62 protein-coding genes and 1 tRNA gene (1 of these 63 only partly in view) are annotated in these 56298 nt (G+C 63.8%); 51 read left to right on the top strand and 12 right to left on the bottom strand.

The annotated features are described in order from the left end of the window. Window positions 1–32, top strand: partial view of an ATP-binding protein gene (locus tag BJG92_RS10140; RefSeq protein ID WP_232083888.1) — the 3' portion only. Its footprint begins 1288 nt before the window's first position; 32 of the gene's 1320 nt are visible here — the last part of the coding sequence; its start codon lies off the left edge, out of view; its stop codon occupies window positions 30–32. Then, a complete protein-coding gene (locus tag BJG92_RS10135) occupies window positions 29–703 on the top strand; it encodes a response regulator transcription factor (RefSeq protein WP_232083887.1) in 675 nt (224 codons plus the stop codon). The genes BJG92_RS10140 and BJG92_RS10135 overlap by 4 nt, the downstream gene beginning before the upstream one ends. Before the next feature lie 35 nt (window positions 704–738). Here the strand turns inward: BJG92_RS10135 and BJG92_RS10130 are convergent, their stop codons facing one another. Next, complete coding sequence (locus BJG92_RS10130; protein ID WP_232083886.1) at window positions 739–1956, bottom strand: pyridoxal phosphate-dependent aminotransferase; 1218 nt, start codon at window positions 1954–1956, stop codon at window positions 739–741. A gap of 288 nt (window positions 1957–2244) precedes the next feature. Between BJG92_RS10130 and BJG92_RS10125 the strand changes: the two genes are divergently transcribed. The 10 genes from BJG92_RS10125 (at window position 2245) to BJG92_RS10080 (ending at window position 10936) form a co-directional block, all read left to right on the top strand. After that, window positions 2245–2317: transfer RNA gene (locus BJG92_RS10125), tRNA-Trp, on the top strand. 96 nt (window positions 2318–2413) lie between these two features. Further along, window positions 2414–2683, top strand: a complete 270-nt coding sequence (secE, locus tag BJG92_RS10120; protein ID WP_232083885.1) for a preprotein translocase subunit SecE — start codon at window positions 2414–2416, stop codon at window positions 2681–2683. 114 nt (window positions 2684–2797) lie between these two features. After that, window positions 2798–3640, top strand: a complete 843-nt coding sequence (nusG, locus tag BJG92_RS10115) for a transcription termination/antitermination protein NusG (RefSeq protein WP_232083884.1) — start codon at window positions 2798–2800, stop codon at window positions 3638–3640. Window positions 3641–3770: 130 nt separating this feature from the next. Further along, window positions 3771–4202, top strand: a complete 432-nt coding sequence (gene rplK, locus BJG92_RS10110; RefSeq protein ID WP_024365990.1) for a 50S ribosomal protein L11 — start codon at window positions 3771–3773, stop codon at window positions 4200–4202. 135 nt (window positions 4203–4337) lie between these two features. Continuing rightward, window positions 4338–5045: a 50S ribosomal protein L1 gene (gene rplA / locus BJG92_RS10105; protein ID WP_232083883.1), complete on the top strand. Its 708-nt coding sequence runs from the start codon at window positions 4338–4340 to the stop codon at window positions 5043–5045. Window positions 5046–5137: 92 nt separating this feature from the next. Then, the gene (locus tag BJG92_RS10100) at window positions 5138–6262 is read left to right on the top strand and encodes a GNAT family N-acetyltransferase (protein ID WP_232083882.1); all 1125 of its coding nucleotides are present in this window, start codon (window positions 5138–5140) and stop codon (window positions 6260–6262) included. Window positions 6263–6363: 101 nt separating this feature from the next. Further along, window positions 6364–7473, top strand: a complete 1110-nt coding sequence (locus tag BJG92_RS10095) for a GNAT family N-acetyltransferase (RefSeq protein WP_232083881.1) — start codon at window positions 6364–6366, stop codon at window positions 7471–7473. Window positions 7474–7824: 351 nt separating this feature from the next. Then, complete coding sequence (gene rplJ / locus BJG92_RS10090) at window positions 7825–8436, top strand: 50S ribosomal protein L10 (RefSeq protein ID WP_232083880.1); 612 nt, start codon at window positions 7825–7827, stop codon at window positions 8434–8436. Between the two features lie 77 nt (window positions 8437–8513). Next, the gene (gene rplL, locus BJG92_RS10085) at window positions 8514–8888 is read left to right on the top strand and encodes a 50S ribosomal protein L7/L12 (protein WP_024365995.1); all 375 of its coding nucleotides are present in this window, start codon (window positions 8514–8516) and stop codon (window positions 8886–8888) included. Between the two features lie 215 nt (window positions 8889–9103). After that, complete coding sequence (locus BJG92_RS10080) at window positions 9104–10936, top strand: bifunctional UDP-sugar hydrolase/5'-nucleotidase (protein WP_232083879.1); 1833 nt, start codon at window positions 9104–9106, stop codon at window positions 10934–10936. 106 nt (window positions 10937–11042) lie between these two features. Here BJG92_RS10080 and BJG92_RS10075 read toward each other — a convergent pair whose 3' ends face one another. Beyond that, window positions 11043–11528 (bottom strand): aminoacyl-tRNA deacylase, encoded by a 486-nt coding sequence (locus BJG92_RS10075; protein WP_232083973.1) that lies wholly within the window; start codon window positions 11526–11528, stop codon window positions 11043–11045. Between the two features lie 26 nt (window positions 11529–11554). Further along, window positions 11555–12754, bottom strand: coding sequence for an acetyl-CoA C-acetyltransferase (locus tag BJG92_RS10070; protein WP_232083878.1), 1200 nt, complete (start codon window positions 12752–12754; stop codon window positions 11555–11557). A gap of 436 nt (window positions 12755–13190) precedes the next feature. Between BJG92_RS10070 and rpoB the strand changes: the two genes are divergently transcribed. From rpoB to BJG92_RS18415, 7 genes are all read left to right on the top strand, one after another. Beyond that, window positions 13191–16706, top strand: coding sequence for a DNA-directed RNA polymerase subunit beta (gene rpoB, locus BJG92_RS10065; RefSeq protein ID WP_232083877.1), 3516 nt, complete (start codon window positions 13191–13193; stop codon window positions 16704–16706). A 105-nt stretch (window positions 16707–16811) separates the two neighbouring features. Further along, the gene (locus BJG92_RS10060; RefSeq protein ID WP_232083876.1) at window positions 16812–20711 is read left to right on the top strand and encodes a DNA-directed RNA polymerase subunit beta'; all 3900 of its coding nucleotides are present in this window, start codon (window positions 16812–16814) and stop codon (window positions 20709–20711) included. Between the two features lie 483 nt (window positions 20712–21194). Next, window positions 21195–21569, top strand: a complete 375-nt coding sequence (gene rpsL / locus BJG92_RS10055; RefSeq protein WP_011692814.1) for a 30S ribosomal protein S12 — start codon at window positions 21195–21197, stop codon at window positions 21567–21569. A 1-nt stretch (window position 21570) separates the two neighbouring features. Continuing rightward, window positions 21571–22041: a 30S ribosomal protein S7 gene (gene rpsG / locus BJG92_RS10050; RefSeq protein WP_011692813.1), complete on the top strand. Its 471-nt coding sequence runs from the start codon at window positions 21571–21573 to the stop codon at window positions 22039–22041. Between the two features lie 69 nt (window positions 22042–22110). Next, complete coding sequence (gene fusA, locus BJG92_RS10045; protein ID WP_232083875.1) at window positions 22111–24225, top strand: elongation factor G; 2115 nt, start codon at window positions 22111–22113, stop codon at window positions 24223–24225. A 260-nt stretch (window positions 24226–24485) separates the two neighbouring features. Next, entirely contained in the window at window positions 24486–25676 is a 1191-nt protein-coding gene (gene tuf / locus BJG92_RS10040; RefSeq protein WP_069949303.1) for an elongation factor Tu, read from the top strand. Between the two features lie 170 nt (window positions 25677–25846). Beyond that, the gene (locus BJG92_RS18415; protein ID WP_269461900.1) at window positions 25847–25972 is read left to right on the top strand and encodes a hypothetical protein; all 126 of its coding nucleotides are present in this window, start codon (window positions 25847–25849) and stop codon (window positions 25970–25972) included. A gap of 12 nt (window positions 25973–25984) precedes the next feature. On the opposite strand, the gene BJG92_RS10035 is transcribed toward BJG92_RS18415, so the two are convergent. Continuing rightward, window positions 25985–27412: a GH1 family beta-glucosidase gene (locus BJG92_RS10035; RefSeq protein WP_232083874.1), complete on the bottom strand. Its 1428-nt coding sequence runs from the start codon at window positions 27410–27412 to the stop codon at window positions 25985–25987. Window positions 27413–27836: 424 nt separating this feature from the next. On the opposite strand from BJG92_RS10035, the gene rpsJ reads away from it, so the two are divergent. The 23 genes from rpsJ (at window position 27837) to map (ending at window position 40769) form a co-directional block, all read left to right on the top strand. Next, entirely contained in the window at window positions 27837–28145 is a 309-nt protein-coding gene (gene rpsJ, locus BJG92_RS10030) for a 30S ribosomal protein S10 (protein ID WP_024366135.1), read from the top strand. Between the two features lie 17 nt (window positions 28146–28162). After that, window positions 28163–28813, top strand: coding sequence for a 50S ribosomal protein L3 (gene rplC, locus BJG92_RS10025; protein WP_069949300.1), 651 nt, complete (start codon window positions 28163–28165; stop codon window positions 28811–28813). 4 nt (window positions 28814–28817) lie between these two features. Then, on the top strand, window positions 28818–29441 hold the full coding sequence (gene rplD / locus BJG92_RS10020) for a 50S ribosomal protein L4 (RefSeq protein ID WP_232083873.1): 624 nt from the start codon (window positions 28818–28820) through the stop codon (window positions 29439–29441). Continuing rightward, window positions 29438–29743, top strand: coding sequence for a 50S ribosomal protein L23 (gene rplW, locus BJG92_RS10015; protein ID WP_024366132.1), 306 nt, complete (start codon window positions 29438–29440; stop codon window positions 29741–29743). The genes rplD and rplW overlap by 4 nt, the downstream gene beginning before the upstream one ends. 29 nt (window positions 29744–29772) lie before the next feature. Further along, on the top strand, window positions 29773–30612 hold the full coding sequence (gene rplB / locus BJG92_RS10010; protein WP_232083872.1) for a 50S ribosomal protein L2: 840 nt from the start codon (window positions 29773–29775) through the stop codon (window positions 30610–30612). A gap of 12 nt (window positions 30613–30624) precedes the next feature. Continuing rightward, window positions 30625–30906 carry a 30S ribosomal protein S19 gene (gene rpsS / locus BJG92_RS10005; protein ID WP_211876675.1) on the top strand — a complete coding sequence of 94 codons (282 nt, stop codon included), beginning with the start codon at window positions 30625–30627 and terminating at the stop codon, window positions 30904–30906. Window positions 30907–30944: 38 nt separating this feature from the next. Beyond that, entirely contained in the window at window positions 30945–31310 is a 366-nt protein-coding gene (gene rplV, locus BJG92_RS10000; RefSeq protein ID WP_003803798.1) for a 50S ribosomal protein L22, read from the top strand. Next, window positions 31311–32156, top strand: coding sequence for a 30S ribosomal protein S3 (rpsC, locus tag BJG92_RS09995; RefSeq protein WP_232083871.1), 846 nt, complete (start codon window positions 31311–31313; stop codon window positions 32154–32156). It begins immediately after the preceding gene. Then, window positions 32157–32573 carry a 50S ribosomal protein L16 gene (rplP, locus tag BJG92_RS09990; protein WP_024366129.1) on the top strand — a complete coding sequence of 139 codons (417 nt, stop codon included), beginning with the start codon at window positions 32157–32159 and terminating at the stop codon, window positions 32571–32573. Between the two features lie 2 nt (window positions 32574–32575). Continuing rightward, on the top strand, window positions 32576–32905 hold the full coding sequence (rpmC, locus tag BJG92_RS18410; RefSeq protein WP_269461899.1) for a 50S ribosomal protein L29: 330 nt from the start codon (window positions 32576–32578) through the stop codon (window positions 32903–32905). Continuing rightward, entirely contained in the window at window positions 32902–33210 is a 309-nt protein-coding gene (rpsQ, locus tag BJG92_RS09980; RefSeq protein WP_136321879.1) for a 30S ribosomal protein S17, read from the top strand. The genes rpmC and rpsQ overlap by 4 nt, the downstream gene beginning before the upstream one ends. 391 nt (window positions 33211–33601) lie before the next feature. Then, on the top strand, window positions 33602–33970 hold the full coding sequence (gene rplN, locus BJG92_RS09975; RefSeq protein ID WP_024366126.1) for a 50S ribosomal protein L14: 369 nt from the start codon (window positions 33602–33604) through the stop codon (window positions 33968–33970). Window positions 33971–33973: 3 nt separating this feature from the next. After that, window positions 33974–34333 carry a 50S ribosomal protein L24 gene (gene rplX / locus BJG92_RS09970; protein ID WP_024366125.1) on the top strand — a complete coding sequence of 120 codons (360 nt, stop codon included), beginning with the start codon at window positions 33974–33976 and terminating at the stop codon, window positions 34331–34333. Further along, complete coding sequence (gene rplE / locus BJG92_RS09965) at window positions 34333–34914, top strand: 50S ribosomal protein L5 (protein ID WP_024366124.1); 582 nt, start codon at window positions 34333–34335, stop codon at window positions 34912–34914. The genes rplX and rplE overlap by 1 nt, the downstream gene beginning before the upstream one ends. A gap of 94 nt (window positions 34915–35008) precedes the next feature. Then, the gene (rpsH, locus tag BJG92_RS09960; RefSeq protein WP_056425243.1) at window positions 35009–35407 is read left to right on the top strand and encodes a 30S ribosomal protein S8; all 399 of its coding nucleotides are present in this window, start codon (window positions 35009–35011) and stop codon (window positions 35405–35407) included. Window positions 35408–35425: 18 nt separating this feature from the next. After that, window positions 35426–35962 carry a 50S ribosomal protein L6 gene (gene rplF / locus BJG92_RS09955; protein WP_232083870.1) on the top strand — a complete coding sequence of 179 codons (537 nt, stop codon included), beginning with the start codon at window positions 35426–35428 and terminating at the stop codon, window positions 35960–35962. A gap of 2 nt (window positions 35963–35964) precedes the next feature. Next, window positions 35965–36348 (top strand): 50S ribosomal protein L18, encoded by a 384-nt coding sequence (gene rplR, locus BJG92_RS09950; protein WP_232083869.1) that lies wholly within the window; start codon window positions 35965–35967, stop codon window positions 36346–36348. A gap of 26 nt (window positions 36349–36374) precedes the next feature. Continuing rightward, complete coding sequence (gene rpsE, locus BJG92_RS09945; RefSeq protein ID WP_226774750.1) at window positions 36375–37058, top strand: 30S ribosomal protein S5; 684 nt, start codon at window positions 36375–36377, stop codon at window positions 37056–37058. A gap of 3 nt (window positions 37059–37061) precedes the next feature. Then, window positions 37062–37268: a 50S ribosomal protein L30 gene (rpmD, locus tag BJG92_RS09940; RefSeq protein WP_018773676.1), complete on the top strand. Its 207-nt coding sequence runs from the start codon at window positions 37062–37064 to the stop codon at window positions 37266–37268. Further along, entirely contained in the window at window positions 37269–37763 is a 495-nt protein-coding gene (gene rplO, locus BJG92_RS09935; protein ID WP_232083868.1) for a 50S ribosomal protein L15, read from the top strand. It abuts the gene before it with no gap. Window positions 37764–37948: 185 nt separating this feature from the next. Further along, a complete protein-coding gene (gene secY / locus BJG92_RS09930) occupies window positions 37949–39259 on the top strand; it encodes a preprotein translocase subunit SecY (protein WP_232083867.1) in 1311 nt (436 codons plus the stop codon). A 5-nt stretch (window positions 39260–39264) separates the two neighbouring features. Further along, window positions 39265–39834 (top strand): adenylate kinase, encoded by a 570-nt coding sequence (locus tag BJG92_RS09925; protein ID WP_232083866.1) that lies wholly within the window; start codon window positions 39265–39267, stop codon window positions 39832–39834. A 107-nt stretch (window positions 39835–39941) separates the two neighbouring features. Then, complete coding sequence (gene map / locus BJG92_RS09920) at window positions 39942–40769, top strand: type I methionyl aminopeptidase (protein ID WP_232083865.1); 828 nt, start codon at window positions 39942–39944, stop codon at window positions 40767–40769. Window positions 40770–40872: 103 nt separating this feature from the next. Here map and BJG92_RS09915 read toward each other — a convergent pair whose 3' ends face one another. From BJG92_RS09915 to BJG92_RS09905, 3 genes are all read right to left on the bottom strand, one after another. After that, window positions 40873–42219 (bottom strand): ABC transporter substrate-binding protein, encoded by a 1347-nt coding sequence (locus BJG92_RS09915; RefSeq protein WP_232083864.1) that lies wholly within the window; start codon window positions 42217–42219, stop codon window positions 40873–40875. A gap of 97 nt (window positions 42220–42316) precedes the next feature. Next, window positions 42317–43177 (bottom strand): carbohydrate ABC transporter permease, encoded by an 861-nt coding sequence (locus tag BJG92_RS09910; protein WP_232083972.1) that lies wholly within the window; start codon window positions 43175–43177, stop codon window positions 42317–42319. A gap of 119 nt (window positions 43178–43296) precedes the next feature. After that, a complete protein-coding gene (locus BJG92_RS09905) occupies window positions 43297–44256 on the bottom strand; it encodes a carbohydrate ABC transporter permease (RefSeq protein WP_232083863.1) in 960 nt (319 codons plus the stop codon). Between the two features lie 280 nt (window positions 44257–44536). On the opposite strand from BJG92_RS09905, the gene BJG92_RS09900 reads away from it, so the two are divergent. The 8 genes from BJG92_RS09900 to BJG92_RS09865 all read left to right on the top strand — a co-directional run bounded on the left by BJG92_RS09900 (window position 44537) and on the right by BJG92_RS09865 (window position 49784). Then, a complete protein-coding gene (locus BJG92_RS09900; RefSeq protein WP_232083862.1) occupies window positions 44537–45484 on the top strand; it encodes a P1 family peptidase in 948 nt (315 codons plus the stop codon). 168 nt (window positions 45485–45652) lie between these two features. Then, the gene (infA, locus tag BJG92_RS09895; RefSeq protein WP_009358723.1) at window positions 45653–45874 is read left to right on the top strand and encodes a translation initiation factor IF-1; all 222 of its coding nucleotides are present in this window, start codon (window positions 45653–45655) and stop codon (window positions 45872–45874) included. A 68-nt stretch (window positions 45875–45942) separates the two neighbouring features. Beyond that, window positions 45943–46056: a 50S ribosomal protein L36 gene (rpmJ, locus tag BJG92_RS09890; RefSeq protein ID WP_009358722.1), complete on the top strand. Its 114-nt coding sequence runs from the start codon at window positions 45943–45945 to the stop codon at window positions 46054–46056. A gap of 174 nt (window positions 46057–46230) precedes the next feature. After that, window positions 46231–46605: a 30S ribosomal protein S13 gene (rpsM, locus tag BJG92_RS09885; RefSeq protein ID WP_024366110.1), complete on the top strand. Its 375-nt coding sequence runs from the start codon at window positions 46231–46233 to the stop codon at window positions 46603–46605. Window positions 46606–46657: 52 nt separating this feature from the next. Then, the gene (gene rpsK, locus BJG92_RS09880; RefSeq protein WP_018773682.1) at window positions 46658–47059 is read left to right on the top strand and encodes a 30S ribosomal protein S11; all 402 of its coding nucleotides are present in this window, start codon (window positions 46658–46660) and stop codon (window positions 47057–47059) included. 133 nt (window positions 47060–47192) lie between these two features. After that, window positions 47193–48203 carry a DNA-directed RNA polymerase subunit alpha gene (locus tag BJG92_RS09875; protein WP_024366109.1) on the top strand — a complete coding sequence of 337 codons (1011 nt, stop codon included), beginning with the start codon at window positions 47193–47195 and terminating at the stop codon, window positions 48201–48203. 77 nt (window positions 48204–48280) lie between these two features. Beyond that, window positions 48281–48862 (top strand): 50S ribosomal protein L17, encoded by a 582-nt coding sequence (gene rplQ / locus BJG92_RS09870; RefSeq protein WP_232083861.1) that lies wholly within the window; start codon window positions 48281–48283, stop codon window positions 48860–48862. Between the two features lie 31 nt (window positions 48863–48893). Further along, window positions 48894–49784: a tRNA pseudouridine(38-40) synthase TruA gene (locus tag BJG92_RS09865; protein WP_232083860.1), complete on the top strand. Its 891-nt coding sequence runs from the start codon at window positions 48894–48896 to the stop codon at window positions 49782–49784. Window positions 49785–49804: 20 nt separating this feature from the next. On the opposite strand, the gene BJG92_RS09860 is transcribed toward BJG92_RS09865, so the two are convergent. Further along, window positions 49805–51478 (bottom strand): cell wall metabolism sensor histidine kinase WalK, encoded by a 1674-nt coding sequence (locus BJG92_RS09860; RefSeq protein ID WP_232083859.1) that lies wholly within the window; start codon window positions 51476–51478, stop codon window positions 49805–49807. 210 nt (window positions 51479–51688) lie between these two features. On the opposite strand from BJG92_RS09860, the gene BJG92_RS09855 reads away from it, so the two are divergent. Then, on the top strand, window positions 51689–52459 hold the full coding sequence (locus tag BJG92_RS09855) for a response regulator transcription factor (RefSeq protein ID WP_232083858.1): 771 nt from the start codon (window positions 51689–51691) through the stop codon (window positions 52457–52459). Between the two features lie 26 nt (window positions 52460–52485). Here BJG92_RS09855 and BJG92_RS09850 read toward each other — a convergent pair whose 3' ends face one another. From BJG92_RS09850 to BJG92_RS09835, 4 genes are all read right to left on the bottom strand, one after another. Further along, window positions 52486–52974: an Hpt domain-containing protein gene (locus BJG92_RS09850; RefSeq protein WP_232083857.1), complete on the bottom strand. Its 489-nt coding sequence runs from the start codon at window positions 52972–52974 to the stop codon at window positions 52486–52488. An 87-nt stretch (window positions 52975–53061) separates the two neighbouring features. Then, on the bottom strand, window positions 53062–53946 hold the full coding sequence (locus BJG92_RS09845) for a type II secretion system F family protein (protein WP_232083856.1): 885 nt from the start codon (window positions 53944–53946) through the stop codon (window positions 53062–53064). 32 nt (window positions 53947–53978) lie between these two features. Beyond that, on the bottom strand, window positions 53979–54911 hold the full coding sequence (locus tag BJG92_RS09840; RefSeq protein WP_232083855.1) for a type II secretion system F family protein: 933 nt from the start codon (window positions 54909–54911) through the stop codon (window positions 53979–53981). A 19-nt stretch (window positions 54912–54930) separates the two neighbouring features. Next, window positions 54931–56298 (bottom strand): CpaF family protein (locus BJG92_RS09835; protein ID WP_232083854.1); only part of this gene is annotated, 1368 nt, incomplete at its 5' end.

Genomic DNA, 56298 nt, shown 5'->3' with positions numbered 1-56298 from the left:
CAGCCGCCGACAACGGGGAGGTAAAGCTGTGAACCACGCAGACGGAGGAACCCCGGCCCCAGGCATCCGGGTGGTCATCGTGGATGACCACGCCATCTTCCGTTCCGGGCTCAGGGCCGACCTTGATCCCAGCATCGTCGTCGCGGGAGAGGCCGGAACGGTCGACGAGGCCATTGCCGTCATTGCGGCCGTCCGCCCCGACGTCGTGCTGCTGGACGTGCACCTGCCCGGCGGCCTCGGCGGCGGCGGGCGCGAAGTCCTGGCCGGATCGGTGCCGTTGCTGGGGAGCACCCGGTTCCTGGCCCTCAGCGTCTCGGACGCCGCGGAGGACGTCGTCGCGGTCATCCGGGCGGGCGCGCGCGGCTATGTCACAAAAACCATTTCCGGAGCCGAGATTTCCGACGCCGTACGCCGGGTGGCCGGCGGTGACGCCGTCTTTTCGCCCCGGCTGGCTGGCTTTGTCCTGGATGCCTTCGGCACCGCACCGGCCGACATCGCCGGCGACGAACTGGACCGGCTTTCCGCCCGCGAACTTGAGGTCATGCGGCTGATCGCCCGCGGCTACAGCTACAAAGAGGTGGCCAAGGAGCTGTTCATCTCCATCAAGACAGTGGAAACCCACGTCTCGGCGGTACTGCGTAAGCTCCAGCTCTCCAGCCGGCACGAACTCACCCGCTGGGCCGCGGAACGCAGGCTCCTCTGACGGTTTCCGGTAGCCGGTCCCGCTTCGGTTGCCCCTTATTTAGCCTTGCCCAGAAAGTCTTGCAGCCGGGCGACGCCGGTGGCCAGGTCCTCGTCGCCGAGGGCATAGGACAGGCGCAGGTAGCCGGAGGGCCCGAACGCCTCCCCCGGAACCACGGCCACTTCGACCTCGTCGAGGATCAAGGCCGCCAGTTCGGCCGAAGTGGCGGGCCGGACCGGTCCGCCACTCGACGGGAACTCCTTGCCCAGCAGCGCCCGGACGTCCGCGTAGACGTAGAAGGCGCCCTTCGGCGTCGGGCATTCAACCCCCTCAATGGCGTTCAGGCCCGCCACGATGGCCCTGCGACGGCGGTCGAAGGCGAGCTTCATCTCGTCCACGGCGGTCAGCGGTCCGGAGACCGCGGCGAGGGCGGCGACCTGCGGGATGTTCGAGACGTTGGACGTGGCATGTGACTGCAGGTTCGTGGCCGCCTTGATGACGTCGGCCGGGCCGATCATCCAACCCACCCGCCAGCCGGTCATGGCGTAGGTCTTGGCCACGCCGTTGAGGATGACTACTCTGTCGCCCAGTTCGGGGACTGCCGTGGCGATCGAGGTGAACGGCACGCCGTCGTAGGTCAGGTGCTCGTAGATCTCGTCGGTGACCACCCACAGGCCCTTGGCCGCCGCCCACTGGCCGATTTCCTTGACCTGCTCCGGCGAGTACACGGCGCCGGTGGGGTTTGACGGGGAGACAAAGAGCAGGATCTTGGTGCGCTCAGTGAGGGCGGCCTCGAGCTGCTCCACGGTGACAAGGTATCCCTGCTCCGGGCCGGCGAACACCTCCACGGGAACGCCGCCGGCCAGCCGGATGGCCTCCGGGTATGTGGTCCAGAACGGGGTCGGGACGATGACCTCGTCGCCCGGATCCAGGAGAGTGGCAAACGTGTTGTACACGGCCTGCTTGCCGCCGTTGGTGACCAGGACCTGGGATGCCTCGGCCTTGTAGCCGGAATCCCGGAACGTCTTGTCCGCGATGGCCTGCCTGAGTTCGGGCAGCCCGGCGGCGGGGGAGTAGCGGTGGTACTTGGGCTGGCTGGCTGCCTCGATGGCGGCCTGCACGATGTAGCCGGGGGTCGGAAAATCCGGTTCGCCGGCACCGAAGCCGATGACCGGCCGGCCGGCTGCCTTCAGCGCCTTCGCCTTGGCATCAACAGCCAGTGTGGCGGATTCGGCGATGGCGGAAATTCGCTGGGAAATGCGGGCGGCAGGCATGAGGGGTCCATTCTTCGCTTGCAGCCGGGCGGCTGTGTGTGGGCGGCTGTGTGTGGGATTCGACGAAATCTACTCTATGCTGTTCAGCGGATCGCCCGGGGTGCCGGCGGGGGAATATGACTGTGCGCAGTCAGCGGATTTACACGGCACGCCAGGGGTCCGGAAGGGGCCGGTTCGACGTAGGCGCAGTTGTTGCGTAGACTGGTTCTCCGGTGTTGAAAACACGATGATGGCCTGCGCCTCAGAGAAGTCTGGGGGATAGGCTGCCGGAATGGTTTTTCGCTCCATAGGGTAGTGGCGCAATTGGTAGCGCAGCGGTCTCCAAAACCGCAGGTTGCAGGTTCGAGTCCTGTCTGCCCTGCGCAAGCTGTTCCGGTTAATCCGGAGCAAGCGCAGCAACCATGGTTCAGTTCAGAGCCGGGATATCCGATCATTGCGAGGACGAGTGAGGGACCAGGTGACCGAGACAGCTGCCAACAGCTCCAAAGGCCGCCCCGCCAAGAATGCCGCCAAGGCTGGCTTCTTCGCCCGAATTGCGCTCTTCGTCCGCCAGGTCATCGGCGAACTGAAGAAGGTCGTCGCACCGACCCGCAAAGAGCTGATCAATTACACACTTGTGGTGCTGGTATTCGTGGTCATCATGATGATCATCGTCACCCTGCTGGACCTGGCCTTCGGGACCGCAGTGAGCTGGGTCTTCGGCGGCACAGGCCCCGCGGACCGCTAGGTCGACCGGTCCGCAGACCGCGTGGGTTTCCCCGGGACACCGGAGGTCCCGCGGGGTGTGCGGAATTGAGTCATTTAAATAGGCATGTTAGGCAATGAGGAAGCAGGAGACCAAGTGTCTGAGCAGGAGCTCGAGGTAACTGAGGCTGAGCTGGATAAGAGCCAGGACGCCGCGGTGGAAGCCGGGGAAGAGTCCGAGGCTGCGTCTGCTGCGCCCGAATCCGACGTCGTTGACGAGGTTGTAGAAGTCGGCGCCGAGTCCGAGGAAGGCGCCGAGTCTGAGTCCGACGAGGAGACGGAGTCTGAGTCCGACGAGGAGTCGGGCGACGCGCTGGCCGCTGCCGCCGCCGCCGCCGAGGTGGACCCGGCCGATGAGTTCAAGGCCAAGCTGCGCCGCCAGGAAGGTGACTGGTTCGTCATCCACTCCTACGCGGGTTACGAGAACCGCGTCAAGGCCAACCTTGAGACCCGCATCCAGACCCTGGACATGGAAGATTACATCTTCGAAATCCAGGTTCCGATGGAGGAAGTCGTTGAAATCAAGAACGCTCAGCGCAAGGTCATCAACCGCGTCCGCATCCCGGGTTACGTCCTGGTCCGCATGGACCTGACGGATGCCTCCTGGGGCGCCGTCCGCCACACCCCCGGTGTGACCGGTTTCGTGGGCAACGCCCACAACCCGGTTCCCCTGCGCCTCGATGAGGTCTTCTCCATGCTCGCCCCGGTCTTCGAAGAAGAGCAGGCCGAGAAGGGCAAGCCGGTCAAGCACGCTGCCGCCCAGGTCGACGTCGACTTCGAGGTCGGCGAATCGGTCATCGTCAAGGAAGGTCCCTTCGAGACCCTTCCGGCTACTATCTCCGAGATCAAGGTGGATTCGCAGACCCTCGTGGTGCTGGTCTCCATCTTCGAGCGCGAGACGCCGGTCACGTTGTCCTTCAACCAGGTCAGCAAGATCTAGCTTTCCCCACAGAATTCGCCCCGGGCTGCCCGCTTAGCAGCCCCGGAGCGGCCGGCCGCCTCGCCATGGCGGCCACCAACCTGAGGCACGCTCCTGTGCCCCAGGACGTCATTGAGAGAAGGACCCTACATTGGCTCCCAAGAAGAAGGTCACCGGCCTCATCAAGCTGCAGATCCAGGCAGGTGCCGCTAACCCGGCCCCGCCGATCGGTCCTGCGCTTGGCCAGCACGGTGTCAACATCATGGAATTCTGCAAGGCGTACAACGCTGCAACGGAAGCCCAGCGCGGCAACGTTATTCCTGTTGAAATCACGGTCTACGAGGACCGTTCATTCACGTTCATCACCAAGACCCCGCCGGCCGCGGAACTGATCAAGAAGGCTGCTGGCGTTGCCAAGGGTTCACCGACCCCGCACACCGTCAAGGTCGCCAAGCTGACCCAGGCCCAGGTCAACGAGATCGCCACCACCAAGATGGAAGACCTCAACGCCACGAGCCTTGAAGGCGCCGCGAAGATCATCGCCGGCACCGCCCGTTCCATGGGAATCACCGTCGAAGGCTAATAGCCTTTACCGCCGGGCAACCGGCACCACTCATTCATCGAAATGTCGGAAACCCGGTACACCAGCCGGAGTTCCGACTGTGGCAGGGCCCCGCGCGGTCCGCAGACCACAACTGCACAAGGAGAAATAAGCAGCATGGCAAAGCGCAGCAAAGCATATGAGGCAGCCGCCGCCAAGATCGACGCGGAGAAGTTCTACGCGCCGTTCGAGGCAGTGACGCTGGCCAAGGACACCAACCCGTCCAAGTTCGACGCCACCGTTGAGGTCGCCTTCCGCCTGGGCGTCGACCCCCGCAAGGCCGACCAGATGGTCCGCGGCACCGTTATCCTGCCCCACGGCACGGGCAAGACCGCCCGCGTCCTCGTCTTCGCAACGGGCGAAAAGGCTGAGGCAGCAATCGCTGCCGGGGCCGACTTCGTTGGTTCCGATGACCTGATCGAAAAGATCTCAGCCGGCTGGACCGACTTCGACGCAGCGGTGGCCACCCCTGACCTCATGGGCAAGGTCGGCCGCCTCGGTAAGGTCCTGGGTCCGCGTAACCTGATGCCGAACCCGAAGACCGGCACCGTGACCGCTGACGTGGCCAAGGCCGTCAACGACATCAAGGGCGGCAAGATCGACTTCCGCGTCGACAAGCACTCCAACCTGCACTTCATCATCGGCAAGGTTTCGTTCGACGCCCTCAAGCTGGCCGAGAACTACGCTGCCGCCCTGGAAGAGGTCCTTCGCCTCAAGCCGTCCGCTTCCAAGGGCCGGTACATCCAGAAGGCCACCGTCGCCACCACGTTTGGCCCGGGCATCTCGGTTGACCCCAACGTCACCAAGGTCCTGACCGAGGTCTAATCCTCACCAGGCTGGCAGCAAGCACCAGAAAGACCGTCCCGCAGCCGCGGGGCGGTCTTTTCTGCATTCCGCGGGCCGGTTAGGCTGTGCCGGTGACGACAGCGCCGTACCTCATAGAACCCCTCGTCCTTCCGGCGGACCTCGATTCCCACGACGCCGGCAACTTCCTCGCCGTCGGGGAGCTGTGCGACGCCCTGACGCTCGAGGCCTGGGGCAACCTGGACCGGTCAACCCCGCCCGAGGCCCGGCTGCAGTTCTGGCGGGACAACGAGTACCGGAGGATCCAGCTCTTTTTCGTGCGCCAGAACGGGCGGATGGTAGCGAGGTCGTGGATCCGCTGCGAGCTCCAGGAGAACCTCCGCAGTGCGATGGTCCACGTCGAGGTGCTCGAGGAGTTCAGCGGCCGGGGGATTGGCCGGGCCCTGCTGCGCCACGCGGAAGCGCTGGCAGCGGTGGCCGGCCGGACCATCCTGCAGAGCTACACGGAGCATCCTGCCGGCTTCGACCCCGAAGACCTGGACGCAACAATCAGGCCGGCCACCGGGACGGGAGCGGTTCCCGCCGACGCACGGGGCGTCCACTTTGCCCTGAAGGCCGGATACCGCCTGGAACAGGTCTCTCGCTTCAGCGCCCTGGATATTCGCGCCCATGCCGCATCGTGGGATCCGCTGGAGCGGGAAGCGCTGGCCACGGCGGGGGAGGCGTATGAGCTGCTGTCCTGGACGGGGAGTTGCCCGGATGACTATGCGGAGCAGTTCGCCGTGCTGATGTCCCGGATGAGTACAGACGCGCCGTTCGGAGAACTGAGCTACGAGGCAGAGCAGTGGGATGTGGCACGGGTCCGTCACGTCGAGGAAACCTGGCGGCGGGCCGGCCTGGTCTCCCTCGTGGCGGCCGCCCGGCACCGCAGCAGCGGGGATCTGGCGGCATATTCGGTACTGCAGGTCTCGCCGGTGAAGCCGTGGCTGGCCGACCAGGACGACACCCTGGTGGCTGCCAGCCACCGCGGCCACCGCCTCGGCATGCTGGTCAAACTCCTCAACCTGCGGCGGCTCGTCTCGGAGTACCCGGACGTGGAACGCGTGGTCACCTTCAACGCCGCCGAGAACGACCACATGCTCGCGATCAACATCGCCCTGGGCTTCCGGCCGGCAGGGTACGACGGCGAATGGCAGCGGGTCTCCCCGGAGCCACCCATGGAACCGCGGAATTCATAGAATCGTGGCTCAAACCGGCATATGCTGGCGGTTGAAGCCCGGCCTCAGCCGGGCTCCCGGAACCCGTAGCGGGTGGCAGAACGGCGGGGATCATGCCCTCTATGGCAGGCGATGTGCGGATTGAACAGTTGTGGATCCCTGATTCCGTTGACGGTCCGGACGCCGCTGACTTCCTTGCCGCCGTCGAGGTGGGGCGCAAAGTACGAATGCAGACCTGGGGGAGTGATGACCTCGCGTATGCCCCGCTGGAGAAACTGCTGGAACTGGCGGACCCCTACGAACGCCAGGTGATCCTTGTGGCGAAGGTCGACGGCGTGATCGTCGGGACCGTGGACATCGCCCTGCCCCTCGCGGACAACCACGACTTGGCCGAATTCACCCTCGACATCCTGCCGGAGTTCCAGCGCCAGGGTGTCGGACGGCAACTGCTCGAAGCCGCGGAGCATTTCGCCCGCGACGAGGGCCGGCACACCATCCTGATCGACACAAACCATCCCGGCGCCACGCTCAGCGACAGCGGGGCCGGACAGCTGGTGCCAGGAAGCGGCCTGGGGTTCGTCCCGCTCGGAAGCCGCGAGGTCGAATTTGCCCGGCTCACCGGCTACACCCTGCAGCACATCGAACAGTTCAGCGCCTGCACCCTGCCGCTGGACAGCAAGCTCGTCGCCGGGCTTGAGGCCGAGGCCGCGGAGGCCAACGCGGGCCGCTACCGCCTGCACCACTGGACGGACCGCTGCCCGGAGCAATGGCTTGAGGCCGTGGCGGCGCTGGAGAACAGTGCCGGCGAAGACGGGATCCCCGGCGCCGAGGATTCGGACATGGTGTTCGACGGCGGCATCCTCCGCCAGGCGGAAGAGGTCGCCATCGCGCAGGGGCGCCGCACAGTGGTCACCGCCGTCGAGCACCTGGCCAGCGGCACCCTCGTGGGACTGACCACCATCAGCGTCCTGGCGCTGCGCCCCGACGTCGTGTTCCAGGACGACACGGTGGTGCTGCAGGCGCACCGCGGCAACAAACTCGGCCTGCTGATCAAGGTGGCCAACATGGAACGGCTCACCGAACAATTCCCGGACGCGCGGGTGCTCTACACCTGGAACGCCCCGGAGAACCGGTACCTCCTCAAGGTCAACCAGCAGCTCGGCTTCTCGACGGCGGGTGTGACCGGCATCTGGCAGAAGGAACTTCCGGACTTTGGGCCGAGCGTCAGCTGACGCTGCCGTCACCCAGGCGCCCGGCGGGACTGCCCTGCAGGACGGTCCCGCCGGCCTCGATTTGGAGCGCACGCACGGTGTCCCGTACGCTTAGGGGACCAAAGACCGTCGGTTGTTGGAAATCCACTCTCCCTAGCAAGACTCACTTCTGCAGTCGCGCCGGGGAGAGGTCAGTGGATTTTCGGACGAAGGACCCTGAACATAGGGCGGCCGGCGCAGGTGAACGAAGCAAAGCTCCGCGGTTATTGGCCGCGTCGAGACAAGCCCCGTGCATCTGCGCGGGGCGTTTTTAGTTTTAGCTCATCTGAGCGGGGACCGGGAAATGCCGGCACTATCCCCGGAAGGAGGGTTATGGCAACGCCTAGCAAGGTTTCAGCAGTAGCTGAGATCACTAACGATTTCAAGGAATCGAACGCCGCTGTCCTGACCGAATACCGCGGGCTCACCGTTGCACAGCTCAAGCAGCTGCGTGTCTCTCTCGGCCAGGACACCAAGTTCTCGGTCGTCAAGAACACCCTGACCGCCATTGCAGCCAAGGAAGCTGGTGTCGAAGCATTCGACGGTCAGCTCGCCGGCCCCACTGCAATTGCGTTCATCAAGGGTGACGCAGTTGCCGCTGCCAAGAGCCTGACGGATTTTGCCAAGACCAACAAGCAGCTGGTTATCAAGACCGGTTACTTCGAGGGCAAGGCACTGAACGCCAGCGAAGTTGCTGCCCTGGCAGCACTCGAGTCCCGCGAGCTGCAGCTCGCCAAGGTTGCAGGCATCCTCAAGGCTCCTGCTGCCGCCGCTGTCCGCATCATCGACGCGCTGCGCCTCAAGCTTGAAGAAGAGAACGGTGCACCGGCAGAAGCCGAGGCACCCGCCGCTGACGAAGCCCCGGCCGACGCTGAAGCTCCCGCAGCAGATGCAGCAGTAGAGACCGAAGCTCCGGCTGACGCCGCAGCCCCCGAAGAGAACTAACTCTCTTTCACACCAGACTCCGGTGCGAAGGTGAGCCCCCGGGCCGCCGCGCACCACTATAGGAAGGACGCCACACCATGGCGAAGCTCACCAACGAAGAGCTCATTGAAGCTTTCAAGGAACTGACCATCATCGAGCTCTCTGAGTTCGTTAAGCTCTTCGAAGAGACCTTCGAAGTTACGGCTGCTGCTGTTGCAGTTGCTGGCCCCGCCGCCGGCGGCGCTGCAGAAGAAGAAGAGCAGACCGCATTCGACGTCATCCTGGAGCACCCGGGCGACAAGAAGATTGCAGTCATCAAGGAAGTTCGCGCCATCACTTCCCTGGGCCTCAAGGAAGCCAAGGACGTTGTTGACAGCGCCCCGAAGGCTATCCTCGAAGGCGTCACCAAGGAAGCTGCCGAGAAGGCTGTTGCACAGCTCGAAGAGGCTGGCGCACGCGTTACCCTCAAGTAACTCGCTGCTTCCGGCACTGGCCGGGAACCTTGCGTTCCCGTTCCGTTCCGGGAAACCCCGTCCACTCCGGTGGGCGGGGTTTCCTGCGTTCCGGGCGAAAACCAACGGCACATGAATTCCCCAAAAGATCGCGGAGTCTGTGATGTCCCCGGCGGGTGCGCCGCCTAGACTTTGGCTTTGTGCCAACAGGCCGCCAACGTTGAGGAGCTCACACAATGACCGACCCTAAATCTTCGCTTTCCCGCCGTGCCATGCTCACTGCAGCCCTCGTGGGCGGCAGTGCGGCCGCCGGGGCCCTGGCCGGAGCCCCGGCCGTCCACGCCGCCCCCGCCAGCGGCCGGAAACGGTTCACCCTGACGGTCCTTGGCACCACCGACCTGCACAACAATGTCTTCAACTGGGATTACTTCAAGAACGTCCCCTATGCGGACAAGGCGGGAAACAAGATCGGCATCGCCCAGGCGGCCACCCTGATCAAGGCGATGCGGGCCGAACGGGGAGCCGCGAACACGATCACCATCGATGCCGGCGATACCATCCAGGGGACGCCCCTGGCCTATTACTTCGCCAAGATCAACCCGATTTCCGCGTCGGTCAAGCACCCCATGGCGCTGGCCATGAACGCGGTGGGGTACGACGCCGTAGGCCTCGGCAACCACGAATTCAACTACGGCATCCCACTCCTGCGGACCTGGGAAAGTCAGCTCGACTTCCCGCTGCTGGGCGCCAACGTCCACGACTCCGTCACCGGACAGCGTGCCTTCACGCCGTATGTGCTCAAACGCGTGAAGACGGACAACGGCTGGCTGACCGTGGGCCTGGTCGGCTTCGTGACCCCGGGCTGCGCACTCTGGGACCGCGACAACGTCCAGGGAAAGCTGGACTTCAACGGCATCGTGGAGGAGGCCAAGACCGTCATTCCGGAAATGAAGGCGGCCGGAGCCGACGTCGTCATTGTGACGAGCCACTCGGGAGCAACCCCGGGATCCTCCTACGGCGATGCCCTGCCGTTCCCGGAAAACGCCTCCACGCAGCTGGCTGAAGAGGTCCCCGGCATCGATGCGATCCTGGTCGGCCACGCCCACCTGGAGATCCCGGAACGATTCGTCACCAACAAGGCCACCGGCAAGCAGGTCCTCCTGACCGAACCGCTCAAGTGGGGCATGCGCGTCTCGGTCATGGATTTGGAGCTGGCCAAGGACAAAGGCCAGTGGACGGTCACCGCCGCACACTCGCTGCTTTTGGACGCCAAAACGGTCGACGCCGATCCCGCCGTCGTGCGTGCTGTCCAGTCCGGCCACGAGGCGACCGTGAAGTACGTAAACCAGGTGATCGGAACGTCCACCGCGGCGCTGACGACTGCCACCGCCTGCTGGGAGGACTCGGCGGCGATCGACGCCATCAACTTCGTCCAGGCCAGCACGATTAAGGCCGAACTGTCCAACGGCCCGGCCGCCGGCCTGCCGGTGCTCTCCATCGCCGCGGCCTTCTCCCGTTCGGTGGACGTCAAGGCCGGTCCGCTGACCATCAGGGACGTTGCCGGACTGTACATCTTCGATAACACGCTGCTGTCCATCAAGGTCACCGGAGCCCAGGTCAAGGCCTACCTCGAGTGGTCCGCGCAGTACTTCAAGCCGGTCTTCAGCACCACAGCCCGCGCCGCCGACGTTACGAACGCCGCCACCGCGATGGCCCCGGGCGGGACACCGGACTATAACTATGACGTGGTCTACGGCCTTGACGCACCGTTGGACTACGAGATCGACCTCGCCAAGCCGGTGGGGGAGCGCATCACCGGGCTTACCTACGGTTCCGCGGCACTCCGGATGGACCAGGAATTCGCCCTCGCCATCAACAACTACCGGCAGAGCGGCGGGGGCAGTTTCCCGGCCGTGAAGACGGCTCCGGTCCTCTCGAACAGCCAGCAGGAGATCCGGCAGCGGATCATCGACTATGTCGTGGCGCACGGCACCCTGGACGTGGCCGTGTTCAGCCAGGACAACTGGCGGCTCACCGTCAACGGTGAGGCGCTCACCGTGACCCCCTAGGCCCGTCCAACTCCAACGCGGGGTCACTTCCGGCCCATCCCCGGGGTCGGGACCGGCCGTAAGTGACCCCGCGTTGCTCTCCGCCCGGTGAATTAACCCGCGCCGGCTAGTTTGGTTCGGAGATGTCTGCGACGACGGCGCCGAGCGCCGCCGTGAGGTCATCGGCGTCCACGAAGGCACTGTAGCCGTGCTCCCCGGCGCCCATGGAGACCCGCCGGCCCGCGATGCTCTGATCGGCATACACGGGCCACGCCACCGTGCTGCCCAGCGGCGTGATCGTGCCCCGCTCGTATCCCGTCGCTCCCAGGGCCACGTCCGCCGGCGGAAGCGAGAGCTTGTTCACGCCGACGAGCGCCCGGAGCTTTGGCCAGGAGATCTGCCGGTCGCCCGGGATCAGGGCAAAGAGGAAGCTGCCGTCCTTGTGCCTGACCACGAGGGATTTCACGATGTCAGCGGCCCGGATCCCCTGGATCCGGGCCGCCTCCTCGAGACTGTTCGCGGCGGGGCGTTCCACGAGCTGGACAATGAGTCCGCGCACGGCGGCGTCGGCGAGGAATCGTTCCCGGCCGGCGCCGGCCGGCGCCCCTGTCATACCGTCAGTCACGGCGCCCGTCCCGGTTAGTCGCGGTACAGCAGGAGCGCTTCGCCCTGCCCGCCGCCGCCGCACAGGGACACAGCGGCCTTTCCGGTGCCGCGCCGCTTCAGCTCGTGCGCCGCGTGCAGGGCCAGCCGGGCCCCGGAGGCTCCGATCGGGTGTCCCAGGGCGATCGCACCGCCGTGGATGTTGCACTTTTCCAGCGGGTAGTCGAGGTCCCTGAGGGACTGGACGGCGACGGAGCCGAACGCCTCGTTGATCTCGATGAAGTCGAGGTCCTGTGCGGACCAGCCGGCCTTGGCCAGGGCGCTTTTGATCGCGTTGGCGGGCTGGGAGTGCAGCGTATTGTCGGGCCCGGCGACCTGCCCGGGCTTGCCGATGACCGCCAAGTAGTCCAGGCCGTTGTCTTCAGCGAACTTCCGGGATGAGAGGACGAGGGCGGCGGCTCCGTCGGACAGGGGAGAGGAGTTGCCGGCGGTGATGGTGCCGTCCGTGGCGAACGCAGCGCGCAGACCCGCGAGCGACTCGACGGTCGTATCCGGCCGGATACCCTCGTCCTTGGCCACGACGACGGGCTCGCCCTTGCGCTGCTTGACGCTGATCGGGGAGATTTCGCCGTCGAACACGCCGTCCTTGGCGGCGCGGGCGGCGCGCTGGTGGGACTGGGCCGCCACGTCGTCCTGCGAGGCCCGGTCGATCCCCAGCGTCAGGTTCCTGGTCTCCGTGGACAGGCCCATGGACTGGCCGTCGAAGGCGTCGGTCAGGCCGTCGTGGGCGGCGACATCAAGCGCCTGCACGGTGCCGTAGGTCCAGCCCTGGCGGGAACCGGGCAGGATGTGCGGGGCGCGGGTCATCGACTCCTGGCCGCCGGCGACCACCACCGTGGCGTCGCCGCCGCGGATCATCCGGGCTGCGTCGATCACGGCCGTCAGGCCCGAGAGGCAGACCTTGTTGATGGTGACGCTGGGGACGTTCCAGCCGATGCCGGCGCCGATGGCGCTCTGGCGGGCGGGGTTCTGGCCCGCGCCGGCCTGCAGGACGTGGCCCATGACCACCGAGTCCACCTGCTCCGCCTTGACCCCGCTGGCGGCGAGGGCCGCCCGGATCGCGTGGGCGCCGAGCTCAACGGCGGTGAAGCTTGCCAGCTGCCCGTTGAGGCGGCCCTGGGGTGTGCGGACGGCGGCGAGGATAACAACATCATTGTTGTCTGCGGGGTTACTCATGGTGGTCTCTTCCGATCTCTAACGATGTAGGGCTAGGTTATCGTGAGCCCGGTCACCCCGCCATTTCCGCAGCCCCGGGCCGCAGCCCCGGGCCGCAGGCCGGGCCGCAGCCGCGGGCCGCCGGCCGGGCCGCAGGACCCTCGTCCGGCCGAAAACCCCGGTGCTTGCAATCGCGCCGGAAGTGGGGTAGACAAGTAGGTTGCTTTGACGTATTGTGGATATTTGCGTCTTCCCTGTTTACCTTCAGCCTTCATATAGCGGTGGGCTTAGCCTGGCAGCTGCGCCATCAATGTGCCGTCTACAACGTGCACCACCATGGCCAGCGCGGGTCCCGGGTCATATAGCGGAACCGGACTGGTAGCCCTGCGGAGTCACTCCGCAGGGTACATAACGGGGGAGATCTGACAACGCCTGAAGGTCTGTGGAAGGATCCCTCTTGGTCGCCTCGAGCACCTCTAATGTAAACAACGCTACCGCTATCAATGCCGACAGCACCGACGGTGCAACCCGCCGGCTCTCATTCGCAAAGATTCACGAACCTCTTGACGTTCCGAATCTGCTTGCCCTGCAAACCGACAGCTTTGACTGGCTGGTCGGGAACGAACGCTGGCAGGCACGCGTGGCCAAGGCCGTCGAAGAAGGCGACCTCAGCGTCGCCACGTCCTCGGGTCTGTCCGACATCTTTGAAGAGATCTCCCCGATCGAGGATTTCCAGGGCACCATGTCCCTGAGCTTCTCCGAGCCGGAGTTCGCTGATCCGAAATACACCATGGCTGAGTGCAAGGACCGGGACGCTACCTACTCGGCTCCGCTGTACGTCAAGGCCGAATTCATGAACAACAACACGGGCGAAATCAAGCAGCAGACCGTGTTCATGGGTGACTTCCCGCTGATGACCGAGAAGGGCACCTTCGTCGTCAACGGCACCGAGCGTGTCGTCGTGTCCCAGCTGGTCCGTTCCCCGGGTGCCTACTTTGAGCGCACGGCGGACAAGACCAGTGACAAGGACATCTTCACTGCGAAGATCATCCCGTCCCGTGGCGCCTGGTTCGAACTCGAAATCGACAAGCGCGACCAGGTGGGTGTTCGCCTTGACCGCAAGCGCAAGCAGTCCGTCACCGTGCTGCTGAAGGCCCTCGGCTGGACCGAAGGCCAGATCCTCGAAGAGTTCGGCCAGTACGACTCCATGCGTGCAACGCTGGAGAAGGACGCCACCGAGACCCGCGAAGACGCCTTGCTGGACATCTACCGGAAGCTGCGACCGGGCGAGCCGCCCACGGTCGAGGCTGCCCAATCCCTGCTGGACAACCTGTACTTCAACTCCAAGCGCTACGATCTGGCCAAGGTCGGCCGCTACAAGATCAACCGCAAGCTTGGCATCGACCGCTCCCTTGGCGACAAGGAAGCATCCGTCCTGCACGTTGAAGACATCGTTGCGATGATCAAGTTCCTCGTTGCCCTGCACGCCGGTGAGAAGACCCTCACAGGCAAGCGCGACGGCCAGGACCACGAGCTGCGCGTTGAGATCGATGACATCGACCACTTCGGCAACCGCCGCATCCGCGCCGTCGGCGAGCTCATCGAGAACCAGGTCCGCACCGGCCTGTCCCGCATGGAGCGCGTTGTCCGCGAGCGTATGACGACCCAGGACGTCGAGGCCATCACGCCGCAGACCCTGATCAACATCCGCCCCGTCGTGGCAGCCATCAAGGAGTTCTTCGGAACGTCCCAGCTGTCCCAGTTCATGGACCAGAACAACCCGCTGTCGGGTCTGACCCACAAGCGCCGTCTGTCCGCGCTTGGCCCGGGTGGTCTGTCCCGTGACCGTGCAGGCATGGAAGTCCGCGACGTCCACCCGTCCCACTACGGACGTATGTGCCCCATCGAAACCCCTGAAGGCCCGAACATTGGCCTGATCGGTTCGCTGGCTTCCTACGGACGCATCAACCCGTTCGGCTTCATCGAGACCCCGTACCGCCTCGTGTCCGAGGGTGTTGTCTCCGATGAGGTCGAGTACCTCACGGCCGACGACGAAGCAGAGGTCCTGATTGCCCAGGCCAACGCTCCGCTCGATCCGAACAAGAAGTTCGCGGAAGAAACCGTCCTTGTCCGCGCCCGTGGTGGTGGAGGCGAGCCCGTGCTCGTTCCCGCCGCAGAGGTCGAGTTCATGGACGTTTCCCCGCGCCAGATGGTGTCTGTGGCTACGGCCCTGATCCCGTTCCTTGAGCATGACGATGCTAACCGCGCACTCATGGGTGCCAACATGCAGCGCCAGGCTGTGCCGCTGGTCCGTTCCGAGGCGCCGTTCGTCGGCACCGGCATGGAGCGCGCAGCTGCTGTCGACGCGGGGGACGTCACCATCGCCAAGAAGGCGGGCGTGGTGACCGAGGTCTCCGCTGAGCTGGTCATCATGCTCAACGACGACGGTACGGAAACCAACTACCGGATCAACAAGTTCGCCCGTTCCAACCAGGGCAACTGCTACAACAACCGTGTCCTGGTGAACGAAGGCCAGCGCCTGGAAGTCGGCGGCATCATCGCCGACGGACCGGCAACGGACCAGGGTGAACTGGCCCTCGGAAAGAACCTGCTCGTGGCATTCATGTCATGGGAAGGCCACAACTTCGAGGATGCCATCATCCTGTCCCAGCGCATCGTGGCCGAGGACGTCCTGTCCTCCATCCACATCGAGGAGCACGAGATCGATGCCCGCGACACCAAGCTTGGTGCCGAGGAAATCACCCGTGACATCCCCAACGTGTCTGAGGAAGTCCTGGCAGGCCTGGACGAGCGCGGCATCATCCACATCGGTGCCGAGGTTGAAGCCGGCGACATCCTGGTCGGTAAGGTCACGCCCAAGGGCGAGACCGAGCTGACTCCGGAAGAGCGCCTGCTGCGCGCCATCTTCGGTGAGAAGTCCCGCGAAGTGCGCGACACCTCCCTGAAGGTTCCGCACGGCGAGTCCGGCACCGTCATCGGTGTCCGCGTTTTCGACCGCGACAACGACGACGAGCTGCCCCCGGGCGTCAACCAGCTGGTCCGCGTCTACGTGGCTGCCAAGCGCAAGATCACCGACGGCGACAAGCTCGCCGGCCGTCACGGCAACAAGGGCGTTATCTCCAAGATCCTGCCGATCGAGGACATGCCCTTCCTTGCTGACGGCACCCCCGTTGATATTGTCCTGAACCCGCTGGGTGTTCCGGGCCGCATGAACGTCGGCCAGGTGCTGGAAACGCACCTCGGCTGGGTTGCCAAGACCGGCTGGAAGATCGAAGGCGAGCCCGAGTGGGCCAAGCAGCTGCCGAACCTGCCGCGCGAGAGTGGCCAGACCACTGTTGCAACGCCGGTCTTCGACGGTGCGCGTGAAGAGGAAATCACTGGTCTCCTCGACTCCACCAACGTCACCCGCGACGGCGTCCGCCTGATCAACTCCTCGGGCAAGACCCGCCTGTTCGACGGCCGCTCCGGCGAGCCGTTCCCGGATCCGATCTCGGTCGGCTACATGTACATCCTGAAGCTCCACCACCTGGTGGACGACAAGATCCACGCGCGCTCCACCGGCCCGTACTCCATGATCACGCAGCAGCCGCTGGGTGGTAAGGCACAGTTCGGTGGCCAGCGCTTCGGCGAAATGGAAGTGTGGGCGCTCGAAGCTTACGGCGCCGCCTACACGCTCCAGGAGCTCCTCACGATCAAGTCGGATGATATCCACGGTCGCGTGAAGGTCTACGAAGCCATCGTCAAGGGCGAGAACATCCCCGAGCCGGGCGTTCCTGAGTCCTTCAAGGTCTTGATCAAGGAAATGCAGTCGCTGTGCCTGAACGTGGAAGTTCTTTCGACGGACGGAACCACAATTGAAATGCGTGACTCTGATGACGCAGTCTTCACGGCTGCGGAAGAACTGGGCATCGATCTGTCTCGTGCAGAGCCCAGTTCCGTAGAAGAGGTCTAGCAGGCGGAGTTCGACGGCGGGCCACCGCCCGCCGTCGGACTTCTCCTCCCTCTTCCCGTAACCCAAGACTTCAGAATTTAGAGAACAAGAGAGAACAGGGACCATATGTCCAGCGAATCCTCCTTCGGCCTCATGCAGATCGGCCTCGCCACCGCGGAAGACATCCGTGGCTGGTCTTACGGCGAGGTTAAGAAGCCGGAAACCATCAACTACCGCACGCTCAAGCCTGAGAAGGACGGCCTCTTCTGCGAGAAGATCTTCGGCCCGTCCCGCGACTGGGAGTGCTACTGCGGTAAGTACAAGCGCGTGCGCTTCAAGGGCATCATCTGCGAGCGGTGTGGCGTTGAGGTCACCCGTGCAAAGGTCCGCCGCGAGCGCATGGGCCACATCGAGCTGGCCGCCCCGGTCACGCACATCTGGTACTTCAAGGGTGTTCCGTCCCGTTTGGGCTACCTCCTTGACCTGGCGCCGAAGGACCTCGAAAAGGTCATCTACTTCGCTGCCTACATGATCACGAGCGTCGACGCCGACAGCCGCCACGAAGAACTGCCCAACCTCCAGGTTGAGCACGACATCGAGAAGAAGCAGCTGATCGACAACCGCGACTCCGACATCGCCACGATCGCCCGTGACCTTGAGAACGAGATTGCCCGTCTCGAAGGCGAAGGCGCCAAGGCTGCCGACAAGAAGAAGGCCCGCGACTCCGCTGACCGCCAGATGGCTAACGTCCGCAAGCGCGCGGACGCTGAAATCGAGCGCCTCGAGCAGGTCTGGGACCGCTTCAAGAACCTGAAGGTCGCAGACCTCGAGGGTGACGAAGGCCTGTACCGCGAATTGCGCGACCGCTACGGCATGTACTTCGAAGGCTCCATGGGTGCCGAGGCCATCAAGAAGCGTCTTGAGAACTTCGACATGCAGGCCGAGTCGGACATGTTGCGCGACATCATCGCCAACGGCAAGGGCCAGCGCAAGACCCGCGCCCTGAAGCGGCTCAAGGTGGTTAACGCGTTCCTGACCACCAACAACAGCCCGCTCGGCATGGTGCTGGACGCCGTCCCGGTGATCCCGCCGGAACTGCGCCCAATGGTCCAGCTGGACGGTGGCCGCTTCGCGACCTCCGACCTCAACGACCTCTACCGCCGCGTGATCAACCGCAACAACCGACTCAAGCGACTGCTTGACCTCGGTGCTCCGGAGATCATCGTCAACAACGAGAAGCGGATGCTTCAGGAAGCCGTTGACAGCCTCTTCGACAACGGCCGCCGCGGCCGTCCGGTCACCGGACCGGGCAACCGTCCGCTGAAGTCCCTGAGCGACATGCTCAAGGGCAAGCAGGGTCGTTTCCGGCAGAACCTCCTGGGTAAGCGCGTCGACTACTCCGGCCGTTCCGTCATCGTCGTGGGCCCGCAGCTGAAGCTGCACCAGTGTGGCCTGCCGAAGCAGATGGCACTGGAGCTCTTCAAGCCGTTCGTGATGAAGCGCCTGGTTGACCTCAACCACGCCCAGAACATCAAGTCGGCCAAGCGGATGGTTGAGCGTTACCGCCCGCAGGTCTGGGATGTCCTCGAAGAGATCATCACCGAGCACCCCGTGCTGCTGAACCGTGCACCCACCCTGCACCGTCTCGGCATCCAGGCGTTCGAACCGCAGCTTGTTGAAGGTAAGGCAATCCAGCTTCACCCGCTGGTTTGTGGCGCCTTCAACGCCGACTTCGACGGCGACCAGATGGCAGTTCACCTGCCGCTGAGCCCCGAAGCCCAGGCTGAGGCGCGCATCCTGATGCTGTCCTCGAACAACATCCTGAAGCCCTCCGACGGCCGCCCGGTGACCCTGCCTTCGCAGGATATGATCATCGGCCTCTACCACCTGACCACCAAGCGTGTCGGTTCAGCTGGCGAAGGCCGGATCTTCTCCTCGGTGTCGGAAGCCATCATGGCCTACGACCTGCACGAGCTGCACCTGAACTCCCAGGTCAAGATCCGTCTCGAGGGCTTTGTTCCTTACGCCGGCTGGGAAGCTCCGGAGGGCTACGAGCCCGGTCAGACCGTGCTCGTCCAGACCTCCCTGGGCCAGGTCCTCTTCAACGAGACCCTGCCCGAGGACTACCCGTGGGTTGAGAACGTTGCGGACAAGGGCGAACTGTCCACGATCGTCAACGATCTCGCCGAGCGCTACCCGAAGGTGATCACGGCGGCAACGCTGGACAACCTGAAGGATGCCGGTTTCTACTGGGCCACCCGGTCCGGCGTCACCGTCGCCATCTCCGACATCGAGGTGCCCAAGGACAAGCCGCGGATCCTCGCCGGTTACGAGACCATGGCCGCCAAGATCCAGGGCCAGTACGACAAGGGCCTGATCGACGACGACGAGCGTCGCCAGGAACTGATCGAGATCTGGAACAAGGCAACGAACGAGATCGCCCAGGCGATGCGTGACAGCCTGTCCCCGATGAACACGATCAACCGCATGGTGTCCTCCGGTGCCCGTGGTAACTGGATGCAGGTCCGTCAGATCGCGGGTATCCGTGGCCTGGTGGCCAACCCTAAGGGTGAGATCATCCCGCGTCCGATCAAGTCCTCCTACCGCGAGGGCCTGTCGGTGCTGGAATACTTCATCGCCACTCACGGCGCCCGTAAGGGTCTCGCCGACACCGCGCTGCGTACCGCCAACTCGGGTTACCTGACCCGCCGTCTGGTGGACGTCTCGCAGGACGTCATCGTCCGTGAAGAGGACTGCGGCACCGAGCGCGGCCTCATGACGGCGATCGCCGTGGCTGACGCCAACGGCGAGCTGGTCCTCGACGAGAACGTCGAGAACAGCGCGTACGCCCGCACCCTGGCCGTGGATGTCGTTGACTCCAAGGGCAAGGTCCTGGCAGCAGGCGGCACCGACTGCGGCGACGTCGTCATTGCCGAACTGTTCGCAGCCGGCATCACCGAGGTCAAGGTCCGCTCCGTACTCACCTGTGAGTCCAGCGTCGGCACCTGCGCCCTGTGCTACGGCCGTTCGCTGGCCACGGGCAAGACCGTCGACATCGGTGAGGCCGTGGGCATCATCGCCGCGCAGTCCATCGGTGAGCCGGGCACCCAGCTGACCATGCGTACGTTCCACACCGGTGGTGCTGTTTCCTCCAGCGGTGGCGACGACATCACCCAGGGTCTGCCCCGTATCCAGGAGCTCTTCGAAGCACGTACTCCGAAGGGTGTCGCACCGATTGCTGAAGCAGCCGGCCGCATCACCATCGAAGAGTCCGAGCGCCAGATGCGCCTGGTCATCACCCCGGATGACGGATCTGAAGAGATCGCTTACCCGGTGCTGCGCCGTTCACGTCTTCTCATCGAAGACGGCGATCACGTCAGCGTCGGCCAGAAGCTCATCAACGGTCCGGTCGACCCCAAGCAGGTTCTGCGTATCATGGGCCCCCGTGCCGCGCAGAAGTTCCTGGTTGACGAAGTCCAGGGCGTGTACCGCAGCCAGGGCATCGGTATCCACGACAAGCACGTCGAGGTTATCGTCCGCCAGATGCTGCGCCGCGTCACGGTCATTGAGTCCGGCGAATCGGATCTGTTGCCCGGCGAGCTCGCCGAACGCAGCCGCTTCGAAGAGGCCAACCGCAGGGTTGTATCCGAGGGCAAGACGCCGGCATCCGGCCGTCCCGAGCTCATGGGCATCACCAAGGCGTCCCTGGCCACCGAGTCCTGGCTGTCCGCAGCTTCCTTCCAGGAGACCACCCGCGTCCTGACGCAGGCGGCCATGGAAGGCAAGAGCGATCCGCTGCTGGGCCTCAAGGAAAACGTCATCATCGGTAAGCTGATCCCGGCCGGCACGGGTCTCCCGCGCTACACCGAGGTCACGGTAGAGCCGACTGAAGAAGCAAAGGCCAACCTGTTCACCGGCCCCAGCGCATTCAGCGACTTCTCCTACGATTCCCTGGGCGGCGACGGAGCTCCTGAGTTCCACGCCATCCCGCTGGATGACTACGATCTGGGCAGCGACTTCCGCTAACGGGCAGGGCGGGCCCTTTCGTGTCGCGTTCCGCGCCACGTAGGGACCCTGCCGCCCTGCCCTTACAAGCAACGCGGGGTCACTTACGGCCCAATCCGAACCTTGGATTGGGCGCGAGGTGACCCCGCGTTGCTGTTTAAGGTACGACGGCGGGCCGGCCCGGTGCCGCGCCGATTAAGGGCTGGGAGCCGGCCGTGTTAGACTTGTAACTAATTGTTATTGTGGCAGTGGATGAGTGCGCCGGTTGCAGCCGAAAGGTTCAACCAGGACGACGTTTCCGGTTTGCAGGGTTCTTGTGCAACGTATGCCACATTTTCGCATGCCTAGGGGCACTTCGGGATGGAAGTCCCGCGGTCCCCGCATGCGGTCCGACTATTAAGGCTTCGCCTCAGCTCCTCTTGAAGTTCACAGCTCGAGCGGCGGGGCGCAGCGACGAGAGAGCGGCCGCCAACGGCCGCTCCGGATAAAACGGAGAACACGAGAGTGCCTACGATTAACCAGCTGGTCCGCAAGGGCCGCACGCCTAAGGTCAAAAAGACCAAGGCTCCCGCGCTTAACGGCAGCCCCATGCGCCGCGGTGTTTGCACCCGCGTCTACACCACCACCCCGAAGAAGCCGAACTCGGCCCTTCGTAAGGTTGCACGTGTGCGCCTCAACGGTGGCGTTGAGGTCACCGCTTACATCCCCGGTGTAGGCCACAACCTCCAGGAGCACTCCATTGTGCTCGTCCGTGGCGGCCGTGTTAAGGACCTTCCGGGTGTCCGCTACAAGATCGTCCGTGGTGCCCTCGATACCCAGGGTGTCAAGAACCGTAAGCAGGCTCGTAGCCGCTACGGCGCAAAGATGGAGAAGAAGTAATATGCCTCGCAAGGGTCCGGCCCCCAAGCGGCCGCTAGTTCTAGATCCCGTTTACGGCTCACCGCTGGTCACGCAGCTGATCAACAAGGTGCTGGTTGACGGCAAGAAGTCCACCGCAGAGCGCATCGTTTACGGTGCCCTCGAAGGTGCCCGTGCCAAGTCCGGCGGCGACCCCGTTGCAGCCCTCAAGAAGGCCATGGAGAACGTCAAGCCTTCCCTCGAGGTCCGCTCCCGCCGTGTCGGTGGCGCAACCTACCAGGTTCCGGTTGAGGTTAAGCCGGGCCGTTCCACCGCCCTCGCCCTCCGCTGGCTGGTCGGCTACTCCAAGGCTCGCCGCGAGAAGACCATGACCGAGCGCCTCCAGAACGAAATCCTGGATGCCTCCAACGGTCTCGGTGCCGCTGTGAAGCGTCGCGAAGACACGCACAAGATGGCCGAGTCCAACAAGGCCTTCGCCCACTACCGCTGGTAATACTTCCCGAACGCCGCCGGCTCAACCGAGCCGGCGGCGGACGTGCAGTCCATCCGAAAGGGAGACACCGTGGCACAGGACGTGCTTACCGACCTTAGCAAGGTCCGCAACATCGGCATCATGGCCCACATTGATGCCGGCAAGACCACTACTACCGAGCGCATCCTGTTCTACACGGGTGTGAACCACAAGATCGGCGAAACGCACGACGGCGCGTCGACCACTGACTGGATGGAACAGGAAAAGGAACGCGGCATCACCATCACGTCTGCCGCCGTGACCTGCTTCTGGGAAAACAACCAGATCAACATCATCGACACCCCCGGCCACGTTGACTTCACGGTTGAGGTGGAGCGCTCCTTGCGCGTCCTCGACGGTGCAGTTGCCGTGTTCGATGGCAAGGAAGGCGTGGAGCCGCAGTCTGAGACTGTCTGGCGCCAGGCTGACAAGTACAACGTCCCGCGCATCTGCTTCGTCAACAAGATGGACAAGCTCGGCGCTGACTTCTACTTCACCGTCGACACCATCATCAGCCGCCTCGGTGCCAAGCCGCTCGTCATGCAGCTGCCGATCGGCGCCGAGAACGACTTCATCGGCGTCGTCGACCTGCTTTACATGCGTGCACTGGTGTGGCCCGGCGACTCCAAGGGTGACGTCACCATGGGCGCCAAGTACGAGATCCAGGAGATCCCGGCTGACCTCCAGGCCAAGGCCGAAGAGTACCGCGCAACGCTCGTTGAGACCGTTGCCGAGTCCTCCGAAGAGCTCATGGAGAAGTACCTCGAAGGCGAAGAAATCACCACCGACGAGCTCAAGGCCGGCATCCGCAAGATGACGATCAACTCCGAGCTTTACCCGGTCTTCTGCGGCTCCGCATTCAAGAACCGCGGCGTCCAGCCGATGCTTGACGCCGTTGTCGATTACCTGCCGAACCCGCTCGACGTCCCGCCGATGATCGGTCACGATCCCCGCGACGAAGAGAAGGAACTGACGCGCAAGCCTTCTTCCGAGGAGCCGTTCTCGGCCCTGGCGTTCAAGATTGCGACCCACCCCTTCTTCGGTCAGCTCACCTTCATCCGCGTGTACTCCGGTCACGTGGAAGCAGGCTCGCAGGTGGTCAACTCCACCAAGGGCAAGAAGGAGCGGATCGGCAAGCTGTTCCAGATGCACGCCAACAAGGAAATGCCCGTTGAAGGCGCTACCGCCGGCCACATCTACGCAGCGATCGGCCTCAAGGACACCACTACGGGAGACACGCTGTGCGACTCCGGCAACCAGATCGTCCTTGAATCCATGAGCTTCCCGGAGCCCGTGATCTCGGTGGCGATCGAGCCGAACACCAAGGGTGACCAGGAGAAGCTCTCCACGGCCATCCAGAAGCTCTCCGCTGAGGACCCGACCTTCCAGGTCTCCCTCAACGAAGACACGGGCCAGACCATCATCGCCGGCATGGGCGAGCTCCACCTGGACATCCTGGTGGACCGCATGCGCCGCGAATTCAAGGTCGAGGCCAACGTTGGCAAGCCGCAGGTTGCTTACCGCGAAACCATCAAGAAGGCTGTAGAGCGTCACGACTACACGCACAAGAAGCAGACCGGTGGTTCCGGCCAGTTCGCAAAGATCCAGATCGCGATCGAGCCGCTGGACACGTCCGAGGGCGAGATGTACGAGTTCTCGAACAAGGTCACCGGTGGCCGTATTCCGCGCGAATACATCCCCTCGGTTGACGCTGGTATCCAGAGTGCGCTGAACGACGGCGTCCTCGCCGGTTACCCGGTTGTCGGCATCAAGGCCACGCTGATCGACGGCGCGTACCACGATGTTGACTCCTCGGAAATGGCGTTCAAGATCGCCGGCCGTATGGCTTTCAAGGAAGCCGCACGCAAGGCGAACCCTGTCCTGCTCGAACCGCTGATGGATGTCGAGGTCCGCACCCCTGAGGAATACATGGGTGAAGTTATCGGTGACCTCAACTCCCGCCGTGGCCAGATGCAGTCCATGGAAGATGCCCAGGGCGTCAAGGTCATCCGCGCGCACGTCCCGCTGTCCGGCATGTTCGGCTACATCGGTGACCTGCGCTCGAAGACCCAGGGCCGCGCTGTGTACTCCATGACGTTCCACAGCTACGCCGAGGTCCCGAAGGCATATGCCGACGAGATCATCCAGAAGAACCGCGGCGAGTAGTCTCCGGACTGTTCAACGCAGCAAACTCGGGTGCGTTTCCGGTTCCGGAAATTCACCCGGTGCAGGTGGCCGGTTCCGGTCAGCCGCTTTTCCGGTCAAGCGTGGACCGGCCATCTGCACCGACAGGCTCGAGGGACTAGTATTAGTTCCTGAATCTGCAATTTCATCAATCCAAAGCCCCCCAAGTAGACTTACTGAAGTTTCGCCGCGACAAGCGCGGTCGAAGGGTAAGTCATTTGAAAACGTTCTAGGAGGAACCTGTGGCAAAGGCAAAGTTCGAGCGGACTAAGCCGCACGTCAACATCGGCACCATTGGTCACGTTGACCACGGTAAGACGACGCTGACGGCCGCGATTTCCAAGGTGCTGTACGACAAGTACCCGACACTCAACGAGCAGCGCGACTTCGCGTCTATTGACTCTGCTCCCGAAGAGCGTCAGCGCGGCATTACCATCAACATCTCCCACGTTGAGTACCAGACCGAGAAGCGCCACTACGCACACGTAGACGCCCCGGGTCACGCTGACTACATCAAGAACATGATCACCGGCGCTGCACAGATGGACGGTGCAATCCTCGTGGTTGCCGCCACTGACGGCCCGATGGCTCAGACCCGCGAGCACGTCCTGCTCGCCCGCCAGGTTGGCGTTCCCTACCTGCTGGTTGCGCTGAACAAGTCGGACATGGTCGATGACGAAGAGCTCCTCGACCTCGTCGAAATGGAAGTTCGCGAGCTGCTTTCGGCTCAGGGCTTCGATGGCGATGAGGCTCCGGTTGTTCGCGTTTCCGGTCTGAAGGCTCTCGAAGGCGACCCGGTTTGGGTCAAGTCCGTCGAGGACCTCATGGAAGCTGTCGACAACTCCGTGCCGGACCCGGTACGTGACCGCGACAAGCCGTTCCTGATGCCGATCGAAGATGTCTTCACGATCACCGGCCGTGGCACCGTTGTTACGGGCCGCGCCGAGCGTGGAACCCTCGCCATCAACTCCGAGGTCGAGATCGTCGGCATCCGCCCGGTCCAGAAGACCACGGTTACCGGTATCGAGATGTTCCACAAGCAGCTCGACGAGGCATGGGCCGGCGAGAACTGTGGCCTCCTGCTTCGCGGTCTGAAGCGTGATGACGTAGAGCGCGGCCAGGTTGTCGTCAAGCCGGGTTCCATCACCCCGCACACCGACTTCGAGGCTAACGTCTACATCCTCTCCAAGGACGAAGGCGGACGTCACAACCCGTTCTACTCCAACTACCGCCCGCAGTTCTACTTCCGCACCACGGACGTAACCGGCGTTATCACCCTGCCGGAAGGCACGGAAATGGTTATGCCTGGCGACAACACTGAGATGACCGTTGCGCTCATCCAGCCCATCGCCATGGAAGAGGGCCTCGGCTTCGCTATCCGCGAAGGCGGCCGCACCGTTGGTTCGGGACGCGTCACCAAGATCCTCAAGTAATACTTGATCATCCGCATTACCTGCTGACCGGACTGGCCGCCTGACGGCCAGCCGTGAAGTGAGGAACAGCCCCGTTGCCGTCGCAGCGGGGCTGTTCTTTGCCCTCTTTTAGCTAAGGAATGGATTTAGCCTCCTGCTGATATCGTTGCTCCCAACGAAGGGAGCTCACAATGGGCTGGTTTATCTTCCTGTTGGTGGTTATCGCCGTCGTGGTGGCGTTCTTCTGGGCGAAGAGGCATTTCCGCAACGAGATCGAGCGCGCCAAGCGCATCAACCGGGCGAATAAGAACCAGTAGGCGCGCGCCCGGCTAACTCTTCCGGGCCCGGCTGAGGGCCTGGTACCAGTAGTAGGAGTCCTTGGGCGTGCGCACCTGCGTGTCGAAGTCCACGTGCACCAGGCCGAAGCGCTGCGAGTAGCCGGCCGCCCACTCGAAGTTGTCCATCAGGGTCCAGACGTAGTAGCCCAGCAGTTCGACGTCCTCGGCGATGCCGCCGGGTGCCGTCGCATCGAGGGCCGTGCCCAGGTGGGCCGCCAGGTAGCTGATCCGTTCGGCGTCGGCGATGGGTCCCGAGACGTGCTCCGGCTCGGGGAAGCTGGCCCCGCTCTCGGTGATGTAGAGCGGCGGCAGGGCATTCCCGTACCTGTCCTTCAGCTCGCGGAGCAGGACACCCAGATGGTCCGGAGCCACCGGCCAGCCGAACCCCGTGGTGGCGTATTCCGGGAACCCGGCCAAATGGAACGGCATCTTGAGCATTGACTCGGAGGCGCCCCCGGGGCTGTCGCCGTTGCCGTGCCCGGTGGCCACCTTGACCGGGTAGTAGTAGTTCAGTCCGTAGAAATCCAGCGGCTGGTGGATATTTGCCAGGTCCGCGTCGGAGATCTTCCCCAGCGAGCGGAACCAGGGCCGGGCAAGTAGCGGCGGCTTGGGGTAGCTGCCCAGGAGGATCGGGTCCGCGTAGACCCGGTTCAGGACCAGGTCGAAAAGGTGTGCCAGGAACCTGTCTGTCACGGAGCCGGACGCGGGCCGGACAGGTGAGTGCAGGTTGGTGACGCCCACGGTGCCGGTGACGGCCTCGGCGCGCAGCGCCTGCACGGCCAGCCCGTGCCCCAGGAGTTGGTGATGGACCGAGGGCAGGGCATCGAAGAGCAGGTCGCGGCCCGGGGCGTGGAGCCCCAGGGCGTAGCCGTTGAGCGTGACGGAGACGGGTTCGTTCAGCGTCACCCACTGGGATACGCGGTCACCGAACCGTTTGCCGGCGGCGGCACTGTACTCGGCGAAGCGTTCGGCTGTGGCGCGGTTGAGCCAGCCCCCGCGGTGTTCCAGCGGCAACGGGGTGTCCCAGTGGTACAGGGTTGCCATGGGGGAGATGCCGGCCGCGAGCAGCTGGTCGATCAGCCGGTCGTAGAAGTCGAGGCCGTCGCTGTTGAACGGCCCGCTGCCATCGGGCTGGATCCGCGGCCACGAAATGGAGAAACGGTAGGAGTCGATGCCAAGGGACCGCATCAGTTCGACGTCTTCGGGGGCCCGGTTGTAGTGGTCGCAGGCGACGGCGGGGGAGTGCCCGTCCATGATGCTGCCCGGTTTCTCGGCAAACGCGTCCCACCCTGAAGGGCCGCGGCCGCCGGCCGAGAGGGCGCCTTCGATCTGGAAGGCGGCCGAGGCCACGCCCAGCTGGAACTCGGGGCTCAGGCGCTCGGCGAGGGCCTGAACTGCTACAGCATCCTGCACAGTCATGTCCTCATCATCCATTCCACGGTTGTCGAAGGCAATGAGTTGGTGACGTCCCGTCGCAGGACGCGCACACGCCTGTCCCGCGGGCCTTGATTCGCTTCTGCCCGTAAATTCCGGCATACTAGATGAGTTGTTCAAGCGCTCCTTCGCGTCCCGATCCGGATAATGCCGGGTGTCAGGGTCCAGGTGGGAGACCAAACATAACCCACTCCCCATGGAACTGCGGGCGAGTTTGCGTGAATAGCGCGACACGCCCGACCGCGGGGGTCGGTTACGTCGGCAGGTTGAGGAACCCGGATCTTTCCGGATTCAGCTTGTGCGGCGGGTGGTAGTTACGACTTCAATTGCCTCGGCAGCCACATGCAACACGAAAGTAAACAGAGCAGCCCTCACTGGAGCAGCACTAACTGAAAGAGAGTCAGGCGACATGGCGGGACAAAAAATCCGCATCCGGCTGAAGTCATATGACCACGAGGTCATTGACTCTTCAGCACGGAAGATCGTTGAGACGGTCACGCGCGCAGGCGCCACGGTAGTTGGCCCTGTGCCGCTGCCGACGGAGAAGAACATCTACTGCGTCATCCGCTCTCCGCACAAGTACAAGGACAGCCGTGAGCACTTCGAAATGCGGACTCACAAGCGTCTGATCGACATCATCGACCCCACGCCCAAGGCTGTTGATTCGCTCATGCGTCTCGACCTGCCGGCCGACGTGAACATCGAAATCAAGCTGTAGGGAGGTGCTGAGAGACTATGACCGCAACCCGTAACGTAAAGGGCCTGCTGGGCACGAAGCTCGGCATGACCCAGGTCTGGGACGAGAACAACAAGCTCATCCCCGTCACTGTGGTCCAGGCAGACTCAAACGTCATCACCCAGCTGCGCAATGCAGCCACTGATGGCTATGTCGCCGTTCAGATCGGCTACGGCCAGATCGATCCCCGCAAGGTCACCAAGCCGCTGGCTGGTCACTTTGAAAAGGCGGGCGTCACGCCTCGCCGCCACGTCGTCGAACTGCGTACCGCAGATGCTGACTCTTACGAGCTGGGCCAGGAGCTTTCAGTTGAGCTCTTCGAGGCCGGCCAGAAGATCGACGTCGTTGGCACCACCAAGGGTAAGGGCTTCGCCGGTGTTATGAAGCGTCACGGCTTCCACGGCGTTGGAGCTTCCCACGGTGCACACAAGAACCACCGTAAGCCCGGTTCAATCGGTGGCGCATCCACCCCGAGCCGCGTCTTCAAGGGCATGAAAATGGCCGGCCGCATGGGCGCCGTGCGTCACACCACGCTGAACCTCACGGTTCACGCGGTTGACGTCGAGAAGTCGCTGCTCCTGATCAAGGGCGCCGTCCCCGGCGCCCGCGGCCAGGTCGTACTCGTACGCACCGCCGTGAAGGGAGCCTAGTTCAATGACTAGCACTGTCAAGGTTGACCTGCCTGCAGAGATCTTCGACGTACAGACCAACGTGCCGCTGCTGCACCAGGTCGTCGTTGCCCAGCTCGCTGCTGCTCGCCAGGGTACCCACAAGACCAAGACCCGCGCCGAGGTTTCCGGCGCAGGTCGCAAGCCGTTCAAGCAGAAGGGCACCGGCCGCGCCCGTCAGGGTTCAATCCGTGCTCCTCACATGACCGGTGGTGGCGTTGTCCACGGCCCCACGCCGCGTGACTACAGCCAGCGCACCCCCAAGAAGATGATTGCTGCTGCACTGCGCGGCGCACTCTCTGACCGCGCACGCAACGGCCGCATCCACGTCATTGCTGAACTGGTTGCCGGCACCAAGCCGTCCTCCAGCGCCGCACTGGCAACTCTGCGAGGTGTCTCCGAGCGCAAGAACCTGCTCGTCGTCATCGAGCGCGCCAACGATGTTGCCGCACTTTCCGTGCGCAACCTCACGGATGTTCACGTTCTGTACGCAGACCAGCTGAACACCTACGACGTTCTCGTTTCCGATGACGTTGTCTTCACCAAGGCTGCCTACGAAGCATTCGTTGCTGACCGGGCAGTGGCAAAGAACGGGGAGGATGCCAAGTGAGTGCAGCCACCATCAAAGACCCGCGCGACGTCGTGCTTGCACCCGTCGTCTCGGAAAAGAGCTACGGCCTGATCGATGAGGGCAAGTACACCTTCCTGGTGGACCCCCGCTCGAACAAGACCGAGATCAAGCTGGCCGTGGAGAAAATCTTCTCCGTCAAGGTCGACTCGATCAACACCATCAACCGTGCCGGTAAGCGCAAGCGCACCAAATTCGGATGGGGTACCCGCAAGAACACCAAGCGTGCAATTGTGAGCCTCAAAGAAGGCACTATCGACATCTTCGGCGGTCCGCTCTCGTAGCGGAGACCACTTTAACGAGGAAATAAATTATGGGAATCCGTAAATATAAGCCGACTACCCCGGGCCGTCGCGGCTCGAGCGTAGCGGACTTCACTGAAATCACGCGGTCGACGCCGGAAAAGTCGTTGGTACGTCCCCTCCCGAAAAAGGGCGGCCGTAACAACACCGGCAAGATCACGACCCGCCACAAGGGTGGTGGCCACAAGCGCCAGTACCGTCTGATCGACTTCCGTCGCCACGACAAAGACGGCGTCAACGCCCGCGTTGCCGAGATCGAGTACGATCCGAACCGCACGGCTCGCATCGCACTCCTGCACTACATTGATGGCACCAAGCGTTACATCATTGCCCCGAACAAGCTGGCCCAGGGTGACACCGTAGAAGCAGGTGCCACGGCTGACATCAAGCCTGGCAACAACCTGCCGCTGCGCAACATCCCGGTCGGTACCGTTATCCACGCAGTCGAACTGCGTCCGGGTGGCGGCGCCAAGATGGGCCGCTCCGCCGGCGCATCGATCCAGCTCGTTGCTAAGGAAGGCCGTTTCGCCCAGCTGCGTCTGCCTTCCGGCGAAATCCGCAACGTTGACGTGCGCTGCCGCGCAACCGTCGGCGAGGTCGGCAACGCCGAGCAGTCGAACATCAACTGGGGTAAGGCCGGCCGCATGCGCTGGAAGGGCGTTCGCCCGACCGTCCGTGGTGTCGCCATGAACCCGGTTGACCACCCCCACGGTGGTGGCGAGGGTAAGACGTCCGGTGGACGTCACCCCGTCAACCCGAACGGTAAGCGCGAAGGCCGCACCCGCCGTCCCAACAAAGAGAGCGACAAGCTTATTGTTCGTCGCCGTCGTACTGGCAAGAACAAGCGATAGGAGCCTGGACACATGCCACGCAGCCTGAAAAAAGGTCCTTTCGTTGACCAGCACCTCTTTGTGAAGGTTGCAAGGGAAAACGAAAAGGGCACCAAGAACGTTATCAAGACCTGGTCCCGCCGTTCGATGATCATCCCCGACATGCTCGGGCACACGATCGCCGTACACGACGGACGCAAGCACATCCCGGTGTTTGTCACCGAGTCGATGGTCGGGCACAAGCTCGGCGAATTCGCTCAAACGCGGACATTCCGCGGCCATGTCAAGGACGACCGTAAGGGCAAGCGCCGCTAGGCGCCTGCACTTACGTCATAGACGAGAGAAGGAAAGCAATGGAAGCCAAGGCAATTGCGCGTCATATCCGCGTAACGCCTATGAAGGCCCGGCGCGTCGTCAACCTTGTTCGTGGTAAGCAAGCGAATGAGGCTCTGGCAATTCTGAAGTTTGCCCCCCAGGCAGCTTCGGAGCCGGTATTCAAGGTAGTTCAGTCGGCAATCTCCAACGCACGGGTCCTCGCGGACCGCGACGGCGTGGCGTTTGACGAAGGTGACCTCATCATCAGCGAAGCGTTTGTTGATGAAGGCCCGACCATGAAGCGGTTCCAGCCGCGTGCCCAGGGTCGTGCATTTCAGATCAAGAAGCGCACGAGCCACATCACCGTGGTAGTCGCTACCCCGGAGAAAGAGGAGGCTCGCTAAGTGGGACAGAAAGTTAACCCGCACGGGTTCCGACTCGGCATCACCACCGATCACGTATCGCACTGGTTTGCTGACAGCACCAAGCCCGGCCAGCGGTACAAGGACTTCGTCCGCGAAGACATCCGTATCCGCCAGCTCATGTCCACGGGCATGGAGCGCGCCGGTATCGCCAAGGTCGAAATCGAGCGCACCCGCGACCGTGTCCGTGTGGATATCCACACTGCACGTCCGGGCATCGTCATCGGCCGCCGCGGCGCAGAAGCAGACCGCATCCGCGGCGAGCTCGAAAAGCTCACGGGCAAGCAGGTCCAGCTGAACATCCTCGAGGTCAAGAACCCCGAGATGGAAGCTCAGCTTGTTGCCCAGGGCGTTGCTGAGCAGCTGACTTCCCGCGTGGCGTTCCGCCGTGCGATGAAGAAGGCCATGCAGTCCGCACAGCGTGCCGGTGCCAAGGGCATCCGGATCGCTTGCTCGGGTCGACTGGGCGGCGCAGAAATGTCCCGCTCGGAGTTCTACCGCGAAGGCCGTGTGCCCCTGCACACCCTCCGCGCGAACATCGACTACGGCTTCTACGAGGCCAAGACCACCTTCGGCCGCATTGGCGTGAAGGTCTGGATCTACAAGGGTGACGTCACCGCCAAGGAACTGGCTCAGCAGGCAGCTGCTGCTCCGTCCCGCGGCCGTGGTGCCAGCGACCGCCCGGGCCGCCCGGGTGGCGCTGACCGTGGTGACCGCCGTCGTCGTACCGACCGCCCGGCCGAGGCTGCACCCGCTGCTGCCGAAGCTCCGGCTGTCGAAGCCGCTACCGCAGGTGCGGCGCAGCCAGCAGAAGGAGGACAAGCTTAAATGCTTATCCCACGTCGAGTCAAGCACCGTAAGCAGCACCACCCGGGTCGTTCCGGCGCTGCAACGGGCGGCACGAAGGTCTCCTTCGGTGAGTGGGGTATCCAGGCTCTGAGCCCGGCATACGTCACCAACCGTCAGATCGAATCTGCCCGTATCGCGATGACACGCCACATCAAGCGTGGCGGCAAGGTCTGGATCAACATCTACCCGGACCGTCCGCTGACGAAGAAGCCGGCCGAAACCCGTATGGGTTCCGGTAAGGGTTCTCCGGAATGGTGGGTCTCAAACGTCAAGCCGGGCCGGGTTCTCTTCGAGATCTCCGGGGTCGATGAAGAAACGGCCCGCGAGGCACTGCGCCTGGCGATCCACAAGCTCCCGTTGAAGGCACGCATTCTGCGTCGCGAAGGTGGTGAATAGAAATGTCAGTAGGATCCAAGGAACTTGCATCCGCACAGCTGGACGGTTTCGACAACGAGCGACTCGTTGAGGAACTCCGTAAGGCCAAGGAAGAGCTGTTCAACCTGCGTTTCCAGTCCGCCACCGGTCAGCTGGAGAACCACGGTCGTCTGCGCGCGGTAAAGAAGGACATCGCCCGCATCTACACCGTTCTCCGTGAGCGCGAGCTGGGCATTCGTGCCGAGGTTGCCGCACCGGTTGTGGAAGCCAAGGAAGAAAAGAAGTCCAAGAAGGCTGCAACCAAGAAGGCCGACAAGGCTGAAACGGTTGAGACTGAGGAGGACACCAAGTGAGTGAAAAGGACGAGAACGTGACGGAAACTGTTTCCGGCGCAGCTACGGCTGACGAGCGCGGTGACCGTAAGACGAAGCGCGGCTACGTGGTCTCGGACAAGATGGAAAAGACCATCGTTGTCCAGGTCGAGGACCGTGTGAAGCACGCCCTCTACGGCAAGGTCCTTCGCCGCAACACGAAGATCAAGGCTCACGACGAAGAGAACAGCGCCGGCATCGGCGACCTCGTACTCCTCGCCGAGACCCGCCCGCTCTCCGCTACCAAGCGGTGGCGTCTGGTGGAGATCCTCGAGAAGGCCAAGTAACACCTGCAGCCCGCTGCACGTTGATGCTTGAGAAACCCCCGTTCCCGTCTGGGAGCGGGGGTTTCCCTGTTTCCGGGAACCACCCCAAGGCCCGGCACGCTGCCCCGCCGCGATGCGGGGATACGCCCGAAACGTGCTAGGATTTTGAGTTTGTATGGCGCCCTCTGTGCGCCGTCATTTACCTCGTAAACAATCGTGCCACGGCATAGTGCCCCCTTGCGCCCCGACTTGTCGGGACCAGCCTGGGAAGCAAATGTTTTTGGCACGGGAGTTTAGGCCTGGTCTGGCAAAATCCAGGCAGGTCAAGAGACACCCCGATCAACCGTTCCGCAAGGCTCATTCCGTAGGAAGATTTTCGGTCTGAGAACCAGCGCGACGCAAGGAGTAAATAGTGATTCAGCAGGAGTCGCGACTCAAGGTCGCCGACAACACGGGTGCTAAGGAAATCCTTACCATTCGCGTTCTCGGTGGATCTGGCCGTCGCTACGCAGGCATTGGCGACGTTATCGTCGCTACCGTCAAGGACGCAATTCCGGGCGGCAACGTAAAGAAGGGCGACGTCGTCAAGGCTGTCATCGTCCGTACCAAGAAGGAACGCCGCCGTGCGGATGGTTCCTATATCAAGTTTGACGAGAACGCAGCTGTGATCCTGAAGGCTGACGGTGACCCCCGCGGTACCCGTATCTTCGGACCGGTTGGTCGTGAACTTCGCGATAAGAAGTTCATGAAGATCGTTTCTCTGGCTCCGGAGGTGCTTTAGTCCATGGCTAAGATCAAAAAGGGTGACCTGGTTCAGGTCATCACTGGCGCCAAGGCTGAGCGCGGCGGCGACAAGGGCAAGCAGGGCAAGGTTCTGCGCGTCTTCCCCGAGACCAACCGCGTGTTGGTCGAAGGTATTAACCGCGTGACCAAGCACACCAAGGTCGGTCAGTCGCAGCGCGGCACGAAGACCGGTGGCATCGAGGTCGTTGAGGCTTCAATCCACATCTCCAACGTGGCTCTGGTTGACCCCTCCACCAAGAAGCCCACCCGCGTCGGTTTCCGCACCGAGACCGTTGAGCGCGATGGCGTGAAGCGCGAAGTGCGTGTCCGCGTGGCCAAGAGCTCAGGGAAGGACATCTAATGACTGAGACTCTCGAGACTCCGGCAAGCAAGATCGTTCCTCGTCTGAAGACCAAGTACGCGGATTCCATCAAGAGCACGCTCGTTGAGGAATTCAAGTACGAGAACGTCAACCAGGTTCCCCGTCTGGTCAAGGTCGTTGTGAACATGGGTGTTGGAGATGCCGCCAAGGACTCCAAGCTGATCGACGGCGCTGTCCGCGATCTGACCCTGATCACCGGCCAGAAGCCGCAGGTAACCAAAGCCCGCAAGTCGATCGCACAGTTCAAGCTGCGCGAAGGCATGCCGATCGGTGCGCACGCAACTCTGCGTGGGGACCGCATGTGGGAATTCCTGGACCGTCTGGTCACGCTGGCTCTGCCGCGTATCCGTGACTTCCGGGGCCTCAGCGGCAAGCAGTTCGACGGCAACGGCAACTACACCTTCGGTCTGACCGAGCAGGTTATGTTCCACGAGATCGACCAGGATTCCATTGACCGCGTACGCGGCATGGACATCACTGTCGTGACCACTGCCAAGACCGACGACGAAGGCCGCGCGCTGCTCAAGGCACTTGGCTTCCCGTTCAAGACCGAAGATTAATCTAGCTACGTAAAAGGTCCGTCCGTGCCGGTTCCGAATTCTGTTCGGAAGACTGCGCGGCGGAAACCGTTATGAGGAAGGGCAAGAGCCCACCATGACAATGACAGATCCCGTCGCAGACATGCTTACGCGTCTGCGCAACGCAAACTCGGCGTACCACGATTCCGTGTCTATGCCGTACAGCAAGCTCAAGGCACGCGTTGCCGACATCCTGAAGGCTGAAGGCTACATCGCCTCCTGGAAAGAAGAAGACGCTGAGGTTGGCAAGAAGCTGACCCTCGAGCTCAAGTTCGGTCCGAACCGCGAGCGTTCAATCGCTGGCGTTCGTCGTATTTCCAAGCCGGGACTGCGCGTTTACGCAAAGTCCACCAACCTGCCGCACGTGCTCGGTGGCCTGGGTGTCGCAATCCTGTCCACCTCTTCCGGCCTCTTGACTGACAAGCAGGCCGGCAAGAAGGGCGTGGGCGGCGAAGTCCTCGCTTACGTCTGGTAACGGGAAAGGAAGAGAATAATGTCACGTATTGGACGTCTCCCCATCACCGTTCCTGCCGGCGTTGAGGTCAAGGTTGACGGCTCTGTCGTCAGCGTCAAGGGTTCCAAAGGCGAGCTGAGCCACACTGTGCCCAGCCCGATCGAGGTTTCCCTGGAAGAAGGCACCCTGACTGTCGCCCGCCCGAACGACGAGCGCGCCTCCCGTTCGCTGCACGGCCTGACGCGCACCCTGATCGCCAACATGATCCAGGGTGTCACCGCAGGCTACGAGAAGAAGCTTGAGATTGTCGGTACTGGTTACCGCGTCCAGGCTCGGGGTGCTGACCTGGAGTTCGCTCTGGGCTACAGCCACCCGGTCAACATCACGGCACCGAACGGCATCACCTTTGCAGTAGAGACCCCGACCAAGCTCTCTGTTTCAGGTATCTCCAAGCAGCAGGTCGGCGAGGTTGCTGCCAACATTCGCAAACTGCGGAAGCCGGACCCCTACAAGGGCAAGGGCATCCGTTACGCAGGCGAAGTCATCCGCCGCAAGGTCGGAAAGGCTGGTAAGTAACCATGGCGATCGCAATTAACAAGAAGCGTACGAACAAGAGCAAGTCTGCCCAGCGCAGCCGCCGCCAGCTTCGTATCCGCAAGCGCATCTCCGGAACGGCTGTACGTCCGCGTCTGGTCGTCAACCGCTCCGCACGCCACATTTTCGTCCAGGTTGTCGATGACACCCAGGGCCTGACTGTAGCGAGCGCCTCCACACTGGAAGCAGACCTTCGTGCATTGGACGGTGACAAGACCGCCAAGGCCAAGCGCGTTGGCGAGCTCGTCGCCGAGCGTGCCAAGGCTGCCGGCATCGAAGCAGTTGTCTTCGACCGCGGTGGTAACAAGTACCACGGCCGCATCGCCGCCGTCGCTGACGGCGCACGCGAAGGTGGGCTGTCACTGTGACCGAAAATAACGAAAAGGACATTCAGGTGACTGAAGCTGTAGCTGCTCCGGCAACTGAGACCGCTGCGCCTGCTGCTGCCGCTGACGGCGCCCGTGGTGGCGCTCGTCGTGGCGAGCGTGGCGACCGCGGCCAGGGCCGTGGCGACCGTGGTGGCCGTGGTGGCCGCGATGGTGGCCGCGAAGCCGAAAAGAGCCAGTTCGTAGAGCGCGTCGTAACCATCAACCGTGTTTCCAAGGTCGTCAAGGGTGGTCGTCGCTTCAGCTTCACCGCCCTCGTCGTCGTCGGTGACGGCAACGGTATGGTCGGCGTCGGCTACGGCAAGGCGAAGGAAGTTCCTGCCGCAATCGCGAAGGGCGTCGAAGAAGCCAAGAAGTCCTTCTTCCGCGTTCCCCGCATCGGCAGCACCATCCCGCACCGTGTTCAGGGTGAAGCCGCCGCAGGCGTCGTCATGCTGCGTCCGGCTTCCGCCGGTACCGGTGTTATCGCCGGCGGTCCGGTCCGTGCAGTACTGGAGTGCGTGGGCATCCACGACATCCTCTCCAAGTCGCTCGGTTCCTCCAACGCCATCAACATCGTTCACGCGACCGTTGACGCGCTGAAGCGCCTCGAAGAGCCGGCAGCAGTGGCAGCACGCCGCGGCCTCCCGCTCGACGAGATCGCTCCGCCGGCAATGGTGAAGGCGCTCCTGAACCAGAAGGCAGGTGTCTGAGTCATGGCTAAGAACGTGCTTGTCTCCGATGCAAAGTTGGAGATCACTCAGATCAAGTCCGCCATTGGCGGCAAGCAGAACCAGCGCGACACCCTTCGGTCCCTCGGCCTGAAGCGGATCGGACACACCGTTGTCCGCACCGCCGACGCCGTGACCGTCGGAATGCTCAACACGGTTCCGCACCTGGTAAAGGTAGAGGAGGCGAAGTAAATGGCAGAGAAGAAAACCGCCGAAAAGGCACAGGGCGCCACTGCTGAGAAGCAGAACGCACTGAAGGTTCACCACCTGCGTCCCGCCCCGGGTGCCAAGACCGCCAAGACCCGTGTTGGTCGTGGCGAAGGTTCCAAGGGTAAGACCGCTGGTCGCGGTACCAAGGGTACAAAGGCCCGCTACCAGATCAAGGCTGGCTTTGCCGGCGGCCAGCTGCCGCTGCACATGCGCCTGCCGAAGCTGCGCGGCTTCAAGAACCCGTTCCGGGTTGAGTACCAGGTGGTAAACCTGGACAAGCTCAACGAGCTGTTCCCGGAAGGTGGCGCAGTCACCGTGGAGAACCTGGTCGAAAAGGGCGCCGTTCGCAAGAACCAGCCCGTCAAGGTGCTGGGCACCGGCGACATCACCGTCAAGGTTGACGTCACCGTCCACGCATTCTCGGCCAGCGCCGCAGAAAAGATTGCCGCAGCAGGCGGAAGCACCACCGCACTCTAAGGAGTCGGCGGGGCAGTAGCCCGTTGTTGAAAACTCCCGGTACCAGAGTCTCAGGCTCTTGGTACCGGGAGTTTTTCTATTTCCGGCCCTGCCGATTGCCCGCAGGGCACCTCTACCCGTTAGACTCGGTTGTTGGGTTTATTTGACCTGTCTCACACGACTTTACTTATTCATCAGGAGGACGCTTGCTTAGCGCATTTGGCCGGGCCTTTCGCACGCCTGATCTGCGGCGCAAGTTGTTGTTCACGCTGGCAATCATCACTATCTTCCGCTTGGGTGCGTTCATCCCCTCGCCTGGTGTGAACTACCAGAATGTCCAGCAATGCTTGCGGAGCGGTCAGACCTCGGGCGGTATCTACCAGCTCGTCAACCTGTTCAGCGGCGGTGCACTGCTGCAGGTCTCGATTTTTGCCCTCGGGATCATGCCGTACATCACGGCGAGCATCATCGTTCAGTTGCTCCGGGTGGTCATTCCCCGGTTCCAGATGCTGTACGAGGAAGGCGCCTCCGGCCAGTCGAAGCTGACGCAGTACACGCGATACCTCACAATCGCGCTGGGTCTGCTCAACGCCACCACCCTGGTGTCCCTGGCGCGGTCAGGCCAGCTGCTGCCGAACTGCCAGCTGCCGATCATCCCGGACACGAGCATCGTCACCACCGTCCTGCTGATCATCACGCTGACGGCCGGCACGGGCCTCATCATGTGGATGGGTGAGCTTGTCACCGAGAAGGGCGTCGGCAACGGCATGTCCCTGCTCATCTTCACCTCCATCGCGGCCGGCTTCCCCGGCTCGCTCGGAGCCATCTGGACCTCCCAGGGTCCGGGCACCTTCTTTATGGTGCTCCTCATCGGCCTGCTGACCGTGGCACTGGTGGTCTTCGTCGAGCAGTCCCAGCGCCGCATCCCGGTGCAGTACGCCAAGCGCATGATCGGCCGACGCACTGTGGGCGGCACCAGCACGTACATCCCGATCAAGGTGAACATGGCCGGCGTCGTGCCCGTTATTTTCGCTTCCTCGATGCTGTACCTGCCAGGCCTGATCTCCCAGTTCAACCAGCCCAAGCCGGGTGAGCCGGTTGCACCGTGGGTTGAGTGGATCAACAACAACCTCACCCGCGGCGACCACCCGATCTACATGGCGCTCTACTTCGCCATGATTGTGTTCTTCACGTACTTCTATGTTGCGATCACTTTCAACCCTGAGGAAGTTTCTGACAACATGAAGAAGTACGGCGGCTTCATTCCGGGTATCCGTGCCGGCAAGCCGACCGCGGATTACCTGCAGTACGTCCTTTCCAGGATCACCCTGCCGGGTGCCATGTACCTGGGTTTCGTGGCGCTGATTCCGCTCGTTGCCCTGGTCCTGATCAATGCCAACCAGAACTTCCCGTTCGGCGGCACCTCGATCCTGATCATGGTGGGCGTCGGTCTGGAGACCGTCAAGCAGATTGACGCGCAGCTACAGCAGCGTCACTACGAAGGGCTTTTGCGATGACGAGAATGTTGATTATCGGACCCCCCGGCTCCGGGAAGGGAACACAGGCAGAGCGTATTTCGGAGCGCCTCGGCGTCGTCGCGATCTCCACCGGCGACATCTTCCGCGCCAACGTCAAGGGTGAAACCCCGCTTGGCATCGAAGCCAAGAAATACATGGATGCCGGTGACTTCGTCCCGGACAGCGTGACGAACAAGATGGTGCGTGAGCGCCTCGGCGAGGACGACGTCGAAAACGGCTTCCTCCTGGACGGTTACCCGCGGACCACGGCCCAGGTTGACTACCTCGAGGACATCCTGGCGGCCGGCGACCAGAAGCTCGACGTCGTCCTGCAGCTCACGGCCGATGACGAGGAACTCGTCACGCGCCTGCTGGGCCGCGCCAAGGAAACGGGACGCACGGATGACAACGAAGCCGTCATCCGCCACCGCCTGGACCTGTACCACGGCCAGACGGAAGCAGTGGTCGCCAAGTATGCCGACCGCGGCGTCCTGACCCGGGTTGACGGCATCGGCGGCATGGACGAGGTCACAGACCGCGTCATGCAGGCCATCAAAGAGGCCCAGTCGGCCTGATCGGCCCAAGACTTGTGAGGCCCCTCCCGGACCACCGGGAGGGGCCTCAGCCATTTGGCCACGCACGTCCCCGGACGCGGCGCGGCCCCACTGAAAGGAAGCTGCAGATGGCCTTCGGCCAGCCCCGCATCGAATACAAGACCAACGCCCACATGCGCGCCATGCAGGAGGCCGGGCTGGTCCTCAGCCGGGCCCTGGACGCCGCCGTGGCCGCCGCGGTCCCCGGCAAGACCACCCGGGACCTCGACGCCGTGTTCGCCGCCGTGCTCAAGGACGCCGGAGCGACGTCCAACTTCCTGGGCTACCACGGCTTCCCGGCAACCATCTGCACCTCGGTCAATGAGGAAGTGGTCCACGGCATCCCCGGTGACCGTGTATTGCAGGACGGGGACATCCTCTCGATCGACGGCGGCGCCATCGTGGACGGCTGGCACTCCGACTCGGCCCGGACCGTGATCGTAGGCACGGCCGACCCCGAGGACCAGCGGCTCTCGGACGTTACCGAGGCGGCGATGTGGCACGGCATCGCGGCCCTCGCCACCGGGAAGTTCGTCGGCGACGTCGGCAACGCCGTGGACGACTACGTCTCCTCCGTGCCCGGTAAGGAACTGGGGATCCTGGAGGACTACGTGGGCCACGGAATCGGCTCCGAGATGCACATGGCCCCGGACGTGCCGAACTACCGCACGGGCCACGGCGGGCCCAAGATCCGGCCGGGGCTGTGCCTGGCGATCGAGCCCATGCTGGTGCGCGGAAGCATCGACACCGCGGTGCTGGCGGATGACTGGACCGTCGTGACGACCGACGGCAAGCGCTCCTGCCAGTGGGAACATTCCGTCGCAGTCCACGAAAAGGGCATCTGGGTGCTCTCGGCGCCCGACGGTGGAGCCGCGAAGCTTGCCCCGCTCGGCGTCGTGCCTGTCCCGATTCCGTAAGAAGGCGACGCCCGAATCCGCCCACGACGCAGAAAATCCCTGGCGACACCGGAATTCCGGAGTCGCCAGGGATTTTTCGTGTCGCCAGGAAATTCGGGTGGCGTCAGCTCTTGAGCTTCGGCTTCACGTCCTTGGTGTAGATCCCTTCCAGCGTGGCCTTGAGCTCGGTCATGGTCGCCTTGACGTCGCCCTGCTGCGTGAGGATCTTAGCGGCGGCCTTGGCCATCTCCTGATCCGCGCCCGGCAGGAACACCCGGGCGTTGTCCTGGACCCGCGTGGCGGCCAGCTGGTCCATGGCCGTCTTGATCTGCGGGGTTGCGGCCAGCACCGCGGTCATGTCTGCCGAGGTGCGGGTCGGCATATAGCCGGTCGCCGCGGAGAATGCCGCCGTGTTTTCCGGTTCCGTCATGAACTTCAGGAACATCGCAGCCGCGAGCTGGACTTCCTTGCTGACGCCACTGGGAATGCCGAGGCCGGCGCCGCCCGTGGGGCAGACGGCGCTTTCATTCTTGGGACCGCCCGGCAGGAACCCGACGCCGACGTTGAACTTCGCGGACTTCAGGACGCCCAGCAGGGAGCCCGTGGACGAGATTGTCGAGGACGTGATGCCTGCTGCGAAGTCGTCGGCGGCCTCCTTCGAGGAAACGCCGGCCCACTTGTCCTTGAAGATGGAGTCCTGCGCCCACTGCAGCGCTGCCACGGACTCGGTGGAGTCGCAGTTGAAGGTCCACCCGTCGGACCAGCTGCCGCTCCAGCCCCACAGGTTGTTCTGCAGCGTCCAGCCCGCGTAGCCGGCCAGCGCAGGATAGATGTAGGCGTACTGCGCGCCGGAGCTTGCCTTGAGCTTGGGCGCCCATTCGCCGAACTCCTGCCACGTCCTGGGGGCCCGGTCCGGCAGCCCTGAGGCCTTGAAATGGTCCTTGTTGTAGTAGAACAGCGGTGTGGAGCGGCCGTAGGGGAGCGCCCACTGCTTGTCCGCGTACTTGTAGTCCGCAACAAGGGACTTCTGGAAGTCGTCCACCTTGATGTCCAACTGCTTGATCAAGCCGTCGAGCGGGATGATGTTGCCGTTGGTGTAGTAACGGAACCACCAGACGTCCGAGAGCACCACGAGGCCCGGGAGGCCGGACTTGGCTGCCTGCGACGTCTGGAACTTCTGCGCGATTTCCTCGTAGTTGGCGCCCGCCGTCACGAGGTTCACCTTGATGTCAGGGAATTTCGCCTGGAACTTCTCGATCATGGCTTTTTCCACGTCCTGGGACTTGCCCGGGTGGTTGGTCCAGAAATCGATCGAGGCTGCGGGCTTGACGCCGCTGAAGTCGATCTCGGCGGCACCCGACGCCGCCGGGCTGCCGGCGGTGGAGGGGCCTCCGCAGGCCGCCAATGCGGCAGCGCCGGCGCCGGCGCCTGCCAGTCCCAGGAAGTGCCTGCGGTCTAGGTTCAATGCCATGGTGGATCCTCTCGAAGATGCTGACGCGGGGGTTGGTGCCTGTGATGCCGGTAGTGCTGTGGTGCCGGTGGTGAAGTGGGGAAATGGGAGGGCGGCCTCACCCGGTGACGCTGCCCTGGGTCAGGCCGGCCACGATGTAGCGCTGCAGGGCCGCGAAGACCAGCAGGATGGGCACGATCACCAGCACGGCGCCGGCCATCAGGATGCCCCAGCCGGAGCCGTTTCCTTCCGAGTTCTGCAGCAGTGTCAGGCCCACCGGAAGGGTCATGGTTTCCGGCCGGTCCGTGATGATGAGCGGCCAGATGTAGTCGTTCCACTCACTGACCACCGTGACCAGGGCAACCGTGGCGATTGACGGCACGGAAACGGGGACCACAATCTGCCAGAGCCTGCGCCAGTGGCCGGCTCCGTCGATCTCGGCGGCTTCCAGGATGGAGGCGGGCAGCGTCATAAAGTGCTGGCGCAGCAGGAACGTTCCAAAGGCGGTGCCGAGCCCGGGAAGAATGATGCCCCACAGGGTGTTCTTGCCCCCCAGGCCGGCGATCAGGATGTAGTTGGGGAGGATGGATACCTGCGGCGGCACCATGAGCGCCACCAGGACCAGCACGAAGATGAGGTTCTTGTGCGGGAAACGGACAAACACCAGGGCGTAGGCAGTCAGGACGGCCAGGAGCACCTTGATGGTTGCCCCCACCGCGGTGACAATCAGGCTGTTCATGAAGAACTTGGTAAAGGGCACCGTCGTCATGGCCGTCTGGTAGTTCTCCAGGTTCAGGCTCTCCGGCAGGACCTTCAGATCCATGGTGATGATCTCGCCGGGCTGCTTGAGGGAGCTCAGGACCATCCACAGCAGCGGCAGGAACACCACCAGCGTGGCAAGGATCAGCGGAATGTAGCCGCCCGCGATCGTCCGGACCAGGTTGGCCCGGGAAAACGGACGGTCGCGCCGCTGCGGGATCCCGGGATCCGCGTCCGGGGCGCCGTGGGCGCCTTGGGCGCCGCCGTCCGGGCCGGATGAACGGCTGGATGACGGGCCGGCGGCGGCGGCGGGGTCGGGGCTGACGGGTGAGAGCAGGCTCACGAGTAGTGCACCTTCCGTTCGACGAACCGCAACTGCAGCACGGTGATGATGAGCAGGATGGCGAAGAGCACCACCGAGATGGACGCCGAGTAGCCGGCCCGGTTAAAGGCGCCGAAGGCTTGCAGATAGGCCTCGTAGATCAGGGTGGACGTCCCGTTGCCGAGCGGCGTCATGATCCGGATGAGGTCGAACGCCTGCAGGGAACTGATCAGCGTGGTGATGAGCAGGAAGAAGGTGGTGGGGGACAGCAGCGGGACGGACATGCTCAGGAACCGACGGAAGCCGTTGGCGCCGTCCAGGGAGGCGGCCTCCATGACGTCCTGCGGGAGCGACTGCAGGCCGGCCAGGTAGACCACCGCGCAGTAGCCGAGGTTCTTCCAGACGTAGACGATGATCACCATGACAAGTGAGAGCTGCGGATCATTGATCCACTGCGGGCTCTGCTGGCCGATGCCGCGCAGCAGCCAGGCGAGCACCCCGTAGCCCGGGTCGAAGATGAACAGCCAGACGAGTCCGACGCCGACGCCGCTGAGTACGTAGGGGGCGAACACCGCCGAGCGGGCAAACGTGGTTCCCCGGACCTTGGAATTCAGCGCGAGGGCAACCAGGAGGCCCAACACCATGGAGCCGCCCACCGTGACGAGAGTGAACACCGCGGTGGTCCCGAGGACCTTGGCGGCGTCGGCGCTCGAGAAGAAGGAGATGTAGTTATCGAAACCCACCACGGTGGCGGAGGCCGAGCCGAGGGTCCAGTCCAGCGTGGAGTAGTAGATGTTGTTGAAGAGCGGCAAGTAGGTGAACACTGCGATCAGGACGAGGTTGGGCAGTGCCAGGGCCAGGAACACGAAGAAATCCCGCCGCTTCCTGCCGGACCAGCCGGCGCGGCGCGGCGCGGCCGGAGCGGTTGCCGCCGGACCGGTCGCGGCAGGCGGCCGCTCGGTTAATTGTCTAGTCATTCGGGTCCCTAACGGATCCGGGCCTGCCGATGGCAGGCGGTTGGATGGGGGATCTCATCCACTTCACCACACGCCGGGTGGGCAGAACCCCGCAAAGATTCCGCTCGGGGATTTGTTGCACCAGGTTTCTGTGCGCGTTAATTCAGTGTTCGCCGAAGAACCTCAGAACGTTTGGTTTCCTGCCGGCTCGGCAGCCCTTGGATGGATACCGCGTCCGGGCCGGCCGTGTATTGATTGCGCTTCCGCGAATTCTGCTGCCGTCCAGGCGCACAATGGAGCCATGGGAGCCATTACCGACGTCGCCGGAATCCGGGTGGGGCATGTGCAAAAGTCCGACGGCGGGTGGCTGAGCGGGGTGACCGTCGTGCTTCCCCCGGCCGGGACCACAGGGTCCGTGGACGTGCGCGGCGGCGGGCCCGGCACGCACGAGACGGATGCGCTGGATCCCACCACAATGACTTCCACCGTGGACGCCGTGGTCCTCACCGGCGGAAGCGCCTATGGCCTGGCAGCCGCCCACGGTGCCCAGCGCTGGTGCGAGGAGAACGGCCGCGGATTCGCCGTTCCCGGCGGCGTCGTGCCGATCGTGCCGGCCGCTGCGATCTTCGACCTGGGCCGGGGCGGTGACTTTGCCGCCCGTCCGGACGCAGCCATGGGCTATGCGGCTACCGCTGACGCCGCGGCCCGGGAAGACGGGCACGACGTCGAGCGCGGCAACGTCGGCGCCGGCACCGGGGCGGCCATCGGCCGGGGGACGTACAAGGGCGGCGTGGGGACGGCCTCCGTCACCTTGGAGGGCGGCGTCGTCGTGGGGGCACTGGCGGTCGTTAATGCGCTGGGACTGCCGTTTGGAGATGATGCGGCCCGGCGCAATCACCCGGCGGGTGACCAGCCGGCGCCGCTGAACACCACGCTCGCGGTCGTCGCCACGAACGCCTTGCTGGACAAGGCCGAGTGCAAGCGGACGGCGTCCGCGGCGCACGCCGGCCTCGCCCGGGCGCTGAACCCGAGCCACACGCTGGCGGACGGCGACACGGTCTTCTGCCTGGCCATCGGAGCGCTCGCCCTGGACCGCAGCAGCGAAGCGGCCCGGCAGGTGAGTCTCATCACCCTGCAGAGTGCGGCGGCCGACGTCGTCCGCCTCGCCATCATGGACGGGATCGCCAACGCCCGGGCTGTCAGCACTCCCGGTGGCGAGATGGCCGCATATGGGGGCATAGTGCGCTAGTGTTGCTGGATTTAACATTCGGCCCGAAATGGCGTAGTGTTGCGTGTTGGTTGTCTGCCCTGTTGTGCCCTTTTGTGGCCGGGAGGCACCGGCCAATCAATCAAAAACGTCCGCGGTCATTTCCGGTGCAAGCCGGCAGGCTGCGGCAAACAACAGTTAGCGGAGGGTATGGCCAAGAAGGACGGGGTCATTGAGATCGAGGGCGTTGTGACTGAGGCGCTGCCTAACGCGATGTTTCGCGTTGAGCTCACCAACAAGCACATCGTTCTGGCACACATCTCTGGAAAGATGCGCCAGCACTACATCAGGATTCTCCCTGAGGACCGGGTAGTGGTGGAGCTGAGCCCGTATGACCTGACACGTGGTCGTATCGTCTACCGCTATAAGTAAACACTGGGCGGCCAAGGCAACAGCCGAAGGCCGTTCCAGCTGACCACTGCAACACGCAAAGGAACGCCATGAAGGTCAAGCCGAGCGTCAAGCAGATCTGCGAAAAGTGCAAAGTGATCCGCCGTAATGGCCGGGTCATGGTGATCTGCGAGAACCCGCGCCACAAGCAGCGCCAGGGCTAATTTCCCCTTCGGGAAATCCTGGGTTGCTAACCCACGCAAGTAAATAAAAGGCAGCACAAGCTGATTTGGGACGTATGAGCCCGTACAGCTAACCCCCGGTCGGAGGCTGGGGCCGCACGCACCGTGCGGGTGTACTGCCTACGACCTCCGGTTTATTCAAGGAGCACTGCCTCTATGGCTCGTCTCGCTGGCGTAGACATTCCCCGCGAAAAGCGGTTGGAAATTGCGCTTACTTACATCTACGGCGTGGGCAAGACCCGTGCACACGAAACCCTGGCTGCCACCGGCATCAGCGCGGACGTTCGGGTCAAGGACCTGTCCGACGCCGAGCTCGTCCAGCTTCGTGACTACATTGAAGGCAACTACAAGGTTGAGGGTGACCTTCGCCGCGAAGTAGCAGCAGATATCCGCCGCAAGGTTGAAATCGGCAGCTACGAAGGTATTCGCCACCGCAAGGGCCTGCCAGTGCGCGGACAGCGTACGAAGACGAACGCACGTACCCGCAAGGGCCCGAAGCGCACCGTCGCAGGCAAGAAGAAGACCAGATAGGTCCTGAGGGACTAACTAGGTCTTCCCCCAATAACTTTCTGTAGGAGAAAAAATGCCCCCGAAGACTCGTGGCGCGGTTCGCAAGCCGCGTAAGAAGGACAAGAAGAATATCGCGCTGGGCCAGGCGCACATCAAGAGCACCTTTAACAACACCATCGTTTCCATCACGGATCCGAACGGTGCTGTCATCTCCTGGGCTTCGTCCGGTGAGGTTGGCTTCAAGGGCTCACGTAAGTCCACCCCGTTCGCTGCCCAGATGGCCGCCGAAGCCGCCGCAAAGCGTGCACAGGAGCACGGTATGCGCAAGGTTGACGTGTTCGTCAAGGGACCGGGTTCCGGACGCGAAACGGCTATCCGTTCACTGCAGGCCGCTGGCCTCGAGGTTGGATCCATCCAGGATGTAACCCCCAGCGCCCACAACGGCTGCCGTCCGCCGAAGCGCCGCCGCGTCTAAGGCTTTCCAGCGCACCGGAGCTTGCCCGTACCCTCACCGGTCCGGGCAAGCCCGGCCGCGTTAAGTCTTCAGACCGATCTTTCCACCACCTGTGTTGCGTCATATAGCGGATGCTCGCCGAAAGGAAACCTAAGTGCTCATTGCACAGCGCCCCACCCTCTCCGAAGAGGTCGTCTCCGATAACCGCTCCCGTTTCATCATTGAACCGCTGGAGCCCGGTTTCGGTTACACCCTCGGAAACTCCCTCCGCCGTACCCTGCTTTCCTCCATCCCCGGTGCCTCTGTCACGAGCATCCGGATCGATGGCGTGCTGCACGAGTTCACCACGGTTCCCGGTGTCAAGGAAGATGTCACTGAGATCATCCTGAACATCAAGAACCTGTCGGTTTCCTCCGAGCACGACGAGCCGGTTGTTGCTTACCTGCGCAAGCAGGGCCCGGGAGTCGTCACCGCCGCGGACATCGCTCCGCCGGCCGGCGTCGAATTCCACAACCCGGATCTGCACATTGCCACGCTGAACTCGAAGGGCAAGTTCGAACTCGAACTGACCATCGAGCGCGGCCGCGGCTACGTTTCGGCAGCTCAGAACAAGTCCGGCGACTCCGAGATCGGCCGCATTCCGGTCGACTCGATCTACTCGCCGGTCCTGAAGGTTACTTTCCGCGTGGAAGCTACCCGTGTTGAGCAGCGCACCGACTTCGACAAGCTCATTGTCGACGTCGAGACCAAGCAGGCGATCGCCCCGCGCGATGCCGTGGCTTCCGCAGGTACCACCCTGGTGGAACTGTTCGGTCTGGCCCGCGAGCTGAACACCGCAGCTGAAGGTATCGAGATTGGCCCGTCGCCGACGGATGCTGCTCTGGCAGCAGACATGGCCCTGCCGATCGAGGATCTGGACCTCACCGTCCGTTCCTACAACTGCCTCAAGCGTGAGGGCATCCACACCGTGGGTGAACTCGTGGCCCGCTCCGAGGCCGACCTCATGGACATCCGTAACTTCGGTGCGAAGTCCATCGATGAGGTCAAGGCAAAGCTGGTTGAACTGGGCCTGTCCCTCAAGGACTCGCCTCCCGGTTTTGACCTCGCAGCACGCGCCGCAGCAATTGAAGAGGACGACGCCGCGTTCAGCGACGACGAGCTCTAACAAACAGATCTTGGCTGGCGGGCTGGATGCACCATAGTGTGCGCAGCCCGCTGGCTTCCAAATGAGGAGAAACTATTATGCCTACCCCCGCAAAGGGTCCGCGCCTCGGAGGCGGAGCGGCTCACGAGCGTCTTATGCTCGCGAACCTGTCCGCCGCCCTGTTCGAGCACAAGCGGATCACCACCACGGTGACCAAGGCCAAGCGACTGAAGCCGTACGCCGAGCGCCTGGTGACTTTCGCCAAGCGTGGCGACCTGGCTTCCCGCCGCCGTGTACTCGGCTTGATCAGCGACAAGGGCATCGTCCACGAGCTGTTCACCGACATTGCACAGGCAGTGGAGAACCGCAACGGCGGCTACACCCGCATCACCAAGATCGGCAACCGCAAGGGCGACAACGCTCCCATGGCTGTCATCGAACTGGTGCTTGAGCCGGTTTCCGCCAAGCAGGCCGTGGTAGCCGAGGCTACGTCCGCCGCCCAGCGTGACGCTGAGAAGAAGGATGCCGAGAAGGAAGAAGCCGCTCCGGTCGCCGAGACCGAAGTTGCCGAGACCGAAGAGGCTCCTGAGGCTGAGGTCGTCGAGACCGAAGCAGCAGCCACCGAAGAGGCCCCGGCCGCTGAGGAAGCCCCCGTCGAGTCTAAGAAGGACGCGAAGTAATTCGCTGATTTCTTCGCCTAGACTTAAGTCTATGAACGAGCAAGAACCCGCTGCCCCCGTGAGAAGGGACGGCGGGTTTTTGCGTATCCGGCTGGATCTGGCGTACGACGGCGGACCCTTCAGCGGCTGGGCCGTGCAGCCCGGATGCCGTACCGTCCAGGGCACGCTCGAGGACGCCGTGGCGATGCTGATCCGCCGCCCGATCCGCGTCACTGTCGCCGGCCGCACCGATGCCGGCGTGCACGCCCGCGGCCAGGTGGTGCACCTGGACCTCAGCGAGACCGAGTGGCTGGGCCTGAACCGGGGTGCGGAGCTGGATCCCGCGGTTGCCCTGCTGCGCCGGCTCCGCGGCGCCCTGAGCCGGGTCCTCGGCGATCTCAGAGGGGCCATCGAGGTCCACAAAGTTTCCATCGCTGATGCTGGCTTTGACGCGCGTTTTTCCGCGCTCTGGCGACGCTACAGCTACCGGATCGCCGACGGCCCCGAGCTCTGGGACCCGCTGGGCCGCTCCGCCACCCTCTGGCATGGGGAACCGCTCGACGTCGGCCTGCTGAACGAAGGCGCCTCGCAGCTGCTCGGGTTGCAGGATTTCCGGTCCTATTGCAAGCCCCGCGAAGGTGCCACCACCATCCGGGAACTGCAGCGCTTCGAGTTTGCCCGCGGTTCGGACGGAGTGATCGTTGCCACCGTCCAGGCCGATGCTTTCTGCCACAACATGGTCCGCTCCCTCGTCGGCTCGGCGCTGTTCGTGGGCGAGGGCGTGGAAGCCCCGGGCTGGCTCCTGGAGCGGCTCCTCGCCCGCCAGCGGGATGCGAAGTCCGTGCTGGCTGCACCGCATCCGCTGGTGCTGGAGGAAGTCACGTACCCCTCGGCCAGCGGACTGCTGGCCAGAGCTGAACTCACTCGGTCGAGGCGCCGGTAGAAGCTCGTGAGGTGCCGCTACTAGGCCGTCTGCGGTGTACTTCCAGCAGGGAGTGCCACTGTGAACGTACTGCCGTGCCCGGGCCTGCTGGTGCAGGTGATCTTTCCGCCATGTCCTTCGACGATGTCCTGGGTGATCGAAAGTCCCAGCCCCGCACCCGGGATGGAATTCGCCCGTGCGGCCGGGCTTCGGAAGAAGCGGGTGAAGACCTGGGCGGCGTCGGCAGCGGTCATCCCCATGCCCGTGTCCTCCACGTGGAGGCGTACCCAGCCCTCCCCGGTACTGGCGTAGATCCGGACAGTTCCACCGCCCGGGGAATACTTGATCGCGTTGGAGACGAGGTTGTCCAGTACCTGGCCGATCCGCAGGGGGTCCGCCTCGGCCCACAGTGGGGCGGACACATCGGCTGACAGCAGGACCCCCATGGAGCGGGCATGCGCTTGGGCCGAGCTGAGGGCGGCCTCCACCAGCGCGGCCAGGTCAGTGCGGCAGGGGCGCACCGACACGGCCCGGGGACCAGGCTTCAACAGCTCCGAGACCAGGGCCAGCAGCCGTTCGGCGTTCCGCTGGGCGATCTCTATGCGGCGCACCGCCGGAGCGGGAAGATCATCGACGTCGCCGAGGACGAGGTCCAGGTTCCCGATTATTGATGTCAGTGGAGTACGCAGCTCGTGCGAAAAGTTCGACACAACCTCCTTCTCGGCGGCCAGCGACTCGATATGCACCGTCACCTCGTGGAACTGCACGACGGACCCGCCGGAGCCGGCGCCGTCGTCCGTCAACGGGCGGGCCCCGGCGGACGCCACCCTAACGGCGGGCTCGCCGCCGTAACACACGAGGTAGTCCGCAAAGGTCTCGCCGGCAGCCGCACGCTGGAGGGGCCGACGGCCCGGGGGGAGCGGCGCCGTGTGTCCGTGGCCGGTCAGGATCAGCTCCGCTTCCCGCACGGACGGCGGAGAGCCGGCCGGTGCAGCAGAGGCCTCCAACTGGGACTGCCAGCTGTTGGTGAGAATGCGTCGGCCGTCGGCATCCAAGGCGACGATCCCGACGTCCACCGTGTCAAGGATCTGGCCCAGCAGGGCCTCGCGTCCCCTGCTGTGGGTCAGCAGCAACTGCAGCTCAGTTTCCCTGTCCTCGCTGCGGCGCTTCTGGTGCGTGAAGCGCGACCTCACCAGCAGCACGGTGAGGGACACCCCCACCATCAGCAAAGGCACCAGAACGTCCAGGGCGATCCGGTCCGGGCTTGGGGCAAAGCCGGCCTCGAATACCCACGGCAACCCGGTCAGCAGGGCGGCAACGACGCTCAGGGCGAGGCTCGACCGGGCCGGGAGCCGTGAGCCGGAGATCCAGAGGACCGGGAACAGGGCGAGGAGGCCCAGGTCCGGGAGACCTTCGACGCCGCCGCTGCGGATGAGGCCTACCGCCACGACGTCCAGCAACGGGATGACGAGCGGGAGATGCGGCCCGAGCCGGTCCCAGGGCACGAGGACGCAGGCGAGGAGCAGCACGGCATGGAGGCCGAAGGCTGCCCTGCACGGCCCGCCGTCGAGGAGGCCGGGCCAGCCTGCGGGCGCTGCGAGCACGACGGCGGCCAAGACCGCAGCCATCGGCAGCTGGCACAGCGTTACGTGCACGCGCGGCGGCAGGGCCTTGAAGTAACCGTCCGCGTTCCGGACGATTTGCCGTTCACTCACAGATGCCGCACCCTTTCCTCGCTGCTCCAGTTTTACACCTGCTGTCACACTAACTTGACCCATAGCTCAGTAATTCGGCTGCTGTTTCTGTGCCGGAACCGTTTTTGCCCCGTGGCGTGGGTATTCTGGCACTACTGAGCGGTACGACGGGCAGCTGTACCGACGCGTCCGCGCCGGGTAGTGGGAGCAGCAACAGAAGTGAGGGGGGCCATGACTGACCTTGGAGTCGCCGTCGTTGTAGAAGACGACGAGGACGTACGTAACCTTGTCGAAGCGGTGCTGAGCCAGGCCGGGTTTGAAGTCCACTCCGCATCCGGCGGCAAAGAAGGGGTCGACGTCGTGCGGCTCCGGGAGGCCAGCGTTGTCACCCTGGACGTGGGCCTTCCGGACATCGACGGCTTCGAGGTCCTGCGCCGGATCCGGCAGTTCAGTGACGCCTACGTGGTGATGCTGACGGCCCGGACCGATGAGCTGGACACGCTCACCGCCCTCCATACCGGGGCCGATGATTTCATGACCAAGCCGTTCCGGCCGCGCGAACTGCGCGCGCGCGTGGCGGCGATGATGCGCCGTCCCCGGCAGGATCCGCTCAGCGGAATGGCGGCCGTCCCCAGGACGCCGGCATCGGCGGACCCTGCGCCGGCCGCCGATTCGGTTCTCCGCCACAACGGTCTGGTGCTGAATCCGGAGACCCGCTCCCTCACGGTCGACGGCGAGCCCGTCACCCTGACGCGGAGCGAGTTCGATCTCCTCCTGGCCCTGCTCAAGGGGGCCGGCGCCGTGAGGTCCAAAACCGATCTGGTCCGGGTGGTTCGGGGGGAGTACTACAGGGCGGACGCCTACATCAGCGAGTCTGATGAGCGGGCCGTGGAGGTCCACATCGGCAACCTCCGGCGGAAACTCTGCGAAAACCCGCTGCAGCCGCGCTGGCTGCAGACAGTACGCGGGGTGGGCTACCGGCTGGCACCGGAGCGAACGTAGCCCCCGCTTCAGACGGGCCGAGAGGCCTAGCTGTCCCAGAGGACGTAGCTGAACGCCAGCTCGTCCACCGTTTCGCTGCCTCGTTCTTCCACGGCGCCCAGGAGTGACTGCGCCCGGTCCATGTTCCCATCACGGACCGCTGCCTCAAGCTCCCCGGCAAGCTGCGCCAAACGGGCGCCGCCCACCATCGCCGAGGACGTCTTCAGGCTCAGCACGGCGTCGAGGGCGGCTGCGTGGTCGCCTCCGACGACGGCGGAAGAGAGCGAGCCGTAGCGTTGGTCCCACATCTTCGCGTAGTCCCGGGCGAAGCCCTTGGCCACGGCCGGGCTCTCCAGCTGGACGCCGAGGTCCTGGAGCGCCGCAGGATCGACGAGTGGTGGAGGGGCAGGCGCCACGGGATCGCATGCCTCGGGATCGCCTGCCTCGGGGATATTCAGGCCGGCTCCGCCGGGGGAAGCCTCGCCCGAGAGGGCAGTATTCGCGTCGCCGTCGTCCGGGCCACCTATAAAGGACATGTGCCCACGCTACTGCCTCAGCCGGGACAGGCTCCGCGTTCCGGGGATTCCTGCGGAAACCTTTCGGCTTTCCGCAGGAAGGTCCCCCTACATGCCGCTGAAGGTCGCGATGGCCTTAATGGCGGCGGGGCCTAACAACGCGATAAAGAGCACAGGCAGGATGCACAGCATGAGCGGGAAAAGAACCTTGACGGGAATCTTCATGGCTTGCTCCTCCGCCCGCTGCCTGCGCTTCCGCCGCATTTCGCTGGCCTGCGTCCGTAGCACGGCGGAAATGGAAATCCCGTACCGGTCCGCCTGCAGGATGGCGTTGACGAAACGACGCAGATCCGGCGCCCCGGTCCGGTCGGCGAGGGCAAGGTAGGCTTCGCGGCGGGACATACCGATCTGCATATCCTGAAGTGTACGGACGAGTTCGGCGGCGAGCGGCCCTTTTCCGTTTTGGCCGGTCCGTGACATGGCGGCGTCGAAGCCCAGGCCGGCTTCCACAGCTATTGTCATCTGATCCAGCGTGTCAGGCAGTTCAAGTCCGATGGCCGTCTGGCGTTCCAGCCCCCTGCTGTAAATCAGGAGATCAGGCAGGAAGTAGCCGACGACGGTCACGGCGATCGAGAGCCACAGAGTTTTTGCGCTGGGATCACCTCTGATCAGCAGCAGCCCCACGACGACGGCAAGGAAGGCGGCGGCGAATTTGGCGGCCATAAGCCGCCTGAGCGGCCACGCGGGCGGCCGGCCCGCCAGAGCGAGCTGCCGGTCAAGGTTTGCCACCAGGCGCCGGGGCGTGAACCGCCCGGCGAAAGAGTCCAGCACCGAACTCCTCTCCTTGACCGGCTTCTTGGCGTGCATGAGCCCGCGGGACAGGTTTTCTTCGATGGAATCCTTCCCGGGAACACGGGTGCCGATGACGGCCCACGACCCCAGGGCAATAGCCACGACGATCAATCCGATGGCTGCAACAACTGTTGCCGACATAACGACTTCCTCTTCTCAAGCTCAAGCTCGAGCTAGAACTTGAACTGTACGACTTTGCGCAGCCAGAGGCCGCCTAGGCTGAAGAGGACAGCAGCGGCGCCGACCATTGCGAGGCCCAGAGGGGTGGTCACCATCGGATCCATGTACCCCGGACTGAGGACCATCAGGGCCCCCGTGATCCCGACCGGCAGCAGCATGAGGACCAGCGCCGAGATCTTCCCTTCGGCGCTGAGAGCCTTCACCTGGCCGCGGATCTGGCTCCGCTCCCGGATGGTCTGGCCCACCTGGTCCAGGACGTCCGCCAAATTGCCGCCGACCTCCCGATGGATGGCGATGGCCTGGGCCACCCAGGAGAAATCTTCCGAGCGCATGCGAAGGGCGGCATCGTCCAGTGCCTCGCCCAAGTCCCGGCCGAGCCTCGTTTCGTTGATGATCCGCGCAAATTCCGCGGTGGTGGGGGCCCCGGCTTCCCCGGCCACCGCATCGATGGCGCGCAACAGGCTGTGCCCGGCACGCAGGCCTCCGGCGAGCAGCTGCAGCGTCTCGTCGAGCTGTTCGGCGAATTTCGCACGTCGGCGCGAGGCCAGAAAGCGCAGCAGGAAGCGAGCCGCAAACGGCGAGAGCAGCAGGAGGATCAGCGCCGGAATCGGACCCAGCGCGGCCAGCGCCGCCGCGCCGCACGTGGCCGCACCCGCCAGGGCCAGCACTACGAATTCCGGCGCCCTCAGGCTGAGGCCAGCCTGTTCCAGTGCTGCCCCCAGCGCTGCGGTGTAGTTACGTCGCTTCAACAGCGTTTCGACGGCGGCCGTGGCCCGCCCTGCCACTCCGCCGGCCAACGTGCTTTTACCGCGGTCAGCGGCGGTCCGCCCGTTGAGCAGGGAAGGGGGCCTGCGCGGCGCGACGATGAATAGGACAGCCACGCCCAGTGCGGCGTAGCTCAACAGAAATCCCAGGATCATTTCCATGGGTTCGCCTTCGCCTTCGTCATCGGGCGCGGACAGCCGAGGGAGCAGGATTGAAGACCCCGGGGGAGAGCTCGATGCCGAGTTCCGTGAACCGGTCCGTAAACCGAGGGCGGACCCCGGTGGGCATCGGCTTGCCGAGGAAACGGCCGTTTACATCCAGTCCCGCGCTGTAATCGAAGATAAACGCGTCCTGAAGAGTGACAATCTCGCCTTCCATGCCCTGAACCTCGGTGACATGAGTGACGCGGCGGGTGCCGTCACGGAGCCGGGTGAGTTGGACGATCACGTCCACGGCGGAGGCGATTTGTTCCCGGACAGCACGCAGGGGGAGGTCCATACCGGCCATCAGGACGAGGGTTTCGAGCCGGGCGATGGCGTCCCGGGGGGAGTTTGAGTGGACGGTGGACAATGAACCGTCGTGCCCGGTGTTCATTGCCTGCAGCATGTCCAGGGTCTCGCCGCCCCGCACTTCACCCACCACAATCCGGTCTGGCCGCATACGGAGCGAATTGCGGACCAGGTCGCGGATGGTGATTTCGCCTTTGCCTTCAATGTTGCTGGGCCTGCTCTCCAGCCTCACCACGTGGTCCTGCTGCAGCTGGAGCTCGACGGCGTCCTCAATGGTGACGATGCGTTCGCCCTCGGGGATGAAGCTGGACAGGACGTTGAGCAGTGTGGTTTTGCCCGTCCCGGTGCCGCCCGAAACGATGATGTTCAGGCGGGCTTTGACGCAGGCGTCGAGGAGTTCGGCCATTTCCGGAGAGAGCGTGCCGAAGCCGATGAGGTCGTGGACCTGGAAGGGGTCGGTGGCGAACTTCCGGATTGTCAGTGACGATCCGTTGACGGCCAACGGCGGCACAACGGCGTTGACCCTGGATCCGTCGGACAGCCGGGCATCCACCAAGGGCGAGGATTCGTCGATGCGCCGTCCCACCCGCGCAACGATGCGTTCGATGACCTTGCGGAGGTGCGCCTCGGAGGCGAAACGGACCCGGCTGCGGGTCAGCTTCCCGTTTTGTTCGACGTAGATCATGTCCGGGCCGTTGACCATGATCTCAGTGATGCTCTCGTCGTCGAGCAGGCGCTGCAGGGGCCCGTAGCCCAGGACGTCATCGCTCACGCCCTTGATCAGGCGCTGCCGTTCATCCTTCGTCAGCGGCACTTCCTCGGCCTCGACCACCTCGATGAGCTCCTGCTGCACCAGCGCATGCAACTGGTCCTCGGTCAGGGACGTATCGATCAGCCGGGTGCCCAGCCGTTCGAACAGAATGGAACCGGCCCGGTCTTTCAACTTCGCCAGGGCATCCCGGGCCGGCGGAGCCTCCGCCGGCGTCGGTTTCCGGGGACTTCCGGCGGCATACGGAGGAGTCGGCTGGGGGGTACCGGG

It is taken from the genome of Arthrobacter sp. SO5, assembly GCF_020532805.1.
Classification (GTDB): Bacteria; Actinomycetota; Actinomycetes; order Actinomycetales; family Micrococcaceae; genus Arthrobacter.
This window is presented reverse-complemented; position numbering and strand designations above follow the sequence as displayed.

Excerpts from the sequence above, each read along its gene's own strand:
- BJG92_RS10080 (WP_232083879.1), top strand. The coding sequence starts at position 9,104 with ATGACCGACCCTAAATCTTCGCTTTCCCGCCGTGCCATGCTCACTGCA.
- BJG92_RS18415 (WP_269461900.1), top strand. The coding sequence starts at position 25,847 with ATGGGCTGGTTTATCTTCCTGTTGGTGGTTATCGCCGTCGTGGTGGCG.
- rpsH (WP_056425243.1), top strand. The coding sequence starts at position 35,009 with ATGACAATGACAGATCCCGTCGCAGACATGCTTACGCGTCTGCGCAAC.
- rplV (WP_003803798.1), top strand. The coding sequence starts at position 30,945 with ATGGAAGCCAAGGCAATTGCGCGTCATATCCGCGTAACGCCTATGAAG.
- rplX (WP_024366125.1), top strand. The coding sequence starts at position 33,974 with ATGGCTAAGATCAAAAAGGGTGACCTGGTTCAGGTCATCACTGGCGCC.
- BJG92_RS10095 (WP_232083881.1), top strand. The coding sequence starts at position 6,364 with ATGGCAGGCGATGTGCGGATTGAACAGTTGTGGATCCCTGATTCCGTT.
- rplO (WP_232083868.1), top strand. The coding sequence starts at position 37,269 with ATGGCAGAGAAGAAAACCGCCGAAAAGGCACAGGGCGCCACTGCTGAG.
- rpsJ (WP_024366135.1), top strand. The coding sequence starts at position 27,837 with ATGGCGGGACAAAAAATCCGCATCCGGCTGAAGTCATATGACCACGAG.
- rplP (WP_024366129.1), top strand. The coding sequence starts at position 32,157 with ATGCTTATCCCACGTCGAGTCAAGCACCGTAAGCAGCACCACCCGGGT.
- rplB (WP_232083872.1), top strand. The coding sequence starts at position 29,773 with ATGGGAATCCGTAAATATAAGCCGACTACCCCGGGCCGTCGCGGCTCG.
- BJG92_RS09915 (WP_232083864.1), bottom strand. The coding sequence starts at position 42,219 with ATGGCATTGAACCTAGACCGCAGGCACTTCCTGGGACTGGCAGGCGCC.
- rplD (WP_232083873.1), top strand. The coding sequence starts at position 28,818 with ATGACTAGCACTGTCAAGGTTGACCTGCCTGCAGAGATCTTCGACGTA.
- rpmD (WP_018773676.1), top strand. The coding sequence starts at position 37,062 with ATGGCTAAGAACGTGCTTGTCTCCGATGCAAAGTTGGAGATCACTCAG.
- BJG92_RS09845 (WP_232083856.1), bottom strand. The coding sequence starts at position 53,946 with ATGTCGGCAACAGTTGTTGCAGCCATCGGATTGATCGTCGTGGCTATT.
- BJG92_RS09905 (WP_232083863.1), bottom strand. The coding sequence starts at position 44,256 with ATGACTAGACAATTAACCGAGCGGCCGCCTGCCGCGACCGGTCCGGCG.
- rpsM (WP_024366110.1), top strand. The coding sequence starts at position 46,231 with ATGGCTCGTCTCGCTGGCGTAGACATTCCCCGCGAAAAGCGGTTGGAA.
- BJG92_RS10070 (WP_232083878.1), bottom strand. The coding sequence starts at position 12,754 with ATGAGTAACCCCGCAGACAACAATGATGTTGTTATCCTCGCCGCCGTC.
- rplF (WP_232083870.1), top strand. The coding sequence starts at position 35,426 with ATGTCACGTATTGGACGTCTCCCCATCACCGTTCCTGCCGGCGTTGAG.
- BJG92_RS09900 (WP_232083862.1), top strand. The coding sequence starts at position 44,537 with ATGGGAGCCATTACCGACGTCGCCGGAATCCGGGTGGGGCATGTGCAA.
- BJG92_RS10060 (WP_232083876.1), top strand. The coding sequence starts at position 16,812 with ATGTCCAGCGAATCCTCCTTCGGCCTCATGCAGATCGGCCTCGCCACC.
- rpmC (WP_269461899.1), top strand. The coding sequence starts at position 32,576 with ATGTCAGTAGGATCCAAGGAACTTGCATCCGCACAGCTGGACGGTTTC.
- BJG92_RS10130 (WP_232083886.1), bottom strand. The coding sequence starts at position 1,956 with ATGCCTGCCGCCCGCATTTCCCAGCGAATTTCCGCCATCGCCGAATCC.
- rplC (WP_069949300.1), top strand. The coding sequence starts at position 28,163 with ATGACCGCAACCCGTAACGTAAAGGGCCTGCTGGGCACGAAGCTCGGC.
- BJG92_RS10075 (WP_232083973.1), bottom strand. The coding sequence starts at position 11,528 with ATGACAGGGGCGCCGGCCGGCGCCGGCCGGGAACGATTCCTCGCCGAC.
- rpsS (WP_211876675.1), top strand. The coding sequence starts at position 30,625 with ATGCCACGCAGCCTGAAAAAAGGTCCTTTCGTTGACCAGCACCTCTTT.
- rpmJ (WP_009358722.1), top strand. The coding sequence starts at position 45,943 with ATGAAGGTCAAGCCGAGCGTCAAGCAGATCTGCGAAAAGTGCAAAGTG.
- BJG92_RS09855 (WP_232083858.1), top strand. The coding sequence starts at position 51,689 with ATGACTGACCTTGGAGTCGCCGTCGTTGTAGAAGACGACGAGGACGTA.
- rplR (WP_232083869.1), top strand. The coding sequence starts at position 35,965 with ATGGCGATCGCAATTAACAAGAAGCGTACGAACAAGAGCAAGTCTGCC.
- rplQ (WP_232083861.1), top strand. The coding sequence starts at position 48,281 with ATGCCTACCCCCGCAAAGGGTCCGCGCCTCGGAGGCGGAGCGGCTCAC.
- rplE (WP_024366124.1), top strand. The coding sequence starts at position 34,333 with ATGACTGAGACTCTCGAGACTCCGGCAAGCAAGATCGTTCCTCGTCTG.
- BJG92_RS10035 (WP_232083874.1), bottom strand. The coding sequence starts at position 27,412 with ATGACTGTGCAGGATGCTGTAGCAGTTCAGGCCCTCGCCGAGCGCCTG.
- map (WP_232083865.1), top strand. The coding sequence starts at position 39,942 with ATGGCCTTCGGCCAGCCCCGCATCGAATACAAGACCAACGCCCACATG.
- BJG92_RS09840 (WP_232083855.1), bottom strand. The coding sequence starts at position 54,911 with ATGGAAATGATCCTGGGATTTCTGTTGAGCTACGCCGCACTGGGCGTG.
- infA (WP_009358723.1), top strand. The coding sequence starts at position 45,653 with ATGGCCAAGAAGGACGGGGTCATTGAGATCGAGGGCGTTGTGACTGAG.
- BJG92_RS09925 (WP_232083866.1), top strand. The coding sequence starts at position 39,265 with ATGTTGATTATCGGACCCCCCGGCTCCGGGAAGGGAACACAGGCAGAG.
- BJG92_RS09865 (WP_232083860.1), top strand. The coding sequence starts at position 48,894 with ATGAACGAGCAAGAACCCGCTGCCCCCGTGAGAAGGGACGGCGGGTTT.
- rplL (WP_024365995.1), top strand. The coding sequence starts at position 8,514 with ATGGCGAAGCTCACCAACGAAGAGCTCATTGAAGCTTTCAAGGAACTG.
- rplJ (WP_232083880.1), top strand. The coding sequence starts at position 7,825 with ATGGCAACGCCTAGCAAGGTTTCAGCAGTAGCTGAGATCACTAACGAT.
- rplA (WP_232083883.1), top strand. The coding sequence starts at position 4,338 with ATGGCAAAGCGCAGCAAAGCATATGAGGCAGCCGCCGCCAAGATCGAC.
- rpsG (WP_011692813.1), top strand. The coding sequence starts at position 21,571 with ATGCCTCGCAAGGGTCCGGCCCCCAAGCGGCCGCTAGTTCTAGATCCC.
- BJG92_RS09850 (WP_232083857.1), bottom strand. The coding sequence starts at position 52,974 with ATGTCCTTTATAGGTGGCCCGGACGACGGCGACGCGAATACTGCCCTC.
- rpsK (WP_018773682.1), top strand. The coding sequence starts at position 46,658 with ATGCCCCCGAAGACTCGTGGCGCGGTTCGCAAGCCGCGTAAGAAGGAC.